General features: G+C 66.7%; 45 protein-coding genes and 1 tRNA gene (1 of these 46 running past the window's edge). 19 read left to right on the top strand and 27 right to left on the bottom strand.

Annotated elements, in window-relative coordinates:
* Positions 1–50: 50 nt before the first annotated feature.
* Positions 51–2,894 (bottom strand): TonB-dependent receptor, encoded by a 2,844-nt coding sequence (locus tag V7778_RS08630; RefSeq protein WP_335553906.1) that lies wholly within the window; start codon positions 2,892–2,894, stop codon positions 51–53.
* Between the two features lie 947 nt (positions 2,895–3,841).
* Between V7778_RS08630 and V7778_RS08635 the strand changes: the two genes are divergently transcribed.
* Positions 3,842–5,458 (top strand): NAD(P)/FAD-dependent oxidoreductase, encoded by a 1,617-nt coding sequence (locus tag V7778_RS08635; RefSeq protein ID WP_335553909.1) that lies wholly within the window; start codon positions 3,842–3,844, stop codon positions 5,456–5,458.
* Positions 5,455–6,327, top strand: coding sequence for an EamA family transporter (locus V7778_RS08640; protein WP_335553911.1), 873 nt, complete (start codon positions 5,455–5,457; stop codon positions 6,325–6,327). The genes V7778_RS08635 and V7778_RS08640 overlap by 4 nt, the downstream gene beginning before the upstream one ends.
* A 166-nt stretch (positions 6,328–6,493) precedes the next feature.
* On the opposite strand, the gene corA is transcribed toward V7778_RS08640, so the two are convergent.
* From corA to glnA, 5 genes are all read right to left on the bottom strand, one after another.
* The gene (corA, locus tag V7778_RS08645) at positions 6,494–7,462 is read right to left on the bottom strand and encodes a magnesium/cobalt transporter CorA (RefSeq protein WP_335553915.1); all 969 of its coding nucleotides are present in this window, start codon (positions 7,460–7,462) and stop codon (positions 6,494–6,496) included.
* A gap of 70 nt (positions 7,463–7,532) precedes the next feature.
* Positions 7,533–9,026, bottom strand: a complete 1,494-nt coding sequence (gene ntrC, locus V7778_RS08650) for a nitrogen regulation protein NR(I) (RefSeq protein WP_335553917.1) — start codon at positions 9,024–9,026, stop codon at positions 7,533–7,535.
* Positions 9,027–9,091: 65 nt separating this feature from the next.
* A complete protein-coding gene (gene glnL, locus V7778_RS08655; protein WP_335553920.1) occupies positions 9,092–10,198 on the bottom strand; it encodes a nitrogen regulation protein NR(II) in 1,107 nt (368 codons plus the stop codon).
* Positions 10,195–10,716, bottom strand: coding sequence for a DUF4124 domain-containing protein (locus V7778_RS08660; protein ID WP_335553923.1), 522 nt, complete (start codon positions 10,714–10,716; stop codon positions 10,195–10,197). The genes glnL and V7778_RS08660 overlap by 4 nt, the downstream gene beginning before the upstream one ends.
* Before the next feature lie 159 nt (positions 10,717–10,875).
* On the bottom strand, positions 10,876–12,291 hold the full coding sequence (gene glnA / locus V7778_RS08665) for a type I glutamate--ammonia ligase (protein ID WP_335553926.1): 1,416 nt from the start codon (positions 12,289–12,291) through the stop codon (positions 10,876–10,878).
* A gap of 296 nt (positions 12,292–12,587) precedes the next feature.
* Here glnA and V7778_RS08670 point away from each other — a divergent pair, with 296 nt between their 5' ends.
* Positions 12,588–13,043: a rhodanese-like domain-containing protein gene (locus V7778_RS08670; protein WP_335553929.1), complete on the top strand. Its 456-nt coding sequence runs from the start codon at positions 12,588–12,590 to the stop codon at positions 13,041–13,043.
* A gap of 155 nt (positions 13,044–13,198) precedes the next feature.
* Here the strand turns inward: V7778_RS08670 and V7778_RS08675 are convergent, their stop codons facing one another.
* From V7778_RS08675 to V7778_RS08690, 4 genes are all read right to left on the bottom strand, one after another.
* Entirely contained in the window at positions 13,199–14,536 is a 1,338-nt protein-coding gene (locus V7778_RS08675) for a TAXI family TRAP transporter solute-binding subunit (protein ID WP_335553931.1), read from the bottom strand.
* A 32-nt stretch (positions 14,537–14,568) separates the two neighbouring features.
* Positions 14,569–17,784 (bottom strand): transglycosylase domain-containing protein, encoded by a 3,216-nt coding sequence (locus V7778_RS08680; RefSeq protein WP_442920709.1) that lies wholly within the window; start codon positions 17,782–17,784, stop codon positions 14,569–14,571.
* Positions 17,785–18,195: 411 nt separating this feature from the next.
* On the bottom strand, positions 18,196–18,996 hold the full coding sequence (locus tag V7778_RS08685; protein WP_335553937.1) for a competence/damage-inducible protein A: 801 nt from the start codon (positions 18,994–18,996) through the stop codon (positions 18,196–18,198).
* Between the two features lie 115 nt (positions 18,997–19,111).
* Complete coding sequence (locus V7778_RS08690; RefSeq protein ID WP_335553940.1) at positions 19,112–19,927, bottom strand: EI24 domain-containing protein; 816 nt, start codon at positions 19,925–19,927, stop codon at positions 19,112–19,114.
* Between the two features lie 196 nt (positions 19,928–20,123).
* On the opposite strand from V7778_RS08690, the gene V7778_RS08695 reads away from it, so the two are divergent.
* The gene (locus V7778_RS08695) at positions 20,124–20,480 is read left to right on the top strand and encodes an FKBP-type peptidyl-prolyl cis-trans isomerase (protein ID WP_211519295.1); all 357 of its coding nucleotides are present in this window, start codon (positions 20,124–20,126) and stop codon (positions 20,478–20,480) included.
* A gap of 163 nt (positions 20,481–20,643) precedes the next feature.
* Positions 20,644–20,898, top strand: coding sequence for an acyl-CoA-binding protein (locus tag V7778_RS08700; protein WP_211519296.1), 255 nt, complete (start codon positions 20,644–20,646; stop codon positions 20,896–20,898).
* A gap of 48 nt (positions 20,899–20,946) precedes the next feature.
* Here the strand turns inward: V7778_RS08700 and V7778_RS08705 are convergent, their stop codons facing one another.
* Complete coding sequence (locus tag V7778_RS08705; RefSeq protein ID WP_211519297.1) at positions 20,947–21,228, bottom strand: polyhydroxyalkanoic acid system family protein; 282 nt, start codon at positions 21,226–21,228, stop codon at positions 20,947–20,949.
* A 272-nt stretch (positions 21,229–21,500) separates the two neighbouring features.
* On the opposite strand from V7778_RS08705, the gene V7778_RS08710 reads away from it, so the two are divergent.
* The 5 genes from V7778_RS08710 to V7778_RS08730 all read left to right on the top strand — a co-directional run bounded on the left by V7778_RS08710 (position 21,501) and on the right by V7778_RS08730 (position 26,705).
* Positions 21,501–22,943: a hypothetical protein gene (locus tag V7778_RS08710; RefSeq protein WP_335553950.1), complete on the top strand. Its 1,443-nt coding sequence runs from the start codon at positions 21,501–21,503 to the stop codon at positions 22,941–22,943.
* Entirely contained in the window at positions 22,940–23,215 is a 276-nt protein-coding gene (locus tag V7778_RS08715; protein ID WP_335553953.1) for a protealysin inhibitor emfourin, read from the top strand. The genes V7778_RS08710 and V7778_RS08715 overlap by 4 nt, the downstream gene beginning before the upstream one ends.
* A 273-nt stretch (positions 23,216–23,488) precedes the next feature.
* Positions 23,489–23,812: a ferredoxin FdxA gene (gene fdxA / locus V7778_RS08720; protein WP_211519300.1), complete on the top strand. Its 324-nt coding sequence runs from the start codon at positions 23,489–23,491 to the stop codon at positions 23,810–23,812.
* A 110-nt stretch (positions 23,813–23,922) separates the two neighbouring features.
* Positions 23,923–25,020 (top strand): NAD(P)/FAD-dependent oxidoreductase, encoded by a 1,098-nt coding sequence (locus V7778_RS08725; RefSeq protein WP_335553958.1) that lies wholly within the window; start codon positions 23,923–23,925, stop codon positions 25,018–25,020.
* A gap of 449 nt (positions 25,021–25,469) precedes the next feature.
* Positions 25,470–26,705, top strand: coding sequence for a polyhydroxyalkanoate depolymerase (locus V7778_RS08730; RefSeq protein WP_335553960.1), 1,236 nt, complete (start codon positions 25,470–25,472; stop codon positions 26,703–26,705).
* A 200-nt stretch (positions 26,706–26,905) separates the two neighbouring features.
* Here the strand turns inward: V7778_RS08730 and V7778_RS08735 are convergent, their stop codons facing one another.
* On the bottom strand, positions 26,906–27,256 hold the full coding sequence (locus V7778_RS08735) for an RcnB family protein (protein ID WP_335553962.1): 351 nt from the start codon (positions 27,254–27,256) through the stop codon (positions 26,906–26,908).
* A 150-nt stretch (positions 27,257–27,406) separates the two neighbouring features.
* Between V7778_RS08735 and rsxB the strand changes: the two genes are divergently transcribed.
* On the top strand, positions 27,407–28,120 hold the full coding sequence (rsxB, locus tag V7778_RS08740; protein ID WP_335553965.1) for an electron transport complex subunit RsxB: 714 nt from the start codon (positions 27,407–27,409) through the stop codon (positions 28,118–28,120).
* A 20-nt stretch (positions 28,121–28,140) separates the two neighbouring features.
* Complete coding sequence (nth, locus tag V7778_RS08745; protein WP_335553968.1) at positions 28,141–28,818, top strand: endonuclease III; 678 nt, start codon at positions 28,141–28,143, stop codon at positions 28,816–28,818.
* Here nth and V7778_RS08750 read toward each other — a convergent pair.
* From V7778_RS08750 to rplU, 6 genes are all read right to left on the bottom strand, one after another.
* Entirely contained in the window at positions 28,815–30,416 is a 1,602-nt protein-coding gene (locus tag V7778_RS08750; RefSeq protein WP_335553971.1) for a methyl-accepting chemotaxis protein, read from the bottom strand. The two genes, nth and V7778_RS08750, sit on opposite strands and share 4 nt — an antisense overlap.
* Before the next feature lie 155 nt (positions 30,417–30,571).
* Positions 30,572–31,690: a glutamate 5-kinase gene (gene proB / locus V7778_RS08755; RefSeq protein WP_335553974.1), complete on the bottom strand. Its 1,119-nt coding sequence runs from the start codon at positions 31,688–31,690 to the stop codon at positions 30,572–30,574.
* Positions 31,687–32,100 carry a hypothetical protein gene (locus V7778_RS08760; RefSeq protein WP_335553977.1) on the bottom strand — a complete coding sequence of 138 codons (414 nt, stop codon included), beginning with the start codon at positions 32,098–32,100 and terminating at the stop codon, positions 31,687–31,689. Before V7778_RS08760 ends, proB begins: the two co-directional genes overlap by 4 nt.
* Positions 32,101–32,113: 13 nt before the next feature.
* The gene (gene cgtA, locus V7778_RS08765) at positions 32,114–33,226 is read right to left on the bottom strand and encodes an Obg family GTPase CgtA (protein WP_335553979.1); all 1,113 of its coding nucleotides are present in this window, start codon (positions 33,224–33,226) and stop codon (positions 32,114–32,116) included.
* Positions 33,227–33,342: 116 nt separating this feature from the next.
* On the bottom strand, positions 33,343–33,615 hold the full coding sequence (gene rpmA / locus V7778_RS08770; protein WP_005668438.1) for a 50S ribosomal protein L27: 273 nt from the start codon (positions 33,613–33,615) through the stop codon (positions 33,343–33,345).
* 37 nt (positions 33,616–33,652) lie between these two features.
* Positions 33,653–33,964: a 50S ribosomal protein L21 gene (rplU, locus tag V7778_RS08775; protein ID WP_211519308.1), complete on the bottom strand. Its 312-nt coding sequence runs from the start codon at positions 33,962–33,964 to the stop codon at positions 33,653–33,655.
* A gap of 338 nt (positions 33,965–34,302) precedes the next feature.
* Between rplU and ispB the strand changes: the two genes are divergently transcribed.
* From ispB to V7778_RS08800, 5 genes are all read left to right on the top strand, one after another.
* The gene (gene ispB / locus V7778_RS08780) at positions 34,303–35,232 is read left to right on the top strand and encodes an octaprenyl diphosphate synthase (RefSeq protein ID WP_442920710.1); all 930 of its coding nucleotides are present in this window, start codon (positions 34,303–34,305) and stop codon (positions 35,230–35,232) included.
* A gap of 52 nt (positions 35,233–35,284) precedes the next feature.
* A tRNA-Pro gene (locus V7778_RS08785) sits at positions 35,285–35,361 on the top strand.
* A 306-nt stretch (positions 35,362–35,667) separates the two neighbouring features.
* Positions 35,668–37,386, top strand: a complete 1,719-nt coding sequence (locus V7778_RS08790; protein ID WP_335553999.1) for a methyl-accepting chemotaxis protein — start codon at positions 35,668–35,670, stop codon at positions 37,384–37,386.
* Between the two features lie 221 nt (positions 37,387–37,607).
* On the top strand, positions 37,608–38,357 hold the full coding sequence (locus V7778_RS08795; protein ID WP_335554001.1) for a DUF6345 domain-containing protein: 750 nt from the start codon (positions 37,608–37,610) through the stop codon (positions 38,355–38,357).
* Between the two features lie 2 nt (positions 38,358–38,359).
* Positions 38,360–39,316, top strand: coding sequence for a hypothetical protein (locus V7778_RS08800; protein WP_335554004.1), 957 nt, complete (start codon positions 38,360–38,362; stop codon positions 39,314–39,316).
* 22 nt (positions 39,317–39,338) lie between these two features.
* Here V7778_RS08800 and V7778_RS08805 read toward each other — a convergent pair whose 3' ends face one another.
* From V7778_RS08805 to V7778_RS08835, 7 genes are all read right to left on the bottom strand, one after another.
* Positions 39,339–42,026 carry a molybdopterin-dependent oxidoreductase gene (locus tag V7778_RS08805; RefSeq protein WP_442920711.1) on the bottom strand — a complete coding sequence of 896 codons (2,688 nt, stop codon included), beginning with the start codon at positions 42,024–42,026 and terminating at the stop codon, positions 39,339–39,341.
* A 24-nt stretch (positions 42,027–42,050) separates the two neighbouring features.
* Positions 42,051–43,274, bottom strand: coding sequence for an NAD(P)/FAD-dependent oxidoreductase (locus V7778_RS08810; protein WP_335554007.1), 1,224 nt, complete (start codon positions 43,272–43,274; stop codon positions 42,051–42,053).
* A complete protein-coding gene (gene nirD, locus V7778_RS08815; RefSeq protein ID WP_211519313.1) occupies positions 43,259–43,606 on the bottom strand; it encodes a nitrite reductase small subunit NirD in 348 nt (115 codons plus the stop codon). The genes V7778_RS08810 and nirD overlap by 16 nt, the downstream gene beginning before the upstream one ends.
* Before the next feature lie 20 nt (positions 43,607–43,626).
* A complete protein-coding gene (gene nirB / locus V7778_RS08820; RefSeq protein WP_335554011.1) occupies positions 43,627–46,155 on the bottom strand; it encodes a nitrite reductase large subunit NirB in 2,529 nt (842 codons plus the stop codon).
* Positions 46,156–46,180: 25 nt separating this feature from the next.
* The gene (locus V7778_RS08825; protein ID WP_335554014.1) at positions 46,181–47,479 is read right to left on the bottom strand and encodes an MFS transporter; all 1,299 of its coding nucleotides are present in this window, start codon (positions 47,477–47,479) and stop codon (positions 46,181–46,183) included.
* Between the two features lie 249 nt (positions 47,480–47,728).
* Positions 47,729–48,901, bottom strand: coding sequence for a CmpA/NrtA family ABC transporter substrate-binding protein (locus tag V7778_RS08830; RefSeq protein ID WP_335554017.1), 1,173 nt, complete (start codon positions 48,899–48,901; stop codon positions 47,729–47,731).
* Between the two features lie 23 nt (positions 48,902–48,924).
* Positions 48,925–49,569, bottom strand: coding sequence for an ANTAR domain-containing response regulator (locus tag V7778_RS08835; protein ID WP_335554020.1), 645 nt, complete (start codon positions 49,567–49,569; stop codon positions 48,925–48,927).
* A 635-nt stretch (positions 49,570–50,204) separates the two neighbouring features.
* On the opposite strand from V7778_RS08835, the gene V7778_RS08840 reads away from it, so the two are divergent.
* Both V7778_RS08840 and V7778_RS08845 read left to right on the top strand, forming a co-directional pair.
* Positions 50,205–52,559 (top strand): S9 family peptidase, encoded by a 2,355-nt coding sequence (locus V7778_RS08840; RefSeq protein WP_335554022.1) that lies wholly within the window; start codon positions 50,205–50,207, stop codon positions 52,557–52,559.
* A 269-nt stretch (positions 52,560–52,828) separates the two neighbouring features.
* The gene (locus V7778_RS08845) at positions 52,829–54,943 is read left to right on the top strand and encodes a hypothetical protein (RefSeq protein WP_335554026.1); all 2,115 of its coding nucleotides are present in this window, start codon (positions 52,829–52,831) and stop codon (positions 54,941–54,943) included.
* A 16-nt stretch (positions 54,944–54,959) separates the two neighbouring features.
* Here V7778_RS08845 and V7778_RS08850 read toward each other — a convergent pair whose 3' ends face one another.
* Together V7778_RS08850 and V7778_RS08855 are read right to left on the bottom strand one after the other, a co-directional pair.
* Positions 54,960–56,201 carry an ArgE/DapE family deacylase gene (locus tag V7778_RS08850; RefSeq protein WP_335554029.1) on the bottom strand — a complete coding sequence of 414 codons (1,242 nt, stop codon included), beginning with the start codon at positions 56,199–56,201 and terminating at the stop codon, positions 54,960–54,962.
* Positions 56,201–57,173, bottom strand: partial view of a urate hydroxylase PuuD gene (locus V7778_RS08855; protein WP_335554032.1) — the 3' portion only. Its footprint extends 257 nt past the window's final position; only the last 973 of its 1,230 coding nucleotides appear in the window; the start codon falls outside the window, past its right edge; it ends in the stop codon at positions 56,201–56,203. The genes V7778_RS08850 and V7778_RS08855 overlap by 1 nt, the downstream gene beginning before the upstream one ends.

Genomic DNA, 57,173 nt, shown 5'->3' on the forward strand with positions numbered 1-57,173 from the left:
TTTGTGCTGTTCCCTGCAGCGGCATCGCTGCCGCTGCATGACTCAGGCGCTTAGAACGTGTAGTTCAGGCCCAGGCTGAAGGAACGGCCGATGGCGCCGGCTTGGTGCATTGCCGAGTTGTACTGCGACAGGTTGTTGCCTGCGGAGCCATAGGTTGCCACGTCGATTGGCGGTTCGCGGTCGAACACGTTCAGGATTGCGCCCCGCAGGGTCAGCTGGTCATTGAACTTGTAGGTCACGTTCAGGTTCGTGGTCGCGAACGAACGGATGGTGCAGTACGACGCCGGCATGCCGTTCAGGTCGAACATGGTGCGGCCAGCCACGTCGTGCGCTGCGCTGGCGCAGTCCAGGGCGCCGACCGACGGGTCGAGTGCCGAGTACTTGTCAACCCAGTTCACGGTGGTGGTGATGGCCAGCGGGCCACGGTCCCAGCCCAGGGTCAGGTTGGCGCGGTTCTTCGGGTTGCCGGTGTTGCCGCCGACTGCCGAAGGACCGTGGGTGCCTGCCAGCTGGAGCTTCTCGGTGCCGGTGTCGATCTCGTAGCCGAAGGTGTGCGCGAAGTTCAGGCCGGTACGCAGGTTGCCCATGGCGCCCATGCGATGGCGGTAGGACAGGTCCAGTTCCAGGCCGTGGGTTTCGACGCCGCCAAGGTTGATGTACGGGGTCGGGCCATAGGCGATGAAGCCAACCGACGGGGTGCCGACGACGGTGCCGCCGTTGCCGTCGGCGATGTCGGTCGGAACCGCCGGGCTACGCACCCAGTTCGGGGTAAAGCCAGGCACCGACACGGCCGAGGTGATCTGGCCGGTCATCTTGATGCGGTAGTAGTCCAGGGTTGCGGACAGGCCCTGGATCGGCTCGACGATCACGCCCAGGGTGTAGCTCTTGGCCTTTTCCGGAGCGACATCGGCTTCGGTGGTCTGCACGTAGGTCGGCTGGATGCCGCAAGCCGCAGGCACGTTGCCGGCGGTGTTGCGGTTGCCGTCGGCGCACAGGACTGGATCGTCGATGCCGTTGAACAGGAAGAACGAACCGGCATTGCCCACTTCCGAGGCGTTCGGTGCGCGGAAGCCCTTGTCGAACGAGCCGCGCAGCGCGAACATGCGGCTCGGCGACCACTTGAACTTGGCCGACGGCGTGAACGAGCGGCCGTAGGTGTCGTAGTGGTCGTAACGGGCCGACAGGTTCAGCTCGAGAGCCTTGATCGGGTTGGCGCTCAGTTCCGCGAACACCGCCTTGTTGGTTTCCTCGCCGAACACGAAGGCCGAGGTATTGGCCACGGTGCCGTTCGCGGTCAGCGGGGACGCCGGCGAATTCTGCTCCTTGTTGTGCCAGTGGAAGCCGACCGCTGCCTTCAGCTGGCCTTCGCCAAGCTGCATCAGGTCGCGGCTACCGGTCAGGTCGAAGTAGGTCAGGTTCGACTCGAGGGTGTTCGAGAACACCGGCGCCACTTGCGCCAGCACGCCCGGCGAGTTGCCGCCGATCGGATTGAAGCTGCCGTTCAGCACGCCATTGATCAGGGCGGTGCGGTTGACGTAGCCGCTGTACTCGATGTCGGTCTTCACCTTGCTGTAGCCGGCTGCGGCGTTGACGTCCCATCCCATGGCGCTGCCGGTCAGGTCGACGGCGTAGCGGGTGGCGCGCGAGGTGTTGTCCGACTGGATGCCGGCGCCGGCTTCGTTGACGTAGCCGTACAGGCGAGCCGGTGCGCCGAGGCGGTTCAGCGGGTGGTTGGCCGGCAAGCGGGTGTCGACGACGCGGCCGACGCCCGGGGTCAGCACGCCGTTGTTATAGGTCGTGAAGCCGGCGAAGGTGCTCGGCGAGAAGGTAGTCGGGGTGCCGCGGTTGTTCTGGCTCTGGCGCTCGAACATCGACGCCTTCATCGACAGGGTCCAGTCGTCGTTCAGCTTCTTGGTGGCGCCCACCAGGACGTTCATGTTGTCCGACGGTGGAGCCAGCCAGGACCAGACGTCGCGCACCATGCACTGGCCTGCGCGGTACAGCTGGAAATTGCAGCTCGGATCCAGGAACTGGAAGTTGGCCGCATTGTTCGCACCGCCAGGACCGGCCGGGTTGTACAGGAAGGGCACGCTGGCCGGGGTCACGAAGCTGTTCAGCGGAGTCGGGACGCCGCGGCGCACGTCGTAGCCGCCGCGCGAGCGGTAGTCGCCGTTGGCCCATTCGCGGTCATCGCGCTGCGACAGGCGAACGCCTTCCTGGTCGCGGTACTCGATGCTGCCGAAGACGTTGAAGCCCTGTTCTTCCAGGTCGCCGAAGCCGCTGGTGATCGAGGCCTTCTTGGTGCGCGCGCCGCCGTGCTGTGCATGGCCGGCTTCCGCGTTCAGGCGAGTGCCGTTGAACTTCTTCTTCAGGATGATGTTGACCACGCCCGCGACTGCGTCCGAGCCGTAGATCGAGGATGCGCCGCCCTTCAGGACTTCGACGCGGTCGATCAGGTCGAACGGGATGTTCGAGACGTCGACGAACGAGCGCTGGGCGTCGTCCGACAGCGGGTAGGAGGCGACACGGTGGCCATCGACCAGGACCAGGGTCAGGCCGACGGTCAGGCCGCGCAGCGAGACGCCCGATGCGCCGTTCGCGAACGCGCCCGGGAAGCCGGTGCCGAGTGCGCCCTGGCCGTTGGCGGCCAGTTCACCCAGGATCTCGGCGACCGAGGTCTTGCCGGTCTTGGCCATTTCGTCGGCGGTGATCACCTGGATCGGGCTTGGGGTTTCAATGTCCGAACGGCTGATCAGCGAGCCGGTCACGACCACGCGCTGCGGTGCCTGGGCGGCCGGCGCTTGGTCCTGGGCCATCGCGGGAGCGCCGATCAGCGCGCCGCTGGCGACCACGCATGCGACTGCGAATGGCAACGACTTCATCTTAAACGTCATGAATACTTCTCCTTCTGTGCTTTTTCTCGAAGTGGTGTGTGCCCGCACTGGTTGCCCAAGTGCAAAGCGTCTCCTGCAACCCTGAAGCGTCAGCTGCACGCTACCTGCCGTTTCCGGCGGGCCTGGAGGATCGTTTACGTCCATTACTGCGTCTACTTCCGCCGCTTTTTTAGGTGCGGCGTTATTTTCCTAGCCGCCGATTAGGACGGATACTCTCAACCAATGTTTGCCTATAAACCAAACATTATTTAAGTGAACACATAAAACCATAGCAAAACCGTAAGTGTCAACGGAACGCAACTTCGCCCTAGTATGAAAAACAACACTTTAATTTGTGGAAAAGAGATTCTGCCCGGTTTTGGTGCATCGCAATAAGAATCCGAACATTCCGTGCCATGCGCGCTCAAGAAGGAGACAAAAGACGCCAGAATCTCATTTCTTGACAGAGGATTGCGCATTTACTGCATCGCAACATGATAGTTTTAGTTTGGGTAGACGCAAGATTGTTTGTATGCACCAGATATGCACTGAAATAGGCATCCACCCTCTTTCGGTGCATCAAAATGGCAGTTGCAGGAACACAACACTATCATCGCATTCCACCACGCCAGGGGGGAAAATCCAATTGTTGAGAACGAATGCCGGCCCGAAACCCGGACTGAAGAACAGGACGGAAAGATTCCCAGCTGGACATGCCCGGACGCATATTACGGAACGAAGCGCGAGCCCCAGCCAGCCGGTCACCGACTGGCTGGTTAGGAGCGGTCCGGCTGCCATGGACGCTTTCCATGCCACATGCGCCGCGTTCGTCGATGGGCTTCAGCACATTGTTTTCAAAGCAGTTCCCACTGTATTGGCACAGGCCTGCGATTTTCTTTGAGTAAAGGACTCCGGTAAAATAGCGGCTTCGCCTTTTCCCCTTTGTTGCCTCACTAGCAACCACTCCCATGCTCCGAATTAACGAACTCAAGCTCCCCCTGAACCATCCGGAACCCGCCCTGCGCGCCGCCATCCTGGCCCGCCTGGACATCGCGGATGCCGACCTGGTCGACTTCACCGTGTTCAAGCGCAGCTACGATGCGCGCAAGAAGGCGGCCATCGTCCTGATCTATTCGATCGACGCCGAGGTGCGCGACGAGGCCGCCGTACTGGCGCGCCTGGCGCGCGACCAGCACGTGATGCCCTCGCCCGACACCGGCTACAAGTTCGTCGAGGCCGGCAGGCCGGCCGCCGGCACCCCGCGCCCGGTGGTGATCGGCATGGGACCTTGCGGCATGTTCGTGGCCTTGATCCTGGCGCAGATGGGCCTGAACCCGATCGTGCTGGAGCGCGGCAAGGTGGTGCGCGAGCGCACCGTCGACACCTTCGGCTTCTGGCGCAAGCGCAAGCTGAACACCGAGTCGAACGTGCAGTTCGGCGAAGGCGGCGCCGGCACCTTTTCGGACGGCAAGCTGTATAGCCAGATCAAGGATCCCAAGCACTACGGCCGCAAGGTGCTGACCGAGTTCGTCAAGGCCGGCGCGCCGGAAGAGATCATGTACGTGAGCAAGCCGCACATCGGCACCTTCCGCCTGGTCAAGATGGTCGAGCAGATCCGCGCCGAGATCGAGGCGCTGGGCGGCGAGATCCGCTTCGAGTCGCGGGTCGAGGACGTGCTGGTGAGCGAAGAGAACGGCGTGCGCCAGGTCCAGGGCGTGCGCCTGGCCAGCGGCGAGGAGATTCCCACCCGCCACCTGACCATCGCGATCGGCCACAGCGCGCGCGACACCTTCGAGATGCTCTACGAGCGCGGCGTCTACATCGAGGCCAAGCCCTTCTCGATCGGGTTCCGGGTGGAGCACCCGCAATCCCTGATCGACGTCTGCCGCTTCGGCCCCAACGCCGGCAACAAGCTGCTCGGCGCGGCCGACTACAAGATCGTGCACCACGCCTCGAACGGCCGTTCCGTGTACAGTTTCTGCATGTGCCCGGGCGGCACCGTGGTCGCCGCATCGAGCGAGGAAGGCCGCGTGGTCACCAACGGCATGAGCCAGTATTCGCGCAATGAACGCAACGCCAACAGCGCCATCGTGGTCGGCATCACCCCCGAGGACTATCCGGGCCACCCGCTGGCGGGCATCGCCTTCCAGCGCGAGCTGGAGTCGCGCGCCTTCGTGCTGGGCGGCAGCAACTACGACGCGCCGGGACAGCTGATGGGCGACTTCGTGCGCGGCGTGCCCTCGAAGGAATTCGGCTCGGTGGTCCCGTCCTTCAGGCCGGCGGTGCACCTGACCGACCTCGCGCCGTCGCTGCCGGCGTATGCGATCAGCGCCATGCGCGAGGCCTTCGTCGCCTTCGACAAGCAGATCAAGGGCTACTACAAGGAAGACGCGGTGCTGACCGGCGTGGAAACCCGCACCTCCTCGCCGATCCGCATCAAGCGCAACGACCACGACCTGCAAAGCCTGAACACGCGCGGCCTGTTCCCGGCCGGCGAAGGCGCGGGCTACGCGGGCGGCATCATGTCGGCCGCGGTGGACGGCATCCGGGTCGCCGAGGCGGTCGCGATGGCGATGGCCGCTTGACGCACGCCGGCGGCGCCGGCGGAGTGCGGGCCTTCGGTCCGGGCCTGGCGATCCTGGCCTCGATGGTCTCGGTGAACGCCGGCGCCGCCTGGGCCAAGGGCCTGTTCCCGCTGGCCGGCAGCGCCGGCGTGACCGCCCTGCGCGTCGGCCTCGCCGCCCTCATGCTGATGCTGGTCGTGCGTCCCTGGCGCACGCTGCCCAACAAGCAGGACGCCTGCAACCTCGCCGTCTACGGCGTGATGCTGGGCCTGATGAACCTGCTGATCTACGGCGCCTTCGCGCGCATTCCGATCGGGATCGCGGTCGCGATCGAGGTGACCGGTCCGCTGGCGGTGGTGATCATGTCCTCGCGGCGCGCGCGCGACTTCGCCTGGGTGGCCTGCGCCGCGCTGGGACTGGCGCTGCTGCTGCCGCTGGAAGAAGGCAGTAAAGGCCTCGATCCGCTCGGCGTGGCCTATGCGCTGGGCGCGGCCTTCTGCTGGGCGATGTACATCGTGTTCGGCAAGCGCGTGTCCTCGCTCAAGGGGACCGAGGCGGTGGCCTGGGGCATGCTGGCGGCCAGCCTGTTCGCGGTGCCGGTGGGCGTGGCCCAGGCGGGCGCCCTCCTCTTCACGCCGGCCATGCTGGCGGGCGGCTTCCTGGTAGCGCTGCTGTCCTCGGCGATTCCCTATACCCTCGAAATGATGGCGCTGGCGCGCCTGCCGCGGCGTGTGTTCGGCATCCTGGTGTCGGCCGGGCCCGCGCTGGCGGCGCTGGCGGGCTTCCTGATGCTGGGCGAGCGGCTGACGGGGTTGCAGTGGGGGGCGATCTTTTTGGTGATCCTCGCGTCGGCGGGGGCCGCGGCGACGGCGGGGCGTGGCGGCGAGTAGCTCCCGATCCCTTGCCCTGCCCCGTCATTCCCGCGAAGGCGGGAACCTAAGTTCGTCGTGCAGCAAGTAACGTCGAACGATAACTAAACTCAAGCAAACTTGGGTTCCCGCCTTCGCGGGAATGACGGGTCAAGAGCAGCTGGTCGCTTCAGGCTATACCGCTACGCTAAATCCACCCCGCCTTCTTGAACCGCCGGTACAGGTATCCGCACACCACCACCATCGTCCCGAGCGCAAACGGATACCCGTACTTCCACTTCAGCTCGGGCATGAATTCGAAGTTCATCCCCCACACCCCGGCGAACGCGGTGAACACCGCGAAGATCGCCGCATACGAAGCCAGCTTCTTGCTGATGTCGTTCTCTTCGATCGCCACCATCGACAAGGTCACCTGGATCGCGGTGTTGATCGTGTCGCGCACCGCGTCCAGGCGCCCGGCGATGCGGAACAGGTGGTCGTGCACGTCGCGGAAGTATTCCTGGGTCTCGGCCACCACCTGCGGCACGCGTCCGCCATACAGGCGGCCGACGGCGTCCATCAAGGGGATCACGGCGTGGCGCAGCTGCTGGGCCTTGCGCTTGAGCTCATACAGGCGCTCGACGTTGGCGCGTTGCTTGCCCTGCTGGCCGAAGATCTGGTCCTCGATCGACTCGAGCTCGGACTCGAGCATGTCGACCACCGGGAAATAGCGGTCGACCACGGCGTCGATCAGGGCGTAGAGCACGAAGCCTGCGCCCTTGCGCAGCTGGTGCGGCTCGCGCTCGGCGCGGGCGCGCACGCCCAGGAAGCTCTGCTTCGAATCGCTGCGCACCGACAGCACGTAGTTCCGGCCGGCGAACACGGCCAGCTGGCCGACGCACAGCTCGTCCTCGTGCAGTTCGACGATGTGCGCGACCATGAACACGTTCTCGCCGTATTCCTCCATCTTGGGGCGTTGATGCCCGCGCGCGGCATCCTCGATCGCCAGCTCGTGCAGGCTGAACTCCTCCTGCATGGCGGCGATCTCGTCCGCGCCCGGATCGCGCAGCGCGACCCAGACGAAGGCGTCGGGTTGTTTCAGGTATTCGCTGATGTCCTCGACCGGGACATCGGAGAGCTTCTTGCCTTCCTGGTAGGCGACACAGTTGATCAGCATGGATGGGTTGACTCGACAGGCGAAATGGAACGATGCATGAGCTTACACCATCGGCCCATTCCCCCCGCCCTCACTCGTCGCGCGCGCCGTCGATGCCCAGTTCCACGATCTTGCGGGTGATGGTGTTGCGGCCGATCCCGAGGCGCATCGCGGCGTCGTTCTTGCGCCCGTGGGTGTGCTTGAGCGCGGTGCGGATCAGGGCCGATTCGAACTGGCGCCCCAGCACGTCCATCACGTCCATCTGGCCGGCGCTGAGCATGCCGGCGGCCTGCAGCTCCAGCAGGCCGATCCAGCCTTCGGGCGACAGCGCCGGCGTCTGGGGCTGCCCCGCGCCGTTGAAGCCTGCCGGCGCGGCGGCCGGCGCACCCAAGGTGCCTTCCGACAGCGGCACCGCCTCGTGCTGGCCCTGGCTGGCCTGGGTCAGGTCGCGCGGCAGGTCCTTGACCTCGACCGTCTGGCCGGGCGCCATCACGGTAATCCAGTTGCACAGGTTTTCCAGCTGGCGCACGTTGCCCGGCAACTCCAGCCCGGCCAGGAAACGCATCGCCTGTTCGCTCATGCGCTTGGGCTCGACGCCCAATTGTCGTGCACTCTGCACCAGGAAGTGGCGCGCCAGAATGGGGATGTCCTCGCGCCGCTCGCGCAGGGACGGCAGGCGCAGGCGGATCACGTTCAGGCGGTGGTACAGGTCTTCGCGGAACAGGCCGTCGCGCACGCGCTGTTCCAGGTTCTGGTGGGTGGCCGCGATCACCCGCACATTGGCCTTGACCGGCTGGTGCCCGCCCACGCGGTAGAAGTGGCCGTCGGACAGCACGCGCAGCAGGCGGGTCTGCAGATCGAAAGGCATGTCGCCGATCTCGTCGAGGAACAGGGTGCCGTCCTCGGCCTGCTCGAAGCGGCCGCGCCGCATCGCCTGGGCGCCGGTAAAGGCGCCGCGCTCGTGGCCGAACAGTTCCGATTCCAGCAGGTCCTTCGGGATCGCCGCCGTGTTGAGGGCGATGAAGGGCTGCTGGGCGCGCGGACTGTGCTTGTGCAAGGCGCGCGCCACCAGCTCCTTGCCGCTGCCGCTCTCCCCGGTAATCAATACCGTCACGTTGGATTGCGACAGGCGGCCGATGGCGCGGAACACCTCCTGCATGGCGGGCGCATGGCCCAGGATCTCGGGCGTTTCGGCGGGCGCCGCTTCGACGCTGGCCTCGCGCAGGCTTTCTTCCAGCGCGCGCCGGATCAGGGACACCGCCTTGTCGATGTCGAAGGGCTTCGCCAGGTAATCGAAGGCGCCGCCCTGGAAAGAGGCGACCGCCGAATCGAGGTCGGAGAAGGCGGTGATGATGATGACCGGCAGGCCGGGATAGCGCGCCTTGACCGCCTGCAGCAGGTCGATGCCGGATTCGCCCGGCATGCGGATGTCCGACACCAGCACTTGCGGGCTCTCCGTCTCGAAAGCCAGGAGGGCATCGCGCGCGTTGGCGAAGCTGCGGGTCTCCAGGCTTTCGCGCGCCAGGGCTTTCTCCAGCACCCAGCGGATCGATGCATCGTCGTCGACAATCCAGATTGGTTTCATGTATTCGTGTTTCCCGCAACATGGATTCAATGGGGACCGTCCGCTCCGGTCCTGCGCCGCGAAGCTTATGGCAAGGGCAGCAGGATACGGAAATCGGTCAGTCCAGGCCGGCTTTCGCACTCGATCACGCCCAGGTGCTGCTGCACGAAGGTTTGCGCCAGGGTCAGCCCCAGGCCGCTGCCGCCATCCCGCCCGGAGACGAGCGGGTAGAAGATGCGGTCGCGGATCTCCGGTGCGATGCCCGGTCCATTGTCGATGATATGCAAGTCTAGTGCCAGCCCGTAACGGACCTTGGCCAGGGTGACCTGGCGCGCCACGCGGGTGCGCAGCACGATCTCGGCGTCGCCCTCGGCGATGCGCCCGGCCAGGGCCTGGGCGGCGTTGTGGGCGATGTTCAGGACCACCTGGATCAGCTGCTCCATGTCGCCGCGGAACTCGGGAATCGAGGCGTCATAGTCGCGCCGGATCGTGAGCCCTTGCGGGAACTCGGCCAGGATCAGGCTGCGCACCCGTTCGCACACTTCGTGGATGTTGACGTCGCCCACGATATGGGGCTTGCGGTGCGGTGCCAGCAGGCGGTCGACCAGGGTCTGCAGGCGGTCGGCTTCCTTGATGATGACTTGCGTGTACTCCTGCAGGTCCGCCAGGTGGTGGGGCGGGAGCTCGAGCTCCAGCAGCTGGGCCGCGCCGCGGATGCCGCCCAGCGGATTCTTGATCTCGTGCGCCAGGTTGCGGATCAGCTCCTTGTTGGCCTGGCTCTGGTCGAGGATGCGTTCTTCGCGGTCGAGCTTGAGCTGCTGCACGTTCTCGCGCAATTCGATCAGGAGCTCGCCGCCGTTGCTGTCGCCGAGGGCGCTGACGATGCTGTTCACGTGCAGCGGCTCGCGCCCCACGCGCTGCAGGGTCAGGTCCTGGCGCAGGTCGGCGTACTGGTGGGCCAGGGCCTGGGCGCACAGCGCGCTCAGTTCGGCGCCGTTGGCGAACAGTTCGGGCAGCTTGTAGCGCTGCAGGGACTTGAGCGAGAGTTCGAGGAGATTCTCCGCCGCCGGGTTGGCGTAGCGCACCTGGCCGGCGCCGTCGGTCAACAGCACGGCCGATGCCAGCAGGTCCAGGCCGGCAAACGGACCGGCGAACGGGCCAGCCGGGCGCGCGGGCTCCCCGGGGCCGCTCATCGGAGGTTCGCGATCTCGCGCCGCAGGGCCTCGACGTTGCGTTCGCTGCGGTTGATGTCGTCGCGCATGCCGGACACGCGCTCCTGGTACTTGGCGTAGTTGCGCTCGTTGCCCTGGCGTTCGGGCTCGCCGTTGTTGAAATCGCGCTTCAGGTCGGCCAATTTCTTTTCCTCGGAACGCAGTTCGTCATGCAGGATCTCGCGCCGGTCGTCGTCGCGCGCGCGCTGCTGGGCGCTGTCGACGCGCGGGAAGCTGGCCGGGCTGACGCTGGCGGCGGGCGGGCTGCTCGGACGCACGGCCGGCGTCGACACGGCCGGGATCGGCGCGGAGGCGCGCGGGGCCGCCGGCGGCGTGTAGCCGAGGTCGAGCAGCTTGCAGCCCTTCCGGCTGCTGTCGGTGAACTCGACGCGGCCTTCGCCGTCGATGCACTTATAGACGGGTGTCTGGGCGGCGGCCGTGTTGCTGAGTGCGATACCGACAGCCAGGACAGCGATAGAGCGGGTGAATGTCATTCTCATCAGAAACAGATCTGCACAATAAAAGTGCACATAGTGTAGACCTTCGCGACTATAACCGATCCCGAAAACAGCACGGGGAAAGCCATGGCTTTCCCCGTCTTTGTTACACCGCCTTACAGCTTTCGATGCCAGGCTGCAACACTTTCCTTGCCAGCCTGATTACGACGAGTAGTACATGTCGAATTCGGCCGGGTGCGGGGTCATGCGCATGCGCTGCACTTCCTGCATCTTCAGCTCGAGGTAGGCGTCGATCATGCTGTCGCTGAACACGCCGCCGCGGGTCAGGAACTCGCGGTCCTTGTCCAGGGCTTCCAGCGCTTCTTCCAGCGAGGCGCACACGGTCGGGATCAGCTTGTCTTCTTCCGGCGGCAGGTGGTACAGGTCCTTGGTCGCGGCTTCGCCCGGGTGGATCTTGTTCTGGATACCGTCCAGGCCGGCCATCAGCAGCGCGGAGAAGCACAGGTAGACGTTGGCCAGCGGGTCCGGGAAGCGCACTTCGATGCGGCGGCCTTTCGGGTTCGCCACGTGCGGGATGCGGATCGATGCCGAACGGTTACGGGCCGAGTAGGCCAGCTTGACCGGGGCTTCGTAGCCCGGCACCAGGCGCTTGTACGAGTTGGTGCCCGGGTTGGTGATCGCGTTCAGGGCCTTGGCGTGCTTGATGATGCCGCCGATGTAGAACAGGGCGGTCTCCGACAGGCCGGCATAGCCGTCGCCTGCGAACAGGTTCTTGCCGTCCTTCCAGATCGACTGGTGCACGTGCATGCCCGAACCATTGTCGCCGGCCATCGGCTTCGGCATGAAGGTCGCGGTCTTGCCGTAGCTGTGGGCCACATTCCAGATCACGTACTTCAGGTTCTGGGTCCAGTCGGCGCGCTCGACCAGGGTCGAGAAGCGGGTGCCGAGTTCGTTCTGGCCGGCGCCGGCCACTTCGTGGTGGTGCACTTCGACCGGGATGCCCATCGATTCGAGGATCAGCGACATTTCCGAGCGCATGTCCTGGAAGCTGTCGACCGGCGGGACCGGGAAGTAGCCGCCCTTGACGGTCGGACGGTGGCCGCTGTTGCCGCCTTCGATTTCCTTGTCGGTCGACCAGGACGCTTCATCCGAGTCGATCTTGACGAAGCAGCCCGACATGTCGATCTTCCAGCGGACCGAGTCGAAGATGAAGAATTCCGGTTCCGGGCCGAAGTAGGCGGTGTCGCCAATGCCCGAGGATTTCAGGTAGGCTTCGGCGCGCTTGGCGATCGAGCGCGGGTCGCGGTCGTAACCCTTGCCGTCCGACGGTTCCACCACGTCGCACTGCATGAACAGGGTGGTTTCTTCCATGAACGGGTCGATGTTCGCGGTGTTCGGGTCCGGCATCAGGAGCATGTCCGAGGCTTCGATACCTTTCCAGCCGGCGATCGACGAACCGTCGAAGGCATGGCCCGATTCAAATTTGTCGAGGTCGAAGTGCGACACCGGCACGGTCACGTGCTGTTCTTTGCCGCGGGTATCGGCGAAGCGAAAATCAACGAACTTGACTTCGTTGTCCTTAACCATCTGCACTACGTCTGCGGCGGTCTTTGCCATTCGGAATCTCCTAGTTGAAAGGGTGTGTGCCTTGCCTGATGCGAAGCGACAACATGCACTCCATTAAAGCAGGAAGCATGCCAACCTCGCAGCATGAGCAAATGCATAATTCGTTCTTTGGAAACGGGCCAGTTTACCCATAAAATCGCCTTTAAACGGATGCACGGCCGTGCGATTCGATCACGGCCTCGGCGCACCACTTTGGTGCAATCCATGCAAAATGCACCACGGCAGCGCAGGATACACTGATGCAGGATGGTGCATCGCGCATTTATGCTCGAAAACGGACCTACGAAATGACTCCCGAACAAATTTTAGCGGCTGCGCGCCAGCGCGCACCCGGCCAGCCCTATGCGGGCGCCGTTACCCCGGAAGAGGCCTACGCCCTGCTCCAGGCCGATCCGAAGGTGAAACTGGTCGATGTGCGCACGAACGCCGAGCGCGACTGGGTGGGCCGGGTGGCGATTCCCGACGCCCAGCATGCGGCGGTGCAGTGGGCGACCTATCCGGGCGGGGTGCCGAATCCGGACTTCGGGGCGCAGCTGGAGAAGGTGGCGCGCAAGGACGAGGTGCTGCTGTTCCTGTGCCGCTCGGGGGTCCGCTCGCGGCATAGCGCGCGGGTCGCGACCGAGCATGGGTTTGCGCAGTCGTATGACATCCTGGAAGGCTTCGAAGGCGACAAGGACGCCGAGGGGCATCGCAAGACCCTGGGGGGGTGGTGCAGGAAGGGGCTGCCGTGGGTGGGGGCGTGACGCACCGGTGGTCCGCCGAGGAACTTAGGTTCCCGCCTTCGCGGGAATGACGTGCTGAGGAAGCGTGTCGATGATGGAACCGCGAGTCGGCACACTAAAAACCGTCATTCCCGCGAAGGCGGGAACCCAAGTTTGCATGCAAGCCGCCGACGTAATTACTCCACCCCCGGCCCCGCCACGATCCGCTGCCTCACGATATTGATATGACTGCGCAGCCCGTATAGCGCATCCGCGAACGCCAGCGGAATCGAGATGTGGTTCACCCGCTCCTCGATATCGTCCAGCCGGTGCAGCAAGTCCTGGCGCACGGCCCCGCGCTCTTCGCCCTGCGCCCTTTCCATCGCCTGCTCCACCGCCCGCAGTTCGCCATACCAGCGGTACACGCGCGAACGCACCCGCCACACGTAGAGCGGCGGCACGATCTTCGACAAGGGAATCAGGAGGGCCGCCAGGGCCACCGCGATCACGCCCAGCCGGTCGAGCAGGTTGGCCAGCCAGAAGCTCATGTAGCGCTGCAGGAAGGGCGGGCCGTCGCGGTAGTAGCGCGCCGCTTCGCTCGCCACCGGGATCTCGGTGTACTTCGGCGACGGGAACTGACCCTGCTGCTGGAACCACCCTGCCCCGCCGTGGATCTCGTAGGCCGCCTTCACGAACTGGCCCACCAGCGCAGGATGCAGTTCCTCGCGCGCCACCAGGGTCGCGGTCGGTGCGATCAGGTGGTAGTCCTGGGCGGGAATATTGCGGCCCAGGTCGACGATCCCGCGCGGCAGCACCACATGGGTCAGGAAAGGCAGGCGCCGCGTATAGGCCTCGGCCTGGGAGAAATCGAACAGCTGGATGCCCGGGGTTTGCAAGAGCATCTGGATCAGGGGCGCTTCCGGGGCGGAACTGAACACGAGGCCGTCGATGCGGCCTTCCAGCAGCTCCACCGTGGCCGGCGTGTTGGCCAGCAGGCCGATGCGCAGCTGTTCGGGTTCGACGCCGTTGGCCGCCAGCACCTGGCGGAACAGGCGCGGCACGCCCGTGCCTTCCGGCCCCAGGTTGATGCGCTTGCCCTTCAGGTCGGTCAACCTGGCGACCTTCGCTTCCGTCCTCAGGAACAGCCAGACCGGCTCGGTGAACAGGCTGCCGAGCGACACCAGGCCGTGGCGCGCGGCCTGGCCGTCGTCGGTCGAGCCGCTCTGCACGAAGGCGATGTCGGCCTTGCCCGCGATCAGGCGCTCGAGGTTGTCCTGGGAGCCGAGCGAAGGCTGGAGGGTGACCGCGATCTCGTCGCGCGCCAGCAGTTGCGCGTACTGCTTGCCGAACTGCTCGTAGGCGCTGTTCTCCTGGCCGGTGGCCAGCACCAGGTGGCGCGGCGGAGCCGGATCGACCCACCAGTAGGCCAGCGCCACGGCGGCGATCACGATCAGGATGGTCGGCCCGGAGGCGACCAGCAGGTCGCGCAGCGACACGATGCTGAAGCTGCGCACCTTGGAGACGGCGCGGCGCATGGCGCCGCGCTTCGCGTCCGGCGGCGGCCGCACTAGCGGACGCAAGGCGGCCGGGCCACCACCACCGGACGGGTCACCACCGGCGCGGGCGCCGGCAGCGGCGTGCCGTCAGGTCCCAGGACCACCGGCGGCGCCTTGGGCGGCGGGGGCACCAGGCCCGGCACCGTCGTCAAGCCCGCACCGCCCGGCGCCGGCTCGATCATCGGCATCAGGCTCGGCGCCAGGGTCGCCAGCAGCTGCACCGGCAAGGCGCTGGTGAAGTCGTAGTTGCCCGACTGCGGACCATGCACGTAGGCGGTCATGCTGCCGAAGAAGCGTTCGCCGATGTTGAACACGAAGGTCGCCGAACGGTTCACGTAGCGCGACTCGATCACGCGGCCGCCCCGGGCATAGACCTCGAAGCGCTGGTCGCCGGTACCGGTCTTGCCGCCCAGTGCGATCACGCTGCCGTCGTTCTGCACGAAGGCGGTCTTGACGCGCTTGGCGGTGCCGTCCGTGACCACGCCCTGGATGGCGTCGGCCACGGCGCGGGCCACCTCGGGCGCCAGCACCTGCTCCTTGCCGCCGCCCTTGTTGCGCTTGACCAGGGTCTCGTAAGGCGTGTCCTTGGCGAAGTGCAGCGAGTCGATGCGCTCCACGGGCTTGCGCACGCCCCCGTTGACGATGATGCCCATCAGCTCGGCCAGCGCGGCCGGACGGTCGGCCGAGGCGCCGAGGGTGGTCGCGTAGGACGGCACCAGCGATTCGAAGGGATAGCCCATCTTCTTCCACTGGGCGTGGATCTTGAGGAAGGCTTCCACCTCGAGCAGGCCGGCGATGCGCTTGTCCTGGGCATGCTTGCGGTGGGTCTTGAACAGCCACGAGTACACCTCCTGGCGTTCCTTGACGCTGGCGTTGGTGACCTCGGTCCAGGTGGCCTTCGGATGGGTGCGCAGATAGCTCACCAGCCACAGCTCGAGGGGGTGCACCGAGGCCACGTAGCCGCGGTCGGCCAGCGACATGTTCTTCGGATCGTACATCTCATACATCTTGGGGATGCGGTCCGGGTCCATGTCGTGGGTCGAGGGCAGCGACTTGTCGATGAACTCGGCGAACTGGGCCATGGTCGCGTTCGGCACCACGGTGCGGTGCGCGGCGGCCAGCTTGGAGGCGAGCGGACGCACGCCCGAGTACAGCATGGTCTCGATCTCGGCCGGGGTCTTGCCCTTGTACTTGTTCCAGAACTTGGCCAGGAAGTCCTTGCCTTCGCGGTCGGCGAAGCGCGACAGGTACTCGGCGCGGCGCGGATCGTCGGCGTCGGCCAGCAGCTGGGCCGAGGAGCCCGGCAGCTGGAACATGTAGTAGCGCACCACGTCGCGCATCATGCGCACGAAGACCAGGTTGGTCGACTGGCGCAGCGCCTCGGTGACCGTCATGATCTTGCTGTTGTCCAGCTTGCTGAAATTGCCGAAGGTGTGCAGGCCGCCGCCGGTGAAGAAGGCTTCGCCCGGGTTGGCGGAGTATTTGCGCTCCATCGCGGCCGCCAGCATCGGCGCCAGGCCGCGGTCGGCGCCGTCGGGCAGCACGCGGAAGTACTCGATCGCCCACTGCGACATGCGGTCCTTCGGATCGACGCTCACGCCCATCAGGCCGATCTTGTCCATCGGCTCGTAGCGTTTGTGCAGCTGGTCGACGATGTCGAGATAGGTCACCAGGGTGCGCAGCTTGGCCGTGGAACCCAGGTCGAGCTTGGCGCCCTCGTTGATGTCGAGCGGCTGGTCGTAGTTGTCCGTCTGGACCCGCAGGTAGTTGACGTGCTCGCCGCGCTCCATGAGCGTGAAGCTGTACACCACCTGGGCCGGGTCGCCGTTGCCGAGCAGGCCCTTGCCGGTCAGGCCGGCCTCTTGCGCATGGCCCGGATCGGTCAGCTTGCGCAGGGCCGCGGTGACGGCTTGCTGAACCTGGGCGTCCAGGGTCGAGACCACCGACAGGTCGAGGCGGTCGATGTTGTACAGGCGCGGGTCGCCGATCAGGTTGCCGAGGTGGTTGCGCACCGCGTTGGCGGCCTTGCGCGACACGAAGGCGTCGGCCGGCGGCGGCGCCACGCCCGAGCCCTGGGCCGGATGCAGCTTGGCCTGGATGGCCGCGTCGCGCAGCTGCGGCGAGATCACGCCGGCCTGGGCCAGCACGCGCAGGTGGCTGTTGGTGAGCGTTTCAAGATCTTGCTCGCCCGCGCCCAGGTAATAGGCAGGACGGCGCTGGGCGATCATCAGCGACAGCGCTTCCTTGTAGGCGAGTACGGCCTCGGGGCTGGTCATCGGCCCTTTCAGCATCTGCGTGAGCTGCTTGAAATCGCGGCCGTACCAGACCCACATGCCGTCGCCGATGCCGTTCACTTCGCCATAGCCGGGCTTGGCCGACAGCGGCACCGTGTTCAGGTAGTCGAGCACGATACGGCGCCGCGCGGCGGTCGTGTCTTCGCCGTCCTGGTAGGCGCGCAGGGTGGCCGAGGCCATCTGGATCAGCTTGTCGGACAGCGAGCTGGTGCGGCCTTCCGGCGAGTGACGGTACTTCTCGATCTGGGTCGCGAGCGTGGAGCCGCCGGCCACGCGGCCTTCGCCGCCCAGGCCGACGCTGGACAGGGACTTATCGAAGACGGCCTTCGAGAAGCGGTCCCATTCGACCGCCGGGTTGCGGCTCGGATGCTTGGCGTCGAGCAGCTCGCGGTTCTCGATGAACAGCAGGCTCTGCACCAGCAGCGAGGGCGCCTCGTCGAACTTGTGGTAGTAGCGTTCCGGGAAGCGCGAGGCGAACAGCGGCTGGCTGCGGCAATCGAGGATCTCGAGGCCGACCTTGGTCTTCTCGTGGAAGGTGGCGTACAGGCCGCGGTCGGAGAACTCGATCATCTTGGGCGACATGCGCGCCTGGGCCGCGATCGCGTAATCGCGGCCCTGCAGCTTCTCGAGGTACTGCGGCATGCTGGCGTAGCCGAGACGGGTGTCGTAGGGGCTGGCCGCCGGGAAGCGGATGGCGGGGCTTGCACCCTTTTCCACGCGCCAGCTCAGGTCCTCGGCCAGCTCGGCGAAGATCTTGGCCTGCAGGCGCGAGGTCTTCATCTCGAGCGCGGCCCAGGCGGCCAGCAGGGCCGCCAGCAAGGCCGAACCGAAGAACAGCCAGAGCTTCCAGCGGCGCTTGCGCGGCTTGGGCTCGGGCGCGTCGGAGCCGCCTCCGCCAGGGGCACCGCCCAGGTGAGGATAGGCTTCGTACAAGGGGACGTCGTTGCCTCCGGCGGAGGCAAAAACAGGTGTCGAGGGCGCAGCGGCCACCGCGGCAGCCGGGCGATCGCGCCACCTGCCGAACACATCGAACACACTACTGGGCCGTCCGAAACGGCGAATACTTTCCATGATGGCTTAACCGGTCTGAATCGTTTTTACGTGCAATCCCCGTCAACCTGCTCGCCATCTGTTGCTGCCGGTCTGTTCGAGTGACTGAGGTGGTATTTGGTTCGTTTGCATTGGCGATGCGATCTCACTCCAGATGGCGCCGTCCGTAGGTAATATTCCACCACATCAATACGGCACGCGCGAGACACCGTTTAACAATTTTGATGTGCGTGGAATATTTTCGCAAAAAAACAACGGCGGACTCGTCTGGCGTTAATCGCGCGACATGCCTATTTATAAAGGTCGATACTCTGCTTCTAACTTGTCAAGCTCCGCGCACATCGCGGCATAGGCCGCGGCCACCGCGTCCGGTTTTCCCTTCACACCCAATTCGATATGGCGGCGCGTCTGCGCATCGCCCACGCTCGGCAAACTGAACACCCGTGCGCCTTCGTACTCGCGCTGCAAGCGCTCCATCAAGGGAGTGAGCGCGGCCTCCGCCTGCTCGTACACCAGCAGCGCGCGCTCGGCGTAGGGCTCGCGGTGGAACAGGTGGGCATAGTGGGTGTCCAGCACCCAGGCGATCATCGGCCAGGCCATCACCGGGAAGCCGGGCACGAAGTGGTGCGGCGCTTCGCCCTGCATGATCGAAAAACCGGGGATGCGGTTGTAGGGATTCGGGATCAGCACCGCGCCTTGCGGGAACTCCGCCATCTTGAGGCGCTGCAGGTTGTCGGGCGCGGCGAAGTCCGGCTCCCTGCCCGCCTCGCGTGCGGTCTCGCGGATGCGTTCCTCGATATGGCGCCGGCCTTCGGGATGCAGCTGCAAGGGCAGGCCCAGCGCCGCGCCCGCGCACTGGCGCGTGTGGTCGTCGGGCGTGGCGCCGATGCCGCCGCAGGAAAACACGATGTCTTCGCCGGCGAAGCTGCGGCGCAGGCTGGCCGTGAGGCGCCGCGGATCGTCGCCGGCGAATTCGGCCCACGACAGCTGCAGGCCGCGCTCGGCCAGCAGGTCGACCACCTTGGCAAAATGCTTGTCCTGCCGCTTGCCGGACAGGATCTCGTCGCCGATGACGATCAGGCCGAAACCACCCATGCGCTCTCCCGTGTTTGCCGAAGCTGAAACCTCCAGTGTGCCACCGCCAGGGAATCGCCGCTTGCGGGCGCCCATGGCTTCAACGCGCGACACCGCCGATGCGTGCACACGCGATTCACGCCATCGTCGTCACGGGCTCGGTACGCAACTCTTCCAATGCCTGTAAGCAGTAGTACTGGAACCAAAGCCCTGCGAACAGGAAAAGCATGACGTAGAGCCACAGCGAGAGCATGGCCAGCACGGGAAACAGCACCACCGACAGCACCGCCCCGCCCATCCAGGCAATGCCCGGCAGCGCGCCGGCCAGGCCGGTGGCCAGGCCGATCGCCAGCAGCGGCATGCGGCGCGTGCGCATCAGCGCTTCGCGCTCGGCGCGGCTGGCGTGGGCGGCCAGCGCGTCGTAGCTCATCACGCGCGAGGTCACCCAGGCCCACAGGCAGGCCTGCACCAGCCAGGCCAGCGGCGGAATCGCATACAGCGGCAGGGTGAGCAGCCACAGCAGCGCGAACACGGCCGAACTGCCGACGTTCACGGCGATGCTGCCCAGGAAGCTGCCGCCCTCCTTCTTTTCGAGCTTGGGAAACTGCTGCCGGCCCACGTGGCGCTCGATGGCCGGCATCGCGGCCACGCCCATGAACAGCAGGCTGGAGCCGATCATCAGGGGCAGCAGCAGCGCGATCGCCAGCAGCGGCACCACCACCACCTTGAGCACGCCCAGGCCCACGGTGGCGAGCACGTTGGAACTGGTCTCGAAAGCGTCGTACCGGGAGAACAGGCCATGCAGCCAGTCCAGCAGCGGCTGCAGCCCGAACCACAGGACCACGCCCCACAGCAGCAGCGACAGCACCAGCGGCGCGCCCGAGAGCAGCAGCATGCGGCCGGTGAACTGGGCGCGCAGCGCGCGCCGGTAGGCGGTGGCGACGCCTTTCATCGATATACTCCGCGGCGCATAGGGGTCTGGGCGCAGGGGCACGGACAAGCTTCGAGGGTGGTCGGCACGGGTTCCTCATGGATCGGTGGCGGGCTTGTCATTTTACGCACATCGCCGCCGCCTGCCCGTGGCACGCGTGACGCCTTGCCGCCCCATGGTCTACAATCGCCGTTCAACATGAACAACAAGGAAGACCATGTCCACCATTACCACTGATTCCGGCCTGCAGTACGAAGACACCGTTGTCGGCGACGGCCCGGAAGCCAAGGCCGGCCAGTACGTCACCGTGCACTACACCGGCTGGCTGCGCAACGACGACGGCACCCCGGGCGCCAAGTTCGATTCGAGCAAGGACCGCAACGATCCCTTCCAGTTCGCGCTCGGCGCCGGCCACGTGATCCGCGGCTGGGACGAAGGCGTGCAGGGCATGAAGGTCGGCGGTTCGCGCCGCCTGACCATCCCGGCCAGCCTCGGCTACGGCGCGCGCGGCGCCGGCGGCGTGATCCCGCCGAACGCCACCCTGATCTTCGACGTCGACCTGCTGGGCGTCTGAGCATCCTGAAAAGGGGCGCCTGGCGCCCCTTTTCATTCGAGCTTCCCCTCTAAAGTGCGGGCATTTCGACCGTCCGCGCCATCCTGCTGCGCTAAGATGCCTGCCGCCTTGCCCGCTTGGTCGACCAAGGGCAAACACAGCAACCAACCACACAGGAGTTTCCATGAGCTTGCAGGAACAGTTCAACCAGGCCCAGCAGGATTCGAAGAATCTGCCCGAGCGCCCAGACAACATGACCTTGCTGAAGATTTACGCGCTGTACAAGCAGGGTTCGGCGGGCGACGCCACCGGCGAGCGTCCGGGCATGACCGACTTCGTCAACCGCGCCAAGTACGACGCCTGGGCGGCGCTGGCGGGCACTTCGCAGGAAGACGCCCAGCAGCAGTACATCGACCTGATCGAAGAACTGAAGGGCTGAGCGGCCGCGCGCCGCTTTCCGGCGCGCCTTCCAGCCTCCCTTCGCTCCCTAGGCGGGAGCGAAGACCTTGCGCATCTTTTCCGTCACCTTGGCCTCGATGGCCGGCGCGAATGCGCTCATCAGCATCCCCAGGCGGATGCGCAGCGCCGCACTCTGCCCTTCCAGCCGCAAGTCCCCATCCACGCCGCTGCGTTCGAAACGCAGCACGTCGCCGTCCCAGCGGCAAGCCAGTCCGAATTCCGCCGCCAGGCGCTGCGCCACCTGTTCCGCCGCCGTGCGCGCCGCATCGCGGCTCAGGGCATGCTGCTGGACGATGTTCAATTCCGCCATCTGAAGCTTTCCTTCCTAATCGATTGCAAGACAATCCGCCATGATGCCAGCTGGAAGCGGTCCATGCCAGAGCCCGCTTCATCCTCACTACCAGAACGCCTAACGAAGCCCTCAGGGCAAGGCGCATCGTCGAAGACGGTACGGTCGTACGGCGAGACGATGCAACGCCGCCATGAGGGCTTCGTTAGGCGTTCCATCAATTGATGAGTGTCAATGCCTGAGCCGGCTGGCGCGCGAACATGAAGCGCACGCCGATCATGCAAGGAGCCCACATGGACCCATCCGCCCTGCTGCCCGACGAGCTGGACACGCCGCAGCGCGCCCAGCCGCCGGTGCGCGCCATCCCCACCCCGAGCGCCCCCTATCTGCAGCAGCACCGCGCCGCCCAGCTGCTGGAAACGCCCGCGGCACCGGACCACGAGCCGGAGACCGAGGCGCCTCCGCTTGCGCACGCCTTCGGCGCCCGCGTGCTGATGTGGAAGCAGGACCCGTCGGTCAGCGAGATCGGCACCCGCCCCGCCTACCTGCCCGGCGTGGTGCTGGCCGGCCCGCGCGACGCCCGCATCGCGCCCGGCGAGCCGGGCATCGCACCAGTCGAGCCGAACGCCTTCGGCGACTTCGTCACCCAGCCCGACACGCCCCAGTTCGACGCCGTGCACACCTTCGCCGTGGTGCGCCAGACCCTGACCATGTACCAGCGCGCCCTGCTCGCCGCCGGCCTGCCCATGCCCCTGCCCTGGCAGTGGAATACCAGCACCGATACCAGCCCGCTGCAGGTCTATCCGCACGGGCTGCCGAATGTCATGAACGCCTTCTACAGCCGGGCCCAGGGCTGCCTGAAGTTCGGCGACTTCATTCCCACCGGCGCCAGCGAGCGGGTGTACACCTGCCGCTCCTTCGATATCGTGGCCCACGAGACCGCCCACGCCGTGCTCGACGGCCTCAAGCCGCGCTGGCTGCTGGCCGACGCCCCGCCCCAGACCGGCGGCCTGCACGAAGCCTTCGGCGACCTGACCGCGATCTTCCTGGCGCTCTCCCAGCTCGACCAGTGCGAGGCGGTGGTGGCCCAGACCAAGGCGCGCCTGCACGACAAGTCCTTCCTGGCCGACATCGCCGAACAGTTCGGGATGGCGCTGGGCTCGGCCACCGGGCTGCGCAATGCCGACAACGATCTCAGGCTGGGCGAGGCCGGCACCCAGGTGCATGCGATCTCCCAGGTGTTCACCGGCGCCGTGTACGACGTGCTGGCCGACATGTTCGCCCACGAGCGCGATCCCGGGCGCGAGGACGACGCCGCCGTCCTGCACCGGGTCGCCGCCTACCTGCGCGGCCTGGTGCTGCGCGCCCTGATCGCGGCGCCCGAGGACGCCGCCAGCTATGCCGACGTGGTCAACGAGATGCTGCGCCTGGTGGTCGAGGACGGCCGCCCGCCGGCGTATGCCAACTTCATCCGCAACCAGTTCAGCCGCCGCGACGTGGTCGAGGCCGGCGGCGCCCCAGGCGAGGATTACCAGCCCGGCACCCGGCTTGCCCCCTGCGTCTGCGACGCGCGCGGCGCGCGCCAGGACCGCCACGCCTGCTGCGGCACCATGCAGCTGCCGGAATACCACCGCGCCGGGCGGGTACTGAATGGCGAGGCGCAGGCGCTGGCGCGCTGGTGCGCGGCCCACGGCCGCCATGGCGCGGACAGGAAAAGGGACGTGGCGGCGTCATGAAGATCAGCGCGCGCGCCTGCGGCGGCTTCGCCGGCCTGGCCGAATCCTACGAGCTCGACACCGCCGCCCGGCCGGAAGGCGCGGCCCTGGAAGACTTGCTGCGGCGGCTGGATTTCTTCCGCGCCGAGCCGGGCTGCCCGGTCGGCGCCGACATGCCGCGCTGGGAAATCACGGTCGAGGACGGGATGCGCTGCCATACGGTCTTCCTGCGCGAGGACGGCAGCGGCGGCGACTGGCAAAGCCTGCTCGACGGCTTGCGCAGCACCGCCTGACCCCATTCCGGAGGGAGCGTGGTGCGGGCCTGGGCGGCCCCGTCCAGGTGCTGCCGGACGGGGCAATAGTGCTTGGTGGAAAGGCACGCTCGTGCGGCTTCGCAGCGCCAGCAGCGCGGTTTTCCCTTCATTTGCTTATGTGTATTGTGTATAAGGCTAATTTGTAGGAAAACCCGAATTGCCCTAAAATACAGTGCTTTGCATGTCCCGCCGGCCCACCCTGACCCTTGAAGCGCCCGGCGCCGCGACACCCCCACCATTGATAGGACTGTTATGACCCACGTTGTCACCGAATCGTGCATCCGTTGTCGCTATACCGACTGCGTCGATGTATGCCCGGTAGATTGTTTCCGGGAAGGCCCGAATTTCCTTGCCATCGACCCCGACGAGTGCATCGACTGCGCCGTTTGCGTGGCCGAATGCCCGGTGAATGCGATCTATGCCGAAGAGGACGTGCCTGGCGATCAGCAGCAATTTATCAAGCTCAATGCGGATCTGGCGCGTTCCTGGCCGTCGATCACCAAGACCAAGCCGGCCCTGCCCGACGCGGAAGAATGGAAAGACGTCAAGGACAAGCTGAGCCAACTGGCCCGCTGACGCGGACGGCGCCCGTGTCCGCCTGAGCGGACCGCGCCGGCAGGGTGTCGCCACCGGTGGCAGCGTCGTTCTGCCATCGCCCCACCATCCAAAAATCACAGGAAGTAAGCATGACTATCAGTGCCACCCACGAAGCGGGCAGCATCGCTCCCAACAGTTCGTTCGCCGGCGCCATCGAAGCCGACGCCGTGATCATCGGCGCCGGTCCGGTCGGCCTGTTCCAGGTCTTCGAACTCGGCCTTCTCGAAATCAAGGCCCACGTCATCGATTCGCTGCCGGCCGTCGGCGGCCAGTGCGTGGAACTGTACCCGGACAAGCCGATCTACGACATCCCGGCCGTGCCGGTGTGCACCGGCCAGGAACTGACCGACAACCTGCTCAAGCAGATCGAGCCTTTCGAGCCGACCTTCCACCTGGGCCAGGAAGTCACCACCGTCCAGCGCCGCGAAGACAGCCGTTTCAACGTCGAGACCTCGCTTGGGACCCGTTTCATCACCAAGACCATCTTCATCGCCGCCGGCGTCGGTTCCTTCCAGGCACGTACCCTGAAGGTCGACGGCATCGAGAAGTTCGACAATGAGCAGCTGTTCTACCGCGTCAAGGATCCGGCCCTGTTCGAAGGCAAGAACCTGGTCATCTGCGGCGGCGGCGACTCGGCCCTGGACTGGGCCCTGAACTTCGTCGGCAAGGCCGAATCGGTGGTGCTGGTGCACCGCCGCGAAGACTTCCGCGCCGCGCCGGCCTCGGTCGCCAAGATGAAGGCCCTGTGCGACGAGTACGAGATGCAGCTGATCACCGGCCAGGTGACCGGCTTCGACGAAAAAGACGGCAAGCTGAGCGAAGTGAAGGTGACCGGCGCCGACGGCGTGACCCGCCGCGTGCCGCTGGACATGCTGCTGGTCTTCTTCGGCCTGTCGCCGAAGCTGGGCCCGATCGCCGAGTGGGGCCTGGACATCGAGCGCCGCCAGCTGAAGGTCATGGACACCGAGAAATTCGAGACCAACGTGCCGGGCATTTTCGCCGTGGGCGATATCAACACCTATCCGGGCAAGAAGAAGCTGATCCTGTCGGGCTTCCACGAAGCCGCGCTGGCCGCCTTCGGTGCCGCGCCCTACATCTTCCCGGACAAGAAGATCCACATGCAGTACACCACCACGTCGCCGAAGCTGCACAAGATCCTGGGCGTGGAAACGCCGGTGTTCGACTAACGATCTTTTGTATCGTGCAAAAGCCGCCCTGTTGGGCGGCTTTTTTTGCGCCCGTGGTGCGCATCAAACTGAGGTCCCGGCCTTCGCCCGAAGTCGTAGGCGCCAGTGGCGCGTACGACGGTCTTGAAGCAGATGGCAGAGTCACAAGCCGCCACTACTCTCAGTACCTCATTCCGGCGAAGGCCGGAATCCAAGTTTGCTTGAAGGCCACAAACCCTTTTTTTGTGCGGTCAGTAACGCCCAGCCAACAAACTTCCTGTTACAAACACGCGCATGTCAACTTATGTGGGAAGCCTCACCGAAGCGCCCTGCACAAATATGCTACAAGTGAGCCATACCGTTGCAGACGACTGAAAACGATTGTTTCCACAAGTAAATCAATCCCATATAATTGATTGCAGCTACGCGCAAACGATTGCGACGCGCACTGTCCACTGAAGGATTTATTTATGCTTTACCAACTGCACGAGATGCAACGCTCCTTCCTGACCCCGCTGATGCAATGGGCCGATGCGTCCTCGAAACTGTTTTCCAATCCCGTCTCGCCGTTCGCGCACACCCCATTCGCCCAGCGTATCGCCGCCGGCTACGAGCTGATGTACCGTCTCGGCAAGGACTATGAAAAGCCGGCCTTCGGCATCCATTCGGTCAAGGTCAAGGGCGAAGACGTCGGCATCATGGAGCGCACGGTCGTCGAAAAACCGTTCTGCAAGCTCCTGCATTTCAAGAAGGACATGGGTGACGAGGCCTTCGCGGCCCTGGACCAGCCGAAGGTGCTGGTGGTCGCTCCCCTGTCGGGCCACCACGCCACCCTGCTGCGCGACACCGTGCGCGCCCTGCTGGTGGACCACGACGTCTGCATCACCGACTGGACCGACGCACGCATGGTCCCCTTGTCGAGCGGCGCCTTCCACCTGCACGACTACATCTACTACGTGCAGGACTTCATCCGCCTGCTGGGCCCGGACGTGCACGTGATCTCGGTGTGCCAGCCGACCGTGCCGGTGCTGGCCGCGATCTCGCTGATGGCGTCCAACAAGGATCCCAAGCTGCCGAAGACCATGACCATGATGGGCGGCCCGATCGATCCGCGCAAGTCGCCGACCGCCGTCAACGACCTGGCCGTCGAGAAGCCCTTCTCGTGGTTCGAGAACACCGTGATCTATTCGGTGCCGGGCAACTACCCGGGCTTCGGCCGCAAGGTCTATCCGGGCTTCCTGCAGCACGCCGGCTTCATCGCCATGAACCCGGGCCGCCATGCCCAGAGCCACCGCGAGTTCTACCAGCACCTGGTGCGCGGCGACGACGATTCCGCCGAGGCGCACCGCCAGTTCTACGACGAATATAACGCCGTGCTGGACATGCCGGCCGAGTACTACCTCGAGACCATCAAGACCGTGTTCCAGGAACACCGTCTGCCCAAGGGCACCTGGGAAGTCGGCGGCCAGCTGGTGCGTCCGCAGGACATCGAGACCGTGGCCCTGATGACCGTGGAAGGCGAGCTGGACGATATCTCCGGCCTGGGCCAGACCAGCGCGGCGCACGAGCTGTGCAGCGGGATTCCGAAGAACAAGCATCTCAAGTTCGTGGCGCCGAAGTGCGGGCACTACGGCATCTTCTCGGGCCGCCGCTGGCGCGAGATGATTTGTCCGAAGATTACGGCGTTTATTCAGGCGAATCGCTGATCGTCTGGCGAAATGGAAAATGCCGCGGAAATCGCGGCATTTTTTTTGCGCTGACGGTTCGCAGCGAACTCGGGTCCCCGCCTTCACTGGGATGACCTTGTTCCTCGCAATCGGAACATCGATAGACCGACTTCGGATACGTCCTTCTAAACGTCATCCCCGCGCAGGCGGGGACCCAAGTTTGCCAGCACAGTGTTAGCTCACCTCACCACCACCACCTCCGTCACCACCCCCGTCGCAATCGCCACCAGCGCATAGCTGGCCCCCGCCTGCACCCACTGGTGCCCCGGCGGCGGCTCGCTCAGCTTGTGGACGCGCCAGTTGTCGATCACGTAGTGGTGGGTGCGGTAGCGCGGCGGCAGCTGCTCGCCGCGCTTGAGCTCGCCATTACTTTCCACGCTGCGGTAGCGCGCTTTGCCCTTGCCCCCCTGCTGCCCGCCGGCGCCGTGCAGCTCGGCTTGCGGCGCGCCGTGGGGGCGCTGCTGCGCGTGCGCCCCGGGGCCGCTCGACAGGAGCGCGGCAAGCAAGACCGGTACGATCAACTCGTTCATCTCAACGCCCTCCTCGGCTCTCTCTCGTCTTCGCCCACTAGACCATGGACATGGCGAATCGTCTGTTCGCTCGGCCACCATACTGCCGCGAATACGGCGCCGGCGGCGCACCAGACCGCGCCGTCGCATCGCACGGGGTTTTGGCGGATAATGTCGGCTTTACCAAGACCGCTCGCCGTGACTCACGCTGTGACTAAAACCGTCGCCGACCAGATCGAAGACCTGCTGCCGCAGACGCAATGCACCAAGTGCGGCTATCCCGCGTGCCGCCCCTATGCGGAGGCGATCGTGCGCGGCGAGGCGGAGATCAACCAGTGCCCGCCGGGCGGCATGGAAGGCGTGCGCCGCCTGGCCGCCGCCACCGGCCGCAAGGTGATCCCGATCAATCCGGCCAACGGCGTCGAGCGTCCGCGCCCGGTCGCCTTTATCGACGAATCGCTGTGCATCGGCTGTACCCTGTGCATCCAGGCCTGCCCGGTGGACGCCATCCTGGGCGCGGCCAAGCAGATGCACACCATCCTGCCCAGCCTGTGCACCGGCTGCGACCTGTGCGTGGCGCCCTGCCCGGTCGACTGCATCTCGATGATTCCCGTGACGGGCGAAGCGACCGGCTGGGACGCCTGGTCGCAGGAGGCGGCCGACGCCGCCCGCGCGCGCCACGACTTCCGCGCGCAGCGCCTGCGCCGCGAGCGCGAGGAGAACGAGGCCCGCCTGGCCGCCAAGGCCCTGGAAAAGATGCGCGCGGTCACGGCCGAGGCGGCCAACACGCCGGAAGAACTGGCCGAGAAGGAGCGCAAGCGCGCCATCATCGCCGCCGCCATGGAACGCGCGCGCCAGAAGGCCGCCGGCACCGACCAGAATTGATGTAACGATGAATCCCAACGATGAATCCAAGTAAGCGCCTCGAGATCTTTACGCGCTTCCGCGCCGCCAATCCCAAGCCCACCACCGAACTCGAATTCACCACGCCCTTCGAGCTCCTGATCGCGGTGCTGCTGTCGGCCCAGTCGACCGACGTCGGCGTCAACAAGGCCACGCGCCGCCTGTATCCGGTGGCGAACACGCCGCAGAAGATCCTCGACCTGGGGCTGGAGGAATTGAAGTCGTATATCTCGACGATCGGCCTGTACAACACCAAGGCCAGGAACGTGATGGCGACCTGCCAGATCCTGGTGGAGCAGTACGGCGGCGAGGTGCCGCCTTCGCGCGAAGCCCTGGAATCCTTGCCGGGGGTGGGCCGCAAGACGGCCAACGTGGTGCTGAACACCGCCTTCGGCGAGCCGACCATGGCGGTCGATACCCATATCTTCCGGGTGTCGAACCGGACGAAGATTGCGCCTGGCAAGAACGTCGACATCGTCGAGCAGAAGCTGCTCAAGTTCGTGCCCAAGCAATTTCTACACGACGCCCACCACTGGCTGATCCTGCACGGGCGCTACACCTGCGTGGCGCGCCGCCCGAAATGCTGGAACTGCCTGATCGTGGACTTGTGCGAATACAAGGACAAGACGCCGGCGCCCGCCGGCGTGCTCGATCCCGCGGCGCTGGCGGCCGCGGCTTAAGCGACCCGGCGCAGGGCTGGACGCGCGCGCGGCGCGGCCAGTGCGGTGGACGGCGACGCATCCGAAGCTTGCGCATCGTCCAGCTTGAACACGCTCACCACCTCGGTCAGGGCCACGGTCTGCTCGCGCAGCGACTGGGCCGCCGCCGCCGCTTCCTCGACCAGGGCCGCATTCTGCTGGGTGGCGGAGTCCATTTCCGTGATCGCCAGGTTGATCTGGGCAATACCGGCGCCCTGCTCCTGGCTGGCCGAGCTGATGTCGCCGATGATGTCCATCACGTGGCGCACGCTGTCCACGATCTCGCCCATCGTCGCACCGGCTTCGCCGACCAGGCGGTTGCCGTCCTCGACCCGCTCCACCGATTCGCCGATCAAGGCCTTGATCTCCTTGGCCGCCGTGGCCGAACGCTGCGCCAGATTGCGCACCTCGCTGGCCACCACGGCAAAACCGCGGCCCTGTTCTCCGGCGCGCGCCGCCTCGACTGCGGCGTTCAGCGCCAGGATGTTGGTCTGGAAGGCGATACCGTCGATGACACCGATGATGTCGACGATCTTGCGCGAAGACGCGGTAATCGACTGCATCGTCGCCACCACCTCTTCCACCACCTTGCCGCCCTTGGCGGCGACATCGACGGCGGATACCGCCAGCTTGTTCGCATGCCGGGCGTTGTCGGCATTCTGCTGCACCGTGGACGTCAGCTCTTCCATCGAGGACGCGGTCTCCTCGATCGCGGCGGCCTGGGTTTCGGTGCGGCTGGACAGGTCCATATTGCCGTGCGCGATCTCGTCGGAAGCCTCGGCAATGGTATGGGCGCCGCTGCGAACCTGGGTCACGATGCGGTTCAGGCTCGACGACATCTCCTTGAGCGCCAGCAGCAGCTGTCCGGTCTCATCGTCGCTGCGTACGGTAATGTTGGTGCGCAGGTCGCCCGCCGCCACGCTCTTGGCCGCTTCGACCGCGTCGCTCAGTGGACGGGTGATCGAGCGCGACACCAGCACGCCTGCGACCACCGCGGCGACGGCGCCGAGCAGCATGAGCAGATAGCTGACGAAGGTGGCGCGCGCGCCGACTTCATCGGCCAGGGCGGCGCTCGCCGCGCTGCGTTCGGACATTTTCTTCTGGGCCTTGTCGAGCAAGGCCGCGGGGGCACGGTCCATGCCCTTGACCGCCTTGTCGCCGGCGGCGAAGTCGAACTCGGCCGCCGCGAAGTCGGCGAAGCCGCGACGGTAGTCGGCCCCCATCTGCGCATGGGCAGCGCCGAACTCGGTCACCAGCTTGCGCACTTCGCCCTCGGGCAGGCTCGCCAGCAAGGTCTTGACCGAGGTACCGACCTCGGCTTCGCTGTCCTGGAACGCGCCCCAGTATTTCTTGCGCTGTTCCTCGTCCTTGCCGCGCAGGAGCGTGTTCTTCCATTCCTGCAGCTGCTTGCGGAATTCGGCCAGCAAGGACTCGACGTGCTGCGCCTGTTTCGCCTCAGCCACGGCGACACGGTAGGTGTCGACCGAGCGGTTCATCTGCGCCACGCCGAAGAATCCGGCGCAGGCAACCAGCAGGGTCACTGCGGCGAAGCCGAGAGGCAGTTTTCGGCTCAGTTTCATGGGTATCCTCTGAAAACATTATGTGCACGTGCACAAGATGCATTCAGTCTAGCGATTTATAGCCGTATGGAAAAGTTTAGCCACGTATGGACAAGGCAATTCTCACGGAATGTATCCCTTCCACAACGAGCAACGGTCGTGTGAGCGCTTACTCTTTACAACAAGACCATGTTATCGCGATGGACCAACTCGGGGCCCTCGACGAAGCCCAGGATGCCCTCGATCTCGCTCGAAGCGTGACGCATGATGCGGCGCACTTCGCTGCTGGCGTAGTTGGTCAGCCCGCGCGCCAGCGCTCGTCCGCCCTCGTCGACGCAGGTAATCACCTGCCCGCGGCCGAATTCGCCGTTCACCGCCAGCACGCCGATCGGCAGCAGCGACTTGCCTTCGCGGGTCAGCTTCTGGGCCGCACCGGCGTCGATCACGACCTCGCCCGTGGTATGCAGGTGGTCGACCATCCATTGGCGGCGCGCCGTCAGGCGGCCGGTGGCGGCGGTGAGCTGGGTGCCGATCGCCTCGCCGTGGGCCAGGCGGGTCAGGACTTCTTCCTCGCGCCCCCAGGCGATGACGGTGTGGGCGCCGGAGCGGGCGGCGCGGCGCGCGGCCAGCACCTTGGTCAGCATGCCGCCGCGCCCGAGGCTGCTGCCGGCGCCGCCGGCCATGGCTTCCAGCGCCGGGTCGCCGGCCCGGGCTTCGCCGATCAGCTCGGCTTGCGGGTCCTTGCGCGGGTCGGCGGAGAACAATCCGCGCTGGTCGGTCAGGATCACCAGCGCGTCGGCCTCGATCAGGTTGGCGACCAGGGCGCCGAGGGTGTCGTTGTCGCCGAACTTGATCTCGTCGGTCACCACGGTGTCGTTCTCGTTGATGATCGGGACCACGCCCAGGCGCAGCAGGGTGGTGAGGGTCGAGCGCGCGTTCAGGTAGCGTTCGCGGTCGGCCAGGTCGGCATGGGTCAGCAGCACCTGGGCGGTCTTGATGCCGTGGGTGCGGAAGCTGGTTTCGTAGATCTGGGCCAGGCCCATCTGGCCGACGGCGGCGCAGGCCTGCAGCTCGTGGATGTCGGTGGGGCGGCCGGCGAAGCCCAGGCGCAGCATGCCTTCGGCGATCGCGCCGGAAGACACCAGCACGACTTCCTTGCCGAGCGCGCGCAGGGCGGCGATCTGGGACGCCCAGCGGGCGATGGCGGTGTGGTCGAGGCCCTGGCCCTCGTTCGTGACGAGCGAGGAGCCGACCTTGACGATGATGCGGGAGGAGGACTGGAGGACGGAGTTCATGGCGACAGGATTTTCCCTCGCGGCCGCAAGGCCAGCAGGGAAAGTCCTGCCAGCAGCTCGACCGCGCAGACGACAAATAATACGCCCGTGGGCAGGCCGATCGCAAACGCTGCGACCAGGCGGCCGGCCGGCTGGGCCAGGAGGAATAATGCGGTGAGGTCGCCGAGGACGGGTTGGTCAACCTGTCTGGACGCCAGCAGAGCCAGTCCCGCGGTGGCGAGGCGCACTCCGACGTAGATGGCGTAGAACTGGCTGTAGCCGTTCACGCCAACGAGAAACAGACCCATCGCGGTGGCGATGCGGTCGGGGTCGAGCATGGCCGCGAGCGCGGCCAGCGAACTGGTGGTCGCGACCAGCTGCAGCAGCTGGACGCGCCACCAGGCGCGCTTGGACGAAGCGGGTGCAGCCAAGGCCGCTGCCGGCTCAGTCTTCAAGGATCTTGAAGCGGGGATCGTCCGGATCGATGGACGAGATGGTGCGCGCTTCCTCGGTCATCTGCGTTTCTTCGGAGCGCTGTTCGACGTGGCGCTTTTCTTCCAGGTGCTTGTAGATCGCGTGCACCAGCTCTTCGCAGCCTTCGCGGTTCAGGGCCGAGATCTCGAACACCGGGCCCTTGAAGCCCATGCGCTTGACGAAGTCCTTGGCGACCTTCTTGCGTTCTTCTTCCGGCACCACGTCCAGCTTGTTGAGCACCAGCCAGCGCGGCTTGTCGAGCAGCTCGGCGTCGTACTTCTCGAGTTCCTTGACCAGGGCCTTGGCTTCCTTGACCGGATCGGTCTTGTCGTCCATCGGCGCCACATCGACGATGTGCAGCAGCAGGCCGGTGCGCGACAGGTGGCGCAGGAACTGGTGGCCCAGGCCGGCGCCTTCGGCGGCGCCCTCGATCAGGCCGGGGATGTCGGCGATCACGAAGCTCTTCGCGTGCGACACGCGCACCACGCCGAGGTTCGGATGCAGGGTCGTGAACGGGTAGTCGGCGATCTTCGGCTTGGCGTTCGAGACGGCGGTGATGAAGGTCGACTTGCCGGCGTTCGGCATGCCCAGCAGGCCCACGTCGGCCAGCACCTTCAGTTCCAGGCGCAGGGTGCGGCGCTCGCCTTCCTTGCCCTCGGTCTTCTGGCGCGGCGCGCGGTTGGTCGAGGTCTTGAAGTGGATGTTGCCCCAGCCGCCCTCGCCGCCCTTGGCCAGCAGTTCGGTCTGGCCGTGCTCGGTCAGGTCGGCAACGATCTCGCCGTTCACGTCGTCGACGATCAGGGTGCCCACCGGCATGCGCAGATAGACGTCTTCGGCGCCCTTGCCGTAGCAGTCCGAGCCGCGGCCCGGTTCGCCGTTGCGGCCGTTGTGCACCTTGGAGTAGCGGAAATCCACCAGGGTGTTGATGTTGCGGTCGGCGACCACCCAGATCGAGCCGCCCTTGCCGCCGTCGCCGCCGTCCGGACCGCCGAACGGGCGGAACTTCTCGCGACGGAACGAGGCGCACCCGTTGCCGCCGTCGCCTGCGATGACTTCAATTCTTGCTTCGTCGATAAACTTCATGATGACCGCCAAAAAACTAAAAAGGCCCTACCGTGGGCAGAGCCTTTCGATGGAAGGCTTGCGCCTTACAAAGAAGCAAGCGCCGCCAGGCGGCGCATTGCATAACGCAGGTTGAATTAAGCTGCGACTGCTTCGTTGGCAACGACGGTCACGAACTGCTTCGAGCCCACGCCTTGCTTGACGAACTTGACCGTGCCGTCCACCAGGGCGAACAGGGTGTGGTCCTTGCCGGTACCGACGTTGGCGCCTGCGCGCACCGGGGTACCACGCTGGCGGATGATGATGCCGCCGGCGTTGATCGCCTGGCCGCCGTACACCTTCACGCCAAGGCGCTTGCTTTCTGAATCACGGCCGTTGCGGGTTGTGCCGCCGCCTTTTTTGTGTGCCATTTGTAATGCTCCTTATGACTGGATGTCCGGACGGCGATTAGCCGTTGATCGAGACGATCTGGATTTCGGTGAAATTCTGGCGGTGGCCCTGACGCTTCTGGTAGTGCTTACGACGGCGCATCTTGAAGATACGGACCTTGTCGTGACGACCATGCGAAACCACTTTCACCAGCACCGAAGCACCGTCGACCAGCGGAGCACCAAACTTGATGCTGTCGCCCGCGCCTACGGCGAGGACCTGATCGATCGTGAGTTCGGAACCAATGTCTGCCGGTATCTGTTCTACTTTGAGTTTTTCGCCAGCGACAACTTTGTATTGCTTGCCACCGGTTTTTATGACCGCGTACATGATTGAGAAACCTCGTTAAATGTTAAAAGAATCCCAACGGCGCACCAGCGCGAAACTGCTCGCTGGACTGCTTGGATGCCGGGGAACAGAGGATTATACATAAATTGCTGCCACGCGTCAAAGTCGCTTCCAGGCTGCCGGACGGCGTGGCAGCGCACCAACGGCGGGGGCCGCGCCGCCGAGCAGGACTGGCACTGCTGGCTTGTCGCTTGTCGGTATATAATCCCCGCACTTGATAAAAACTCATCGCATCACTGTCTATCTATTGCAGGTTCGCCTTGTCAGCCGCTATCCCACACGCCCAACAGAACTCCCTCACCTCCTCCATCGCGACCGACATGGAGGCCGTCAACACGGTGATCCGGCAGCGCCTGCATTCGGAAGTGAGCCTGGTGAACCAGATCGCCGAATACATCATCAGCGCCGGCGGCAAGCGCATCCGCCCGGTGCTGGTGCTGCTGCTGGCGAATGCCTACGGCTACCGCGGGACGGCCCACCATGAGCTGGCGGCGGTGGTGGAATTCATCCACACCGCGACCCTGCTGCACGACGACGTGGTCGACGAATCCTCGATGCGCCGCGGCCGCCAGACCGCCAACGCCCTGTTCGGCAACGCCGCCTCGGTGCTGGTCGGCGACTTCCTGTATTCGCGTTCCTTCCAGATGATGGTCGGCCTCGACAACATGCGCGTGATGCGCATCCTGTCCGACGCCACCAACGTGATCGCGGAAGGCGAAGTGCTGCAGCTGCTGAACATGCACGACCCGGACGTGACCGAGGAAAGCTACCTCAAGGTGATCCGCTCCAAGACCGCCAAGCTGTTCGAGGCGGCCGCCGAGCTGGGCGCCCTGGTGGCGGGCGCGAACGATGAACAGATCGCCGCGGCCGGCGAATACGGCCGCTCGCTGGGCACCGCCTTCCAGCTGATCGACGACGTGCTCGACTACGCCGGCGACGCCGCCGAGATCGGCAAGAACGTGGGCGACGACCTGCGCGAAGGCAAGCCGACCCTGCCCCTGATCTGGCTGATGGAACACGGCAGCAGCGAAGAACGCGAACTGGTCCGCACCTGCATCGAACAGGGCGACGAACAGCATTTCGACGCCGTGCTAGCGGCGGTCACCTCGAGCGGCGCATTGGCCTATACCCGCTCCCAGGCCGAGCACGCGGCGCAGCGCGCGGCGCGCGCCATCGAGGCCTTGCCGGAGACGGAATACAAGCGCAGCCTCTTGCAGCTCTGCAGCTTCGCTGTTGACAGGAACCACTAAAACGACTACAGTGATGCCTTCCCGAGATGACAGAAATGCCATCTCAAACCGTCGGGGTGTAGCTTAGCCCGGTAGAGCGCTACGTTCGGGACGTAGAGGCCGGAGGTTCGAATCCTCTCACCCCGACCACGAATTCGCTTGTCACACGAGCACTTGCAAGGCCCATCGATCGATGGGCCTTGTTCGTTTCCGGATTCATATTCTCGTCCCTTGCCATCGCCCCGCCATCCGTCGTATCGGCGGCGTATCGGCAACGCAACAATACAAGTCCGAAGTTCCCTGAATTTAACAGCAAAAAGCCCGGCAATCCGGGCTTTTTGCCTTCCTTGCCAGTTCGGCATCGACAGCGAGAGTTTTCGAGAGTATTTCTATTATTGCCGAAAGGCATTAATCGCGCCCCGCAGCGCCCCCCCGTGAATCCAAAGGTGGAACACCATGAAACTCTCGAACATGAAGGTCGGCACCATGCTCGGCACCGGCTTCGCCCTGGTCCTCGGGCTCCTGTGCGTCATCCTCGTCGGCGCCCTGTACGGCATGGCCGACATGCGCGGCAGCACGCGCCAGATCACGGACAACAACCTGCGCGTCGAACTGGCGAACGTCCTGATCGACACCATCCGCAACCGCGCGATCCAGGTCCGCAACATCGGCCTGCTGGCCGATCCCGCGGCGATGACGGTCCAGCAGCGCGCCATGAACGACGAAGCCGCCACCTACGCCAAAACCTGGAAGGAACTGGCGCCCCTGCTCGACCAGCCGGGCGCCCTGCCCGAAGAAAAGGCCGCGCTCGCCGAGGTAGCCGCGGCCGAGGCGGCGGCCATGCCCGTGCTGGCGAAAGCAACCCAGCTCGGCCTGGCCAACCAGAAGGAGGAAAGCACCCGCGTCCTGACGACCGAGCTCCAGCCGCTGCAGGACCAGTGGATCGCGGCCACCAACGCGCTGATCGTCCTGGAAGGCAAGCTGAACAAGGAAGCGGGCGCCGCCTCGCTGCTGGCCTATGAGCGGGCGCGCAACATGAGCGTCGGCCTGAGCTGCCTGGCGCTGGTGGCCGGCGTGCTGGCCGCCGTAGGCATCACCCGCACCCTGCTGCGCCAGCTCGGCGGCGAGCCGCGCTATGCGGCCGAGGTGGCGGCGCGCATCGCGGCCGGCGACCTCGCCTCCCCGGTCGAGGTGAAGGCGGGCGACAGCACCAGCATGATGGCGGCCATGCAGGCCATGCGCGACAAGCTGGCCTGCATCGTGGCCCAGGTGCGCGGCGGCACCGACGCCATCGCTTCCGCCTCGGCCCAGGTCGCGGCCGGCAGCCTGGACCTGTCCTCGCGCACCGAGGAACAGGCCAGCTCGCTGGAAGAGACCGCGTCCTCGATGGAAGAGCTGACCGGCACCGTCAAGCAGAACGCCGACAATGCGCGCCAGGCCAACCTGATGGCCGATGCCGCCTCCAGCGTGGCCCAGAAGGGCGGCGCCGCCATCGGCGAAGTGATGGGTACGATGGCGGACATCAGCGCCTCGGCCAGCAAGATTCGCGACATCATCGGCGTGATCGACGGCATCGCCTTCCAGACCAACATCCTGGCATTGAACGCCGCCGTGGAAGCGGCGCGCGCCGGCGAACAGGGCCGCGGCTTCGCCGTGGTCGCGACCGAGGTGCGCAACCTGGCCCAGCGCTCGGCTGGCGCCGCCAAGGAAATCAAGGGCCTGATCGAGGATTCGACCAGCAAGGTCGAGAACGGCAGCCGGCAGGTGGACGCGGCCAGCGCCACCATCCTCGAAGTCGTCGACAGCGTCAAGCGCGTCACCGACATCATGAGCGAGATCAGCGCTGCCAGCCTGGAGCAGACCGTGGGCATCGAGCAGATCAACCAGGCCATCGTCTCGATGGACCAGGTGACCCAGCAGAATGCCGCCCTGGTCGAGGAAGCGGCGGCCGCCTCGGAAGCGATGCAGGTGCAGGCGGCGCGCCTGAGCGATGCGGTCAGCGTGTTCCGCCTCGACTGCGCGCAAACTGCGCCGCCTCCGGCAGCGCCGCATGCGGCACGGCCGGCTCCGAAGGCCTTGTCCGCCACCAAGCCCGCCAAGCCGCGCCACGCGGCCACGACCGCGCCGCAGCGCCAGGCGATGGCCACCGCCGCCAACGGCTGGGAAACCTTCTGATCCCCACTCCCGCACGCCCGTGCAGCAATGCCGGGCGTGCGTCTCGCTTCGACGCCACGCAAGCCTTGGCGTCCCCGCCCTGCCCCGGCGAGCACAACCGCCGCCTTTCTTAACTTACGCCAGAGTCCGCTCGTCCGCTCCCTCTACTGTATTGCTTGCTACCGCCTGATGCGCCTGCCACGGGACGTCAACGTAGCCCACCGATACGAAAGGAGAACTCCATGGCGAGTTTCGGAGTGGAAGCAATCCGGTACTTCCATCATGCGCGCGCCGCCGGCGTGAGCACGGCGGGAGACCTGACCTACACCTTCAACCGCAGTAACGGCTTCGACGCGAAGCTGCGCTCCGCCGGCCACACGCGCTCGTTCTACTGGGCCAACACCGACGTCTGGGAAACCGATATCCGCGACCTCGACCAGGGCGGCGACGACCGCAACTGGGTCGACAACGTCGACCTGTTCTGGATCGAGACCCACGGCGGCCACGAAGCCAACGGCAACGCGCGCATGCTGTACGACACGGCGCGCACCAACTGGCGCACCTATTCCAACGGGTGGCAGCTGGGCGAGGACTGGAACAACGAGTGGGTGATGGCCTATTCCTGCGAGACGGTGGACCTGAACCGGGTCACCGGCCTGTGGAACAGCTTCGCGCGCATGCACATCTACTGCGGCGCCTGGGGCAACATGTGGGACGGCATCACCACCGACGAGTGCGGCGAGGACGTGGCCGACAAGCTGACGGACGGCGATACCGTCTGCCACGCCTGGCACAACGGCGTCTCGGACTGGTGGGTCGACAACCATCCCATCACGGTATGCGTCGGTGATTCGGCCACCTGGAACGGCGGCAATATTCGCTGGGACCGCTCCTACCTCAACCGCGACCACCTGTGGGGCGAAGGGAGCGTCGACCCCGACCTGGCGCCTGCCCAGCAGGCATGTCTCCTGTGGATGTGGACGGAGGGCTGACCATGAACGAGCAACGTATGATCGACTGCCTGATTCGCGGCATGACTCCGACCCAGGCAAGCGCCGGCGCCCTTCCGGCAAGGGCCGACATCGTCGCGCTGCGCCGGCTCACCCGCGACGAGACCCGGACGCGCATCAACCGCTTCCTGAACACGATCGAGGAAAGCGGCACCTGCCCCACGGACCGGGCCCACGTCCTCGATCGCGGCGACCGCAGCCTGGTCCACCTGCCGCAAGGAGCACGCGCCACCGTCCACCATGGCTCCGGCGCGCTGGAATACCGTTCCGGCCTGGCGCCCTTCGCGGCGCCCTTCGAGCGCCTGGAGCAATCCGCCGTGCTGGTGCGCCGCCTGGGCGAAGCCGCCGAGCGCCTGAAGCTGCCTTCCTGGAGCGAACAAGGCGGCAGCCTCGCCTTCGAGCGCCTGTGGCAGACCAAGGCGCAGGGCGCGGACCGCGAGGAGCGCGTGTCGCAGCCGCTGCTGGTGCGCGCCACCGGGGCCTGGCGCCATGCGGTGGCCGGGATTCCGGTGCTGGGCGCGGCCTCGGTCGCGCTCACCCTGGCGGGCGACGGCCGCGTCGACGGGCTGTCGGTCAATGTGCGCCCGCTGCTGGGCGAAGTCCTGGACACCGCCCCGATCATCGGGCAGGAACAGGCCGCGCGCCAGATCGTCGAACGCCTGATCGGCCTGCTCGGCCGCGCCAGGGAACCGCTGCCGGCGGACGTGATCGACCACGCCCTCATGCAGTTCGGCTACCTCGACACGGGACGGCGCAAGTCCCAGCGCCTGCTGGCGCCGGCCTTCGTGGCCCGGATCGCGCTACGCCACAAGCAGGAACGCCAGGCCTACGTGATCGCGGTGCACGCCACGCCCCGCCCTTACATGGAACTGCCGCTGTACGGCCTCGACGCGGCGCCCGCCCCGGCCCGCGGCGAACACTGCAAGCCCGCCCTCGCTTGAAGCACGGCCGCTGCGCCGCGGCTCAGGCTTCGGCGCAGCGGACTTCATCCAGCAGTTTGCGGATCTCGGGCACGCAGGAGCCGCAGTTGCCGCCGGCGCGCACGCAGGCGGTGACTTCGCCCGAGGTCTTCAGGTCCTTGTCCCGTATCGCCAGCATGATGGTGTTGCGGCCCACGCCGAAGCAGGAGCACACCGTCGGTCCCGGATCCGGCCCCTGCCTGGGCGCGCGCGCCGCGAGTAAAGTGGCGCGCTCCATCGGGCCCAGCGCTTCCAGCTCGAACAGGCTGCCCAGCCAGGCGCGCGAGGGCAAGTCCGGGCGGCGCGACACGAACAGGCAGGCCTGCAGGCGGCCCTCCAGCACCAGCGCGGCGCGCAGCATGCCTTCGGCCTTGTCCTCGTACTCGATCCAGTCGGCGTCCTCGCCCGCCCCCAGCAGGGCGCGGGCGCGCTCGGGCGTGACCGGTTCGCGCCCGCCCAGTTCGTAGCGCACGAAGCCTCTGCCGCGCACCCGCGTCCAGTTGGCGATGCGCTCGAGTCCCAGCTCGTCGCGGCTGAGGATGAAGCCGTGCCAGGCCACGCCGAAGGGCTCGACCCGCACCGGGGTGTGCTTGAATTCCGGTTCCCCCGAGACCGGGTCGACTTCCGGGTTGACCAGGGCGCCGACGCGCGCGTCGGACGCGGTCTGGCCGTTCCAGTGGATCGGCACGAACACCGAACCGCGCGCGATCCCTCCGCCATGGGCCACGCGCGCCACCATCGCGCCCCAGGCGCTGGTCACGCGCGCCAGCTCGCCCTCGCGTACGCCGGCCAGCAGGGCGTCGTGCGGATGCAGGTCGACGAAGGGTTCGGGCGCGTGCCCGGCCAGGCGCGGCGACTTGCCGGTGCGCGTCATGGTATGCCACTGGTCGCGCAGACGGCCGGTGTTCAGGGCCAGGGGGAATTCGCCGCCCGGCTTGCCCTTCGGCAGGCGCGGCGCGGTCGGCACGAAGCGCGCGCGCCCGCCTGGATGCGAAAAGCCGCCTTGCGCGAACATGCGCGCCGTCCCTGCCGTGCGGCCGGCAAGAGGCCACTGCACCGGCTCCAGCGCGTCGTAGGCCAGGCGGTCCATGCCCACCAGCGGATCGAGGCGGAAGGCGCGCGGCAGCGCGTCCGGCGCATTGCGCCAGGTCGAGAGGCGCGCGTGTTCGTCGAAGATCTCGTGCGCGCCCAGGTAGTCGAAGCCGGCATAGCCCATGCGCTGTGCCACGCCGCACAGCGCATGCCAGTCGGCGCGCGCTTCGCCCGGCGCAGGCAAGAAGGCGCGCTGGCGCGAGATGCAGCGCTCGGAGTTGGTCACCGTGCCGTCCTTCTCGCCCCAGGCCAGGGCCGGCAGCAGCACGTCGGCGTAGGCGGCGGTGTCGGTGCTGCCCACCACGTCGGACACCACGACCAGTTCACAGGCCTCCAGCGCGCGGCGCACCTGGTCGGCATCGGGCAGGCTGACCACCGGGTTGGTGGCCATGATCCACACCGCCTTGACCTTGCCCGCCTCCACCGCGCGGAACAGGTCGACCGCCTTCAGGCCCTGCTTGTCGGCGATGCGCGGCGCGTCCCAGAAGCTGCGCACGGCGTCGCGGTGGGCGGCGTTGTCGATGTCCAGGTGGCTGGCGAGCATGTTGGCCAGGCCGCCCACTTCGCGCCCGCCCATGGCGTTCGGCTGGCCGGTCAGCGAGAACGGTCCCATGCCCGGCTTGCCGAGGCGGCCCGTCAGCAAATGGCAGTTAATGATGCTGTTGACCTTGTCGGTGCCGCTGCTGGACTGGTTCACGCCCATCGAGAAGGCGGTGACGGTTTTCTCCGTGGCCGCGAACAGGGCGTAGAACTCGCGCAGCAGCATGGGGTCGAGGCCGCAGGCGCGCGCCACCCGGTCGGGGTCGGCCCCCTCTTCGCCGGCCACGGCGAGCGCGCCTTCCAGGCCTTCGGTATGGGCTGCAACGTAGTCCTTGTCGACGAGGCCGTGGCGCGCCAGGTAGCTCAGCAGGCCGTTGAACAGCCAGACGTCGGTGCCCGGCTTGATGGGCAGGTGCAGGTCGGCCAGCTCGCAGGTGGCGGTGCGGCGCGGGTCGATCACGACGATGCGCAGCGAGGGGCGCGCCTCCCTGGCCTTGGCGATGCGCTGGAACAGGGTCGGATGGCACCAGGCCGCGTTCGAGCCGACCAGCACGATCAGGTCGGCTTCTTCAAAGTCCTCGTAGCAGCCCGGCACCACGTCCTCGCCGAAGGCGCGCTTGTGTCCCGCCACGGCGGAGGACATGCACAGGCGCGAATTGGTGTCGATGTTGGCGCTGCCCACATAGCCCTTCATGAACTTGTTGGCGACGTAGTAGTCCTCGGTCAGGAGCTGGCCGGAGACGTAGAGCGCCACCGCGTCCGGTCCGTGCTCGGCGATGATGGCCGAGAAGCGCTGCGCCACCCGGTCGAGCGCCTCGTCCCAGCCGGCCTGGCGCAGCCCGCCCTGCTCGCGGATGGCCGGATGCAGCAGGCGGCCCTCGAGGTCCAGGGTCTCGCCCAGGGCCGAGCCCTTCACGCACAGGCGGCCGCGGCTTGCCGGATGCAGGACGTCGCCTTCGATCAGCGCGCCAGCGCCGCCGGCCGGCGTGGCCTTGATGCCGCAACCCACCCCGCAATAGGGGCAGGTGGTGCGGACTGGCTTGAGGTGCATGTCCATCATGGATTCCTTTAGGCCTTTACGTCTTTATGCCGCTTCGCACAAGGCCGGCCCGAACAGCAGCCGGTCGCGGAAAGCGGTAATGTCGGCGCGGCGCTGGATCAGCTCGAAGTACCAGGGGCCGTCCGAGACGTCGCCATACAGCACGGCGCCGGTGACGCGGTTGTCCGCCAGCACCAGGCGCTTGTAGACGCCGGAACGGCGGTCGCGCAGCACCAGGTCTTCGCTGCCGGCGCCGCCGACGATGTCGCCGGCCGAGTACAGGTCGATGCCGGTGACTTTCAGCTTGGTGGCGGTGGCCTGCTGCACGTAGCGGCGGTGCCCCAGGCCGGCCAGGTGGGCCGCGCAGACACGCGCCTGGTCCCAGATCGGGGCCACCAGGCCGAAGGTGTTCTTGCGGTGCTGGACGCACTCGCCCACCGCGTAGATGCGCGGATCGTAGGTCTGCAGGGTGTCGTCGACCACGATGGCGCGCTCGACGTGCAGGCCGGCCTCCTTCGCCAGCGCCACGTTGGGGCGCACCCCGGCGGCCATCACCACCAGGTCGGCCGCACATTCGCTGCCGTCGGCGAAGCGCACGCCCTCGACCCGCTCGGCGCCCAGGATGGCGGCGGTCTGGCTGGAGAGCTGGATGCGCAGGCCGCGGCATTCCAGGGCCGCCTTCAGCAGCAGCGAGGCGTCGCTGTCGAGCTGCTGGTTGAGCAGGCTGTCGGTCAGGTGCACCACGGTGACCTCCATCCCGCGGCGCAGCAGGCCGTTGGCCGCTTCCAGGCCCAGCAGGCCGCCGCCGATCACGACCGCGTGGCCGCCCGCGCGTGCGGCCCGCAGCATGGTCTCGACGTCGTCCAGGTCGCGGAATCCCACCACGCCGGGCAATTGCGATCCCGGGACCGGTACGATGAAGGGCTGGGAGCCGGTCGCCAGCAGCAGGCGGTCGTAGGCGACCGTGCGGCCGCTCGCTGCGCGCACGGTGCGGCGCTGGCGGTCGATGGCCACCACCGGGTCGCCCGCGTGCAGGGTGATGCCGTGCTCCGCATACCACGCGCGGGCGTGCAGCACGATGTCCTCGAAGGCCTTTTCGCCGGCCAGCACGGGCGACAGCATGATGCGGTTGTAGTTCACGCGCGGTTCGGCGCCGAACACGGTGATGTCGTATTTGTCCGGAGCGAGCGCCAGCAATTCCTCGACCGTGCGCATGCCGGCCATGCCGTTGCCCACCACGACCAGTTGTTGTCTTACGCTGCGATCCATACCTTGCCCCCTTCGAGGCGCGCCGGGTAGCTGGCCACCGAGCGCTCGGGCGCTTCCAGGCATTCGCCGCTCTGCAGGTCGAAGTGCTGCTTGTAGATCGGCGAGGCGACCACGATACGCTCGCCGATGCTGCCCACCAGGCCGCGCGAGAGCACGGCGGCTTCCGAATTCGGATCGTAGTTATCGATGGCGAACACGCGCGGCTCCTGCTCGCCGAGGCGGAACACCGCCACCTGGCGGCCATTGAGCAGCGCGGCCACGCCGGTGTCGGGGACGATCTCGTCGATGGCGCAGATTGCGGTCCAGTTGTCCAGTTGCAGATCACGGTGCATGATGGTTCTCCTTCTAACGGTTATGCTGCGCTGGCGATGGGAATGACGCGGCGGCGCTCGTTCGGATCGGCCGGGCGGATCTGGCCGCGCTCCGGCACGAACACGACATTGCTGTCGGCCTGCTCGCTGTTGACGAAGTGGCGGAAACGGCGGCGCACGGCCGGATCGGTGACGGCTTCCTTCCATTCGCAGGCATAGGTGTCCACCACATGCCGCATCTGGGCCTCGAGCTCCTCGGCGATGCCGAGCTTGTCCTCGATCACGACCTGCTTCAGGTAATCCAGGCCGCCTTCCAGGTTCTCGCGCCACACGCTGGTGCGCTGCAGGCGCTCGGCGGTGCGCACGTAGAACATCAGGAAGCGGTCGATGTAGCGCACCACGGTGGCGTCGTCCAGGCTTGATGCGATCAGCTCCGCGTGGCGCGGCTTCATGCCGCCGTTGCCGCACACGTAGAGGTTCCAGCCCTTGTCGGTAGCGATCAGGCCCACGTCCTTGCCCTGGGCTTCCGCGCACTCGCGGGTGCAGCCGGACACGCCGAACTTGATCTTGTGCGGCGCGCGCAGGCCCTTGTAGCGGTTTTCCAGGGCGATGGCGAAGCCCACGCTATCGCCCACGCCGTAGCGGCACCAGGTCGAGCCGACGCAGGACTTCACGGTGCGCAGCGACTTGCCGTAGGCGTGGCCGGATTCGAAACCGGCCGCGATCAGCTCTTCCCAGATTGCCGGCAGCTGCTCCACGCGGGCGCCGAACAGGTCGACCCGCTGGCCGCCGGTGATCTTGGTGTAGAGGCCGTATTTCTTGGCCACCTGCCCCACCGCGATCAGTCCGTCGGCGGTGACCTCGCCGCCCGGCATGCGCGGCACCACGGAATAGGTCCCGTCCTTCTGGATGTTGCCCAGGAAGTAGTCGTTCGAATCCTGCAGGCTGGCGTGCTTGGGCTTGAGCACGAAATCGTTCCAGACCGAGGCCAGGATGTTGGCCGCGGTCGGCTTGCAGATGTCGCAGCCGAGGCCCTTGCCATGGCGCTCCAGCAACTCGCCGAAGCTCTGGATGCCTTCCACCCGGACCAGGTGGTAGAGCTCCTGGCGGGAATACGGGAAGTGCTCGCACAGGTGGTTGTCGACCGCCATGCCGAGTTTTTTCAGCTCGGCGTTCATCACCTGGGTCATCAGGGGCACGCAGCCGCCGCAGGCTGTACCGGCCTTCGTGCAGCTCTTCAGGGCGCCGACCGTGGTGGCGCCGCCCGCCACCGCCTCGCACAGCGCGCCTTTCGAGACATCGTTGCAGGAACAGATCTGGGCGGCGGCCGGGAGCTTGTCGACCCCGATGGCCGGACGCCCGGCCCCGCCGCCGTCCGGCAGGATCAGGAATTCCGGCGCCTCGGGCAGCTCGATGCGGTTGAGGGCCGTCTGCAGCAGCGAACCGTAGGAAGCGGCGTCGCCCACCAGCACCGCCCCCAGCAGGTACTTGCCGCACGCGGAGGTGACGATCTTCCTGTAGACCTGCTTGCGCTCGTCCAGGAACTGGTAGCTGCGGCAGCCCGGCGTGGCGCCATGGGCGTCGCCGATGCTGGCCACGTCCACGCCCATCAGTTTCAGCTTGGTGCTCATGTCGGCGCCGGCGAAGTCCGCTTCCGTACCGAGGATGTGGCGCGCGGCCGTGCGCGCCATGTCGTAGCCCGGCGCCACCAGGCCGAACAGCTGGCCGTTCCACAAGGCGCACTCGCCGATGGCGTAGACATGCGGGTCGGTGGTGAGGCAGCGGTTGTCGATCACGACGCCGCCGCGCGAGCCGATCGCCAGCCCGGCCTTGCGCGCCAGTTCGTCGCGCGGACGGATACCGGCCGAGAACACGATCATGTCGGTGTCCAGGTGGCTGCCGTCGGCGAACTGCATGCGGTGGGTGCCCTCTTCGCCGTCGATGATGGCGAGCGTGTTCTTCTGGGTGTGCACGCCCACGCCCAGTTCCTCGATCTTGGCGCGCAGCAGGCGCGCGCCCGGATCGTCGACCTGTACCGCCATCAGGCGCGGCGCGAACTCCACCACGTGGGCCGCCAGGCCCAGGTCGCGCAAGGCCTTGGCGCATTCCAGGCCCAGCAGGCCGCCGCCGACCACCACGCCGGTGCGCGAACGCGCTCCACACTCCCGCATCGCCTCCAGATCCTCGATGGTGCGGTAGACGAAGCAGTCCTTGCGGTCCGCGCCCGGGACCGGCGGCACGAAGGGATAGGAACCGGTGGCCAGCACCAGCTTGTCGTAGGCCACCTGCTCGCCGTTTTCCAGGCTGACGGTGCGTGCGCCGCAGTCGACCGCGACCACCCTGGCGTTCAGGCGCAGGACCACATCCTCGCGTTCGAAGAAGCCCGGTGCGACCAGCGACAGCTCGTCCGCACTCTTCCCGGAAAAGAATTCCGACAGGTGGACCCGGTCGTAGGCCGGGCGCGGCTCCTCGCCCAGCACGGTGACGCGCAGGCCGGGGCGGGCTTCGGCGGCCAGGCTTTCGACAAACTTGTGGCCCACCATTCCGTGGCCGATGACGACGATATGCATGTTGCTACTCCTTATTTGCTGCCAACTATGCTGCGGAGACGGCCGGCGCGCTGTCGGCGGCAGTCATGGTGAAGCGCGCGGCGATCGCGCAGATGCTCGCTGCCAGGACCAGCACGCTCAGGATCATCAGGGTCTGGCGGACGTCACCCGTGCCTTTCATCAGGAAGCCGGCGGCCACCGCGCCGACATTGCCGCCGGCGCCGACGATGCCGGCCACGCCGCCCAGGGCCTTGGGCGCCACGAAGGGCACCAGCGCATAGGTCGCGCCGCAGGCCATGTGGGTGAACAGGCCGAAGACCAGCATGGCGATCACGGCGAAGCTGACGGCATCGGCGTTGGCGAACCACAGCAGGCCCAGTCCCTCGCCGATCATCAGGACGAACAGCACCGTGATGCGGCTGTTCAGGGTGCCGGCGCGCGCCGCGCGGTCCGAGACCCAGCCGCCCAGGGCGCGGGCGAACAGGGCCAGCAGGCCGAAGCTGCCGGCGGCCAGGCCGGCAGCGCCCAGCGACAGGCCGTAGTGCTCGACGTAGTAGACGGCGGCGATGTTGTGGATGAAGATCTCGATGCCGAAGCAGGCGCCGTAGGTGATGAACAGCAGCCAGGCGCGGTGGTTGCGGCAGCCGGCCGCGAAGCTGGCCCAGCCGCCCTTGCCCGAGCCTTCCGGCATCGTGCCCGCCTTGCGCAGGTCCTCGTAGTTACCGTCCGGGCAGTCCTGGGTGTAGCGCCAGTAGACGAAGGCCATCACGATCATCAGCACGCCCGGGACCACCAGCGCCACCCTCCAGCTCAGGGCCTCGCTCACGCCCAGCATGACGACCGCGCCCAGCAGCAGCGGCATCAGGGCCTGGGCCGCGCCGCCGCCCGCATTGCCCCAGCCGGCGGCGGCCGCGTTGGCGGTGCCGACGATCTTGGGACTGAACATGACCGAGGTGTGGTACTGCGTGATCACGAAGCTGGCGCCGACCGCGCCGATCCCCAGGCGGAACAGCAGGAAGCTTTCGTAGCTCTGGGCCATGGCCACGCCCAGCACCGGGATGGAACCCAGCAGCAGCAGGCCAGTGTAGGTCTTGCGCGGGCCGAAGCGGTCGCACAGCGGGCCCACCAGCAGGCGCACGAAGATGGTGATGGCGACCGCGGCGATGTTGATGTTGGCGATCTGTTCCATCGACAGCCCGAATTCGCCTTTGATCACCGGCATCAGCGGTGCGCAGGCGAACCAGGCGAAGAAGCAGATGAAGAAGGCCACCCAGGTCAGGTGGAAGGCGCGCATCGGCGCGCCGGTGAACGAGAAGAGCGTGATGCGGTCCGCTTTGCTGGCCATGTTTTTTTCCTTTGAAAACAAAAAGGCGTCCGCGCTGTCTGCCGGAAGGCAGGAGCTGCGGACGCCGTTGTCCAGGTGCCGGCCCCTCGTTAGGCCGGCGGTGAAATATCGTGGATCGCCATTGATCCTGTCAGGAGTATGAGCAAGAGCCGTGCCACCTTGGCTCCAGAGGGAAACACCCGGATACCTTCACCGGCGGCGCTACATTGCAGTGCACCATTCCCCAGAATGATGCATGGGCGTGCGTCTTTACAGCGCTTGCCGCGCACGCGCGGCGCCCGCGGCGGCATAGGCGGAGGGGTCGCTCCCGTCCCAGACCGTCCCGTCGATGAGGGTCGAGCTGCGCATCTCGCCAGGCGGCAGCGGCGTGCCGCTCTGCGCCGCCGCCGCGCGGTAGAGGTCGATGCGGTTGACCGCGCGCGCCACCGCCGCGTAGTCCGGATCGCTGGTCAAGAGGCCCCAGCGCCGGTGCTGGGTCATGAACCACATGCCGTCCGACAGCCAGGGGAAGCTCGCCTCGCCGTCGGCGAAGAAGCGCAGGCCGTTATGGCCGCGCCAGTGCCCGCCTTCCGCGTGGCGCCCGGCCAGGCAGTAGGCCAGCAGTTCGCGGCCGGCATTGACGTAGGCCGGGCTGGCCAGCACCTCGGCCGCCGCCTCGCGGTTGGCGCGCGCCGCATCCAGCCAGCGCGCCGCCTCCAGCAGGGCCGCGACCATGGCGCGGCAGGCGTGCGGATGGGTGTCGGCGAAGCCGGCGCGCGTGCCCAGCACCTTGCCGGGATGGTTCGGCCAGATCCGCTCGCTGGACGCGGCCAGGATCCCCGTGCCCTCGCGCAGCGCGCGCTGGCCCCAGGGCTCGCCGGCGCAGAAGCCGTCCATGTGCCCGGCCGCGAGGCTGGACGCCATCTGGCCAGGGGGCACGGTCACCATCCGGCAGTCGGCGACCGGGTCGATGCCGGCCGCCGCCAGCCAGTAGTACAGGAACATCGCGTGGTTCCCGGTCGGGAAGGTGTGCGCCAGGGTCAGGCGCCGGCGCTCCTCGTGCAGCAGCCGCTCCAGCAGCGCCGGGTCGTGTGCGAAGGCCGCCAGGCGGCGCGAGAGCGTGATGTTCTGGCCGTTCTGGTTCAGGTTCATCAGCACCGCCATCGGCTGTTGCCTGCTGCCGATGCCCAGGTGGACGCCGTACAGGAGGCCGTAGAGCACGTGGGCCGCGTCCAGCTCCCCGCCCAGCAGGCGCTCGCGCATGCCGGTCCAGGACAGCTCGCGGCTGAGTTGAAACTTCAGGCCGTGCTTCTCGTCCAGCCCCAGCACCGAGGCCATGACCACCGGCGCGCAATCGGCCAGCGGCATGAAGCCGATCCGGATTGTGTCGATCTCGGGCTTGTCCGATCCGGCGGCCCATGCGCCGCCATCTGGCAGGTTCATTGTTGTCCTTTCCCCGCGGGCGTTCAGCCCAGCAGGTCTTCCACGTCGAGGATGCGCTGCGCGATGTCCGCCAGCTTCATGTTCTTGTTCATCGCCAGGCTGCGCAGGCGCTGGTAGGCCTGCTCCTCGCTCAGCGCATAGCGCGTCATCAAGAGGCCCTTGGCGCGGTCCACCAGCTTGCGCTCGGCAAGTTTCTGGCGCGTGTCGGACAGTTCGCACAGCAGCTGCTGCTCGCGCCGGAAGCGCGCCAGCGCCACGTCCAGCACCGGCTTGACCCGCTCCGGCTGCAGGCCCGCCACGATATAGGCCGAGACCCCGGCCGCCATCGCCGCGTCCATGCTGGCCGGGGCGTCGTCCTCGGTGAACAGGACGATGGGGCGGCGCTCGTCGCGGGTGGCGATCACGATGTGCTCGAGGATGTCGCGCGCATCGAGCTCGCTGTCGGCGATGATCAGGTCCGGCTGGAGCTGGGCGATGCGCTCGGGCAGGAACACGTCGGCCGGCAGCGAGGCGATCAGGTCGTAGCCCGATTCCAGCAGGCCGATGCGCAGCGCGGCGCTGCGCCGGGCCTGCTCGGCATGGCAGGCGTCCGGATCGGCGCCGGGGACTGTGGCGGGAAGCACGACGACGATACGCAGGTGGGATGAGGCACGGTCTGGCGATTTCATACGAGGCAGTCATGCAAGATTCGCACCAGCTTGCTTTTTGGAACGGGTATCCCGCCCTTCTTATTCACGCCCGCTGTGCCAGGATATTCGCGCGGCAAATATCTGCGCGAGAGCCTGCGCGTCAATTATTCACCATTTGTATCGCTGGAATCACGAATCGAAAGTTTGTTTATGACGGGTCCCGTTCTATACTGCAACGCAACATCGCAGTATTTACCGGAGAATCCACATGACCGCTACCACCAACTTCCTCGCCAACGCCCTCTCGGCGATTCGTAGCTTCTCGCAGGAACTCTACGCCGCCCATGGCGGCTGGGCGCCGGCAGTCCGGGGCTGAACCATGAGCCTGTTCGAGTACCTCCCCGTCGCCCTGGCCGTGCTGGCCATCGCCGGCCGCATCGCCATGTTCCTGCCTCGTCCGCCAAAAGGCCCGTACCGGGCCATGTGAGCTGCGGCGCAGCACTGCCCCCCAGCCAACGCCGGTTATGCATATGCATGATCGGCGTTTGTCTTTACAGCAAAAAAACCTGCCTGTATTGACTCGTCCTTAGTCATGGCTGAGCTAGAATGCATTCGCCTTCGCCTGCCTCAAAGCGCAGGCGAGAACGCGTTCACTTTTACTCGACACGACTACGATGCGACCACCCTTCTTCCCCACGATCCTCGCGGCGCTGATCGCGCTGCCGGCGGCGGCCTCCACGCCCATCACCCTCGACCAGGCCATGGACCATCCGGACTGGATCGGCACGCCGGTGGAAGCCGCATGGTGGAGCTGGGACGGCAAGCAGGTGTACTACAAGCAGAAGCGCACCGGCTCGCCGCTGCGCGACACCTTCCAGGCCGGCGCCAAGCCGCGCCTGGTGGCGGACACCGAACTGGGCAAGATCGACAGCCCGGACGTCTCGTATAACCCGGACCACAGCCGCATGCTGGTGCTGCGCAATGGCGACCTGTTCGAGCGCAACCTGAAGAACGGCGAGCTGGCCCAGATCACGCGCGGCGCCGGCAAGGTCGATGCCGCGCAATTCGCGGCGGACGGCCGCGGCGTCCAGTACCGCATCGGTAACGACTGGTACCAGTGGGACCGCGCCGCCAAGGTCGCCGGCCCCGCCGCCCTGCCGCGCGCCGCCAAGGACCCGGCGGCCAATGACGACGATGCGCTGCGCGCCATGCAGCTGCGCCTGATCGCCACCCTCAAGCGCCAGAAGGACGAGCGCGACGCCATGCGCCTGCGCACCGAGGAACTGCGACGCATCGACCCGACCATGCCCCCGGCCCCGGTCTACTTCGGCGACAAGGTCGAGATCGAGAACAGCAGCCTGTCGCCGGATGGGCGCTGGCTGATCGTCGCCACCGCGCCCAAGGGCGGCGACAAGGGCCGCGTCGGCAAGATGCCGCGCTATGTGACCGAGTCGGGCTACGAGGAATTCGACGACCAGCGCACCCGCGTGGGACGCAACCTGCCGGCCGCCCATGCACTGAAGCTGGTCGACCTGCGCACCAACAAGGTGCAGGACCTCTCCTTCGACGTGCTGCCGGGCGTCGACCAGGACCCGCTGGCCGAGCTGCGCGCCGCCGCCAAGCTCGATCCGCTGAAAGGCAAGCGCGCGGTGCGCGTCATCGACGGTCTTGATGCCATCAGCTGGAGCGCCAACGGCGCCGGCGTGGCCGTCATGCTGCGCTCGGTCGACAACAAGGACCGCTGGATCGCCACCGTCGACCTGGCGGGCGCCAGGCTCAAGCCCGTGCATCGCCTGACGGACGGCGCCTGGGTCAACTACGACAACAACGAATTCGGCTGGCTGCCGGACAACCGCACGCTGTGGTTCCTGTCCGAGGAAAGCGGCTATTCGCACCTGTACACGGCCGACACCGCGACGGGCAGCACCCGTGCACTGACCCGGGGCAAGTGGGAAGCCTCGGACGTGCGCTGGACCCGCGATGGCGGCACCGCCTACCTGATGTGCAACCGCGCCAGCCCGGGCGACTACGAAGTCTGCGCCGTCAACGGCAAGACCGGCGCCGTGCGCGAAGTCACCCAGCTCGACGGCGTGGAACGCTTCCGCCTGTCGCCGGATGAAAGCAAGCTGCTGCTGCACTGGTCGGCCAGCTACACCCCGGTGCAGATCGCGACCGTCGCGGCCTCGGGCGGCGCGGCCACCAGGCTGACCGACACCCGCACCGCGGACTACAAGGCGCGCACCTGGATCGAGCCGCAGTACGTGGCCGTGCCCTCGAGCGCCGGCGGCGACCCGGTCTGGGCCAAGCTGTACCGCCCGGCCCAGCTGGAAGCGGGCAAGAAGTACCCGGTCGTGATGTTCGTGCACGGCGCCGGCTACCTGCAGAACGTCAGCAAGCGCTATCCGAACTACTTCCGCGAGCAGATGTTCCACAACCTGCTGGTGCAGAAGGGCTACGTGGTGCTGGACATGGACTACCGCGCCTCGAAGGGCTACGGCGCCAAGTGGCGCAATGCGATCTACCGCCAGATGGGCACCCCGGAACTGCAGGACTACATCGACGGCGTCAACTACATGGTCAAGCAGCACCAGGGCGACGCCGCCAATGTCGGCGTCTACGGCGGCAGCTACGGCGGCTTCATGACCTTCATGGCCCTGATGCGCGCGCCCGAGGTGTTCAAGTCCGGCGCCGCGCTGCGCCCGGTGACCGACTGGACCACCTACAACCACGAGTACACCGCCAACATCCTGAACACCCCGGACGTCGACCCGCAGGCCTACAAGGTCTCGTCGCCGATCGAGTACGCCGAGAACCTCAAGGGCCACCTCCTGATCTCGCACGGCATGATCGACGACAACGTGTTCTACCAGGACTCGGTGCGCATGGCCCAGCGCCTGATCGAACTGAAGAAGGACAACTGGGAGCTGGCCAGCTACCCGCTGGAACGCCATGCCTACGTGCAGCCGGAAGCCTGGTTCGACCAGTACCGCCGCATCTACAAGCTGTTCGAGCGCACGCTCAAGCAGTAAAGCGGTAAGATGAAAGGCGCCTCCGGGCGCCTTTTTTGTTTTTACGGGTAGAGAGCATGGTGCGTGGTCTGCTGAGTAACTTGGGTTCCCGCCTGCGCGGGAATGACGGGCAATGGGAGCGGGGAGCAGCAACGCCGGCAGTCGGCAGCTTTCGCACGTCATTCCCGCGCAGGCGGGAACCCAGGTTCTGCCTGCTCGCCTTCGTCCTTCTTTCCTCCCTGGCCCACGCCCAGTCCCTCCCCGAGGGCGCGAAGCTCGACTGGCAACGCGTGCTCGACGCCCGCTACGGCGACGATCCCAAGGCCAGGCCGGATACCCCTGCAACACCGAAGTCCGCGCCCCCTGCCGGCCGCGCCAGGCCGGCCCCGGTCCAGGGCGCCATCGCCACCGTCTGGATCGAAGCCGCCGGCCGGGCCGCCGCCGGGGACAAGGTCCCGCTCACCTTCGGCCAGGTCTTCGCCCCGGGCGCGGTGGAACGCGGAGCGCGCCTGGCGGGCCGCCTGGCCGACGGCGACAGCGTGCCGCTGCAGGTCGACGTCAAGGCCAGCCACCCCGACGGCTCGCTGCGCCACGCGGTCATCTCGAGCATCGTGCCCGCGCCCGGCGCCAAGCCGGTCGCGCTCGGCCTGGTACGCGGCGACAAGGCGCCTGCGGCCGACGCCTCACCAGCCACCCCCGCCGCCCTGCTGCGCGCCGGCCTGACGGCCAGCGTCAAGACCATGGTCGAGGGCCGCCCTTACGGCGCCGCGCTCGACAGGCTGCTGGCGGGCGCCAAGCCCCAGGCCTGGCTGGCCGGTCCGGTGGCCCACGAATGGCTGCTGTCCACGCCCCTGCTCGGCCCCGGCGGCGAAGCGCACCCGCACCTGGCGGCGCGCTTCGCCGTGCGCTGGTTCCCGAGCCTGGGCCGGGCGCGCGTGGACCTCACGGTCGAGAACAACTGGGCCTTCGAGCCGGCGCCGCGCAACATCGTCTACGACGTCCAGGTCGAGGTCGGCGGCAAGCCGGTCTACGCCAGGGAGGCCCTCGAGCACTACCACCACGCGCGCTGGCGCAAGACCTTCTGGTGGGGCGGCGAAGCGGACGTCCACGTGCGCCACGACCCCGGCTACCTGATCGGCACCCGCGCCCTGCCCAACTTCGACCGCGGGGTGCAGGTCGACGGCCGCACGCTGGACAAGATGGTGGCGGCTTGGAAGGGGCCGAAGACCGAGCCGATGGGCGTCGGCCAGGCCATGCGCGCCATGCCGACCACCGGCGGGCGTCCCGACATCGGACTGCTTCCCGGATGGGCCGCCATGTACCTGCTGGGCATGGACCGGCGCGCCGGCGAGATCACCTTCGCCACCGCCGACCTGGCCGGCAGCTGGTCCATGCACTACCGCGACCGCCGCAGCGGCCTGCCGGTCAGCCTGATCGACTATCCCTACATGACCCTGATGGGCTCGCCCAAGGACACGCGCAACCCGGCCACCGGCAAGTCCGAAGCCTTCCCCGAATGCGCCCGTCCCGAGGCCTGCAAGACGCCGAACCGGCAGGACGTCTCGCACCAGCCTAACTTCGCCTACCTGCCCTACCTCCTGGCCGGCGACCACTACTACCTGGAAGAGCTGCAGTTCTGGGCCATGTACAGCGTCTTCAATTCGAACCCGGCCTATCGCGAGCACGCGAAGGGCCTGCTCAAGCCGGAACAGGTGCGCGGCCAGGCCTGGGGCCTGCGCACGCTGGCGGAAGCGGCCTACATCACGCCCGACGGGCATCCGCTCAAGAAGGATTTGCTGCGCATCCTGGACAGCAACCTGGACTGGTACAACGCGGAATACCCGCGCAACCCGCAGGCCAACAGCTTGCACGTGATCGTCAACGGCTACGCCGCCACCTACCAGCGCAAGACCGCGCTGGCGCCATGGATGGACGACTTCTTCACCTCGGCCATCGGACACATCGCGGAGCTTGGCTTCACCAAGGCGCGCCCGCTGCTGGCCTGGAAAGCGAAGTTCCCGGTGCTGCGCATGACCGGCGAAGGCAGCTGCTGGATCACCGCCGCGATGTACAACCTGACGGTGCGCGACAGCGCCAACAGTCCTTATTACCGGACCATCCGCGAAGCCTTCCGCGCCAGCCATGCGCCGGAGATCAAGGACGTGGAATGCGGCGGCGGGGCGATGGCCTCGGCCCTGAAGCTCAAGCCGGATGAAATGACCGGCTACTCGAGCGAAGAGACCGGCTTCCCGTCGAACATGCAGCCGGCCCTGGCCTATGCCGCCGACGTCCTCGGCGAGGCAGGCCGGCGCGCCTGGCGCAAGTTCATGGCGCGCAGCGTCAAGCCGGACTACGGCACCGGCCCGCAGTTCGCGATCGTGCCGCGCGCGGACCCGGAAAATTAGGCGTCAAAGCTAAGCCTCAAACCCGCGCCCCGAGGAAATCGAGCAGGGTCAGCGCGACTACCTTGGTGGCCTTGCGCAGGTCCTCCAACTGCAGGCGCTCGTCGGCCTTCTTGGCGTTCGATTCCGGCACCGTGCGCGGACCGGCGCCATACAGCACCGCCGGGATGCCGCGCTCGCCGTACAGGCGCGCATCGGCGTACAGCGGCGTACCCTGGGCCGTGATCTCTTCCCCGATCACCTCGCGGCCATGCCGCTGCAGGCTCGCCACCAGCCGCTCGGAACCCGGCAGCGGGCGCAGCGCCTGCGAGAGCAGCAGGCGCCGGATCTCAAGCCGGATGCCGGGCAGATCCCGCACCGCGTCCTCGATCAGCGCCCTCACCCCGGCTTCGACCGCCGCCGGGTCTTCTTCGGGAATCATGCGCCGGTCCATCTTCATCACCACCTTGCCCGGCACCACATTGGTGTTGGTGCCGCCGTCGATGCGGCCCACCAGCATGGTCGGCGAATCGATGCCCGGCACCTTGCTCTTGATCTTCTTCAGTTCCGGCAGCTGGCCGTAGATCGCGTTCAGGATGCGGGTCGCGGCCTGCAGGGCGTCGACCGCCGTCTCCGGCATCGCGCCGTGGCCAGCCTTGCCGTGCACCGTGATCTCCAGCTGCAGGCAGGCGTTGTGGGCGGTGACGATGTTGTAGGCGAAACCGGCCGCGATCACGTAGTCGGGCTTCGTCAGCCCCTGCTCGAGCAGCCAGCCCGGCCCCAGCAGGCCGCCGAATTCCTCGTCGTAGGTGAAGTGCAGCTCCAGCGCCCCCTTCAAAGGGACGCCGAGCGCCTCCAGCGCGCGCACCGCGTACACATAGGTGGCGAAATCACTCTTCGACACCGCCGCCGCGCGCCCGTACAGGACGCCGTCCTCGACCACCGCGCCGTAGGGCGGCCTGGTCCAGCCCTCGCCCGGCGGCACCACGTCGCCGTGGGCGTTCAGGGCCAGGGTCGGCCCGCCCGCGCCATAGGGCCTGCGCACGATCAGGTTGGTGATGCTCTCCATGCCGTAGTCGCGCACCTGCCGTTCCGGCACGGCGTGCTTCTCGGCCTGCCAGCCGAAGGCGCCGAGCAGGGCGGCCACCTGCTCCGCATGCGGCGCGTTGTTGCCCGGCGGCGTATCGGTCGGGATGCGCACCACCTGCTGGAGAAAGCCGACTTCCTCGTCGAAGTGGGCGTCGATCCATTGCAGCAGGCGTTCCTGCAGTTGCGTATCCATTAGTCGTTCCCTGTCTTGGCGCCGGCCTCGAACCACGCCGCGATCTGGGCGCGTTCGGCATCGGTCATGTTGGTGAGATTCGCCAGCGGCATCGCCTTGGTCTGCACCGTCTGCTGGTAGATGCGCGCGGCGTTCTGGTGGATGAGTTCCGGGGTGTGCAGCATGACGCCGGCGGGCGCCGCGGCGAAGCCCGGCTGGGTGGGCTGCTGCGCATGGCAGGCCACGCAGCGCTGCGCCATGATCGTGCTCACGGTGGCGAACTGCGCCTTCGCATCCCCCTGCGCAGCCCCCTGCGCCGGCGCCTTCGGCGCGAGCGCCACGGCCAGGCCAAGCAGCAGCGCCACCCCCGCGGCCGGATACTTCCACGCGATGCGGCCCTTGTGGCGCAGGTTGAAGAAGTGGCGGATCAACACACCGGCCAGCATGATCACGCCCAGCACCGCCCAGGCATGCTCGTGGCGGTAGGTCATGGCGTAGTGGTTGCTGATCATGATGAACAGCACCGGCAAGGTGAAGTAGTTGTTGTGGACGCTGCGCTGCTTGGCCCGGATGCCGTAAGCCGGATCGGGCTTCTGCCCCGCCAGCATGGCATTCACCATCTTGCGCTGGCCGGGGATGATCACCATCGCCACATTGGCCACCATCATGGTGCCGATCATCGCCCCCACGTGCAGGTAGGCGGCGCGGCCGCTCAGCAAATGGGTGAGCACCCAGCTCGATACGAGCAGGAACAGGAAGATCAGCACGCCAAGGGGCAGGTCGCGCTTGCCCAGCGGCGAGCGGCACAGCAGGTCGTAGACGATCCAGCCCAGCACCAGGCTGCCCAGGCCGATGCCCACCGCCTGCCAGCTCGACAGGTCGGCCACGCTGCGGTCGACCATCATGGCCTGGGCATTGAAGTAGTACACGATGAACAGCAGCGCGAAGCCGGACAGCCAGGTCGAATAGGCCTCCCACTTGAACCAGTGCAGC

The organism is Massilia sp. DD77 (assembly GCF_036961685.1).
In the GTDB taxonomy this organism is placed as follows: Bacteria; Pseudomonadota; Gammaproteobacteria; order Burkholderiales; family Burkholderiaceae_D; genus Telluria.

What these genes read in the sequence shown, in the direction of transcription:
- V7778_RS08630 (WP_335553906.1), bottom strand. Translation starts at nt 2,894, where the DNA reads ATGACGTTTAAGATGAAGTCGTTGCCATTCGCAGTCGCATGCGTGGTC.
- V7778_RS08635 (WP_335553909.1), top strand. Translation starts at nt 3,842, where the DNA reads ATGCTCCGAATTAACGAACTCAAGCTCCCCCTGAACCATCCGGAACCC.
- corA (WP_335553915.1), bottom strand. Translation starts at nt 7,462, where the DNA reads ATGCTGATCAACTGTGTCGCCTACCAGGAAGGCAAGAAGCTCTCCGAT.
- ntrC (WP_335553917.1), bottom strand. Translation starts at nt 9,026, where the DNA reads ATGAAACCAATCTGGATTGTCGACGACGATGCATCGATCCGCTGGGTG.
- glnL (WP_335553920.1), bottom strand. Translation starts at nt 10,198, where the DNA reads ATGAGCGGCCCCGGGGAGCCCGCGCGCCCGGCTGGCCCGTTCGCCGGT.
- V7778_RS08660 (WP_335553923.1), bottom strand. Translation starts at nt 10,716, where the DNA reads ATGAGAATGACATTCACCCGCTCTATCGCTGTCCTGGCTGTCGGTATC.
- glnA (WP_335553926.1), bottom strand. Translation starts at nt 12,291, where the DNA reads ATGGCAAAGACCGCCGCAGACGTAGTGCAGATGGTTAAGGACAACGAA.
- V7778_RS08670 (WP_335553929.1), top strand. Translation starts at nt 12,588, where the DNA reads ATGACTCCCGAACAAATTTTAGCGGCTGCGCGCCAGCGCGCACCCGGC.
- V7778_RS08675 (WP_335553931.1), bottom strand. Translation starts at nt 14,536, where the DNA reads ATGCGCCGCGCCGTCTCCAAGGTGCGCAGCTTCAGCATCGTGTCGCTG.
- V7778_RS08685 (WP_335553937.1), bottom strand. Translation starts at nt 18,996, where the DNA reads ATGGGTGGTTTCGGCCTGATCGTCATCGGCGACGAGATCCTGTCCGGC.
- V7778_RS08690 (WP_335553940.1), bottom strand. Translation starts at nt 19,927, where the DNA reads ATGAAAGGCGTCGCCACCGCCTACCGGCGCGCGCTGCGCGCCCAGTTC.
- V7778_RS08695 (WP_211519295.1), top strand. Translation starts at nt 20,124, where the DNA reads ATGTCCACCATTACCACTGATTCCGGCCTGCAGTACGAAGACACCGTT.
- V7778_RS08700 (WP_211519296.1), top strand. Translation starts at nt 20,644, where the DNA reads ATGAGCTTGCAGGAACAGTTCAACCAGGCCCAGCAGGATTCGAAGAAT.
- V7778_RS08705 (WP_211519297.1), bottom strand. Translation starts at nt 21,228, where the DNA reads ATGGCGGAATTGAACATCGTCCAGCAGCATGCCCTGAGCCGCGATGCG.
- V7778_RS08710 (WP_335553950.1), top strand. Translation starts at nt 21,501, where the DNA reads ATGGACCCATCCGCCCTGCTGCCCGACGAGCTGGACACGCCGCAGCGC.
- V7778_RS08715 (WP_335553953.1), top strand. Translation starts at nt 22,940, where the DNA reads ATGAAGATCAGCGCGCGCGCCTGCGGCGGCTTCGCCGGCCTGGCCGAA.
- fdxA (WP_211519300.1), top strand. Translation starts at nt 23,489, where the DNA reads ATGACCCACGTTGTCACCGAATCGTGCATCCGTTGTCGCTATACCGAC.
- V7778_RS08725 (WP_335553958.1), top strand. Translation starts at nt 23,923, where the DNA reads ATGACTATCAGTGCCACCCACGAAGCGGGCAGCATCGCTCCCAACAGT.
- V7778_RS08730 (WP_335553960.1), top strand. Translation starts at nt 25,470, where the DNA reads ATGCTTTACCAACTGCACGAGATGCAACGCTCCTTCCTGACCCCGCTG.
- V7778_RS08735 (WP_335553962.1), bottom strand. Translation starts at nt 27,256, where the DNA reads ATGAACGAGTTGATCGTACCGGTCTTGCTTGCCGCGCTCCTGTCGAGC.
- rsxB (WP_335553965.1), top strand. Translation starts at nt 27,407, where the DNA reads ATGTCGGCTTTACCAAGACCGCTCGCCGTGACTCACGCTGTGACTAAA.
- nth (WP_335553968.1), top strand. Translation starts at nt 28,141, where the DNA reads ATGAATCCAAGTAAGCGCCTCGAGATCTTTACGCGCTTCCGCGCCGCC.
- V7778_RS08750 (WP_335553971.1), bottom strand. Translation starts at nt 30,416, where the DNA reads ATGAAACTGAGCCGAAAACTGCCTCTCGGCTTCGCCGCAGTGACCCTG.
- proB (WP_335553974.1), bottom strand. Translation starts at nt 31,690, where the DNA reads ATGAACTCCGTCCTCCAGTCCTCCTCCCGCATCATCGTCAAGGTCGGC.
- cgtA (WP_335553979.1), bottom strand. Translation starts at nt 33,226, where the DNA reads ATGAAGTTTATCGACGAAGCAAGAATTGAAGTCATCGCAGGCGACGGC.
- rpmA (WP_005668438.1), bottom strand. Translation starts at nt 33,615, where the DNA reads ATGGCACACAAAAAAGGCGGCGGCACAACCCGCAACGGCCGTGATTCA.
- rplU (WP_211519308.1), bottom strand. Translation starts at nt 33,964, where the DNA reads ATGTACGCGGTCATAAAAACCGGTGGCAAGCAATACAAAGTTGTCGCT.
- ispB (WP_442920710.1), top strand. Translation starts at nt 34,303, where the DNA reads ATGGAGGCCGTCAACACGGTGATCCGGCAGCGCCTGCATTCGGAAGTG.
- V7778_RS08790 (WP_335553999.1), top strand. Translation starts at nt 35,668, where the DNA reads ATGAAACTCTCGAACATGAAGGTCGGCACCATGCTCGGCACCGGCTTC.
- V7778_RS08795 (WP_335554001.1), top strand. Translation starts at nt 37,608, where the DNA reads ATGGCGAGTTTCGGAGTGGAAGCAATCCGGTACTTCCATCATGCGCGC.
- V7778_RS08800 (WP_335554004.1), top strand. Translation starts at nt 38,360, where the DNA reads ATGAACGAGCAACGTATGATCGACTGCCTGATTCGCGGCATGACTCCG.
- V7778_RS08805 (WP_442920711.1), bottom strand. Translation starts at nt 42,026, where the DNA reads ATGATGGACATGCACCTCAAGCCAGTCCGCACCACCTGCCCCTATTGC.
- V7778_RS08810 (WP_335554007.1), bottom strand. Translation starts at nt 43,274, where the DNA reads ATGGATCGCAGCGTAAGACAACAACTGGTCGTGGTGGGCAACGGCATG.
- nirD (WP_211519313.1), bottom strand. Translation starts at nt 43,606, where the DNA reads ATGCACCGTGATCTGCAACTGGACAACTGGACCGCAATCTGCGCCATC.
- nirB (WP_335554011.1), bottom strand. Translation starts at nt 46,155, where the DNA reads ATGCATATCGTCGTCATCGGCCACGGAATGGTGGGCCACAAGTTTGTC.
- V7778_RS08825 (WP_335554014.1), bottom strand. Translation starts at nt 47,479, where the DNA reads ATGGCCAGCAAAGCGGACCGCATCACGCTCTTCTCGTTCACCGGCGCG.
- V7778_RS08830 (WP_335554017.1), bottom strand. Translation starts at nt 48,901, where the DNA reads ATGAACCTGCCAGATGGCGGCGCATGGGCCGCCGGATCGGACAAGCCC.
- V7778_RS08835 (WP_335554020.1), bottom strand. Translation starts at nt 49,569, where the DNA reads ATGAAATCGCCAGACCGTGCCTCATCCCACCTGCGTATCGTCGTCGTG.
- V7778_RS08840 (WP_335554022.1), top strand. Translation starts at nt 50,205, where the DNA reads ATGCGACCACCCTTCTTCCCCACGATCCTCGCGGCGCTGATCGCGCTG.
- V7778_RS08850 (WP_335554029.1), bottom strand. Translation starts at nt 56,201, where the DNA reads ATGGATACGCAACTGCAGGAACGCCTGCTGCAATGGATCGACGCCCAC.